Here is a 57671-nt window from a genome sequence, read left to right on the forward strand (position 1 = left end):
GTTGCCGTCCATAATGATTGCTATATGCTGCAATGCCTGCATGAAAAATCCTTTTTAGATTAAATTGATTGAAAATAAAGCGCGATTATACTTGAATTCTCCACTTACATCACTTGTCTATTTGCCCAGGCAAAACTCCCTAAACATACTATCAAGCACTTCCTCACTATTATAAGGGCTCGTGATATGCCCTATAGATTCTAGGGCGTCTTTGATATGGTAGGCAAAAAGCTCTAACTCGCTAGACTCCAGTCGCACACGCGCGGCATGGATATGCTCCCTGGTCTTTGCGATAGCTTCTTGCTGGTAGGGTGCGCTTAGGATAATCTCCTCATAAGAGCCTGCATGCAAAGCACTGGCTATGGCGCCCTGCAGCGTATGGGCTGTGGCTTCACGATTAAGTGCATTGATATGTAGCAGAGTAGATTCTGGCAGCTCCAGTAGCGAAGCCAGCAAACTAGAATCCAGAATCTGTGGCTTATCGGCTTTATTGATGATTGGGAGTATGATGAGCTTGGGATTGATGCGCTTGTGAGCGACAATCAACGCAATAACCTCTCTATCATACAAATCTAGCGCACTTGAGCCATCAAAGACAGCTAGAGTTATTGTAGATTCTGCGAGGGCTTGCTTGGTTTTTTCTATGCCTTGCGTCTCAATCGCATTATCACTCTGGCGGATTCCAGCCGTATCAATGAGACGCACGCGATGAGTATCAATAAGGATATGCTCCTCTATCCTATCACGCGTGGTGCCAGCTATGGGAGAGGTGATAGCGCGATCATAGAGCAAAAGCGCATTAAGCAACGAGGATTTGCCGACATTTGGCTTGCCAATAAGCGCGAGACGCACTTCATCGCTGCTACGAGCGGTGGAAAACACATAAATCCGCTCTAGCCGCTCATCGAGGTGGGAAAGCATAGAATCTATGCGCGCGATGATATCACTAGGAATATCCTCCTCGCTATAATCAATCATCACTTCCGTATGTGCAAGCGCGCTAAGCAAGCTCTCTCTACACTCTTGCACAAACTGCCCCAAATCGCCTTTGAGCTGGCGGATCATGGCGCTTTGAAACGCAATATCCTGCGTGCTAATCATCTGGGCTATGGCATTTGCTTGTGCTAAATCGAGTCGCCCCGACAGCACCGCACGCTTGGTAAATTCCCCAGCCCTCGCCATTCTCGCCCCTAGCTGCACACATGCGCGCACCACACGCTGCCCGATGATATCCCCACCATGACATTGAAACTCTACAACATCTTCGCGCGTGTAGCTTCTAGGTGCCGCAAAATACAGCACAATCGCCTCATCGATAAGCTCGCATTTTTGACCAGAATCTCGCTCTGCTTTGGAGCTTTGAGAAAGTATCTCTTGCGAAAGATGCTCTGGAGCATAGAGCGAGCATAGCGTAGCATAGCGTGGAGTAAAAGCACTCGAGCGACGCGTAATCCGCTGGGCTATGGCAAGTGCATTTGTGCCACTTAAGCGCACAATACAAATCCCACCTATCCCGCTAGGCGTAGCGATCGCGACGATTGTATCTTGCAAGCAGAATCTACCACAAGCACTTAGTGATAAAAATCATTGATGACGATATAGCGCTCATTTTGCGGATTCTGGCGAAACGAAATATATTTATCCGGGAGCTGCTCGCGGAGCTTTTTAAGCGCAATAAAGGCTAGAATCCCATCAAGTGGCTTGGTTTTGGCTTTGCCCTCTCGGCGCACTTCATTGATGATACCTACCAAATACGCGTCTATGGCTTCTTCTTGATTATGCAAAAATTGTGCAATTTCCAGGCGGATATTGTAGCCATAAGCTGGCTGAATCCAATTAAAGAGCAGGTATGAGAGCGCTTTGTATCGATAGCCTCTCTCGCCAATAAGCAGTGCAGAATCTGGTCCGTCTAAATAGATATAAAGCGTTTGTGGATCATAGAAGCTTACTTGAATAGTGTGGATTTGGTAAGGTATATAGGAGAACATTTCTTTAATATGAGAAGTGATTTCTTGGATAACCTCTTCTTTTGTCTGGAATGTTGGTGTTTGGAAAGCCTGGGGCTGTGAGATCTCTGTGCGTGGATTCTGGTCGTGTGAATCGCGCAAAAAATCCGAAGCGTCAAAAAACTCCTCACTAGAATGCTGGCTGGAAGCGCCAGAAAATGAAGAGGCGGATTGAGTGTTGGATTTTGGCGTGGCATGTGAAGTGCGATTTGCCGACATAGATTGAGCTAAGGGTGCCATCATAGAGGGGATTGGAGTGGTTATATTAGCAATGATAATGGCAGGCTTTTTGAACAGCCCAAATACCCCTTTGGACTCGTATTGTATAACTTCATATTCCAGCTCTGTTACAGAGCAGCCAAACTCCAAGGCTGCTTGGCTTAGGGCGTTTTGAAGTGTGGGCGCAGTGATCTTTTTCATTACTTACCTCCAGCCTCTTTGCTGTGCTTATGGGCATGCTTGTGCTTGGCGATTTCTGCAGCTCTTTGCTTATCGATGATTTTGTTGATGACAAGCTGCATACCGATGGCAAAGATATTGTTAATCGTCCAATACAGCACAAGCCCTGCTGGGAAAGTGATAAGAAAGAGCGTGAAAATCACAGGCAAGAGTTTAAAGATTTTAGCCTGGGTTGGGTCAAGTGTATTTGGCGTGAGAGCTTGCTGGATATACATACTAGCCCCCATAAGAATAGGCAGGATAAAGTAAGGATCCATTACTGATAGATCGTGTATCCATAGAATCCACTGCGAGCTTTTAAGCTCCACAGCATTATACAGCACGCGATAAATGGCGAAAAATACAGGGATTTGTAGCAGCAGTGGCAAGCAGCCTCCAAGTGGATTTGCGCCGTGCTTTTTGTAGAGCTGCATCATCTGCATTTGCATTTTTTGCGGATCGCCTTTGTATTGCTCTTGGATTTCTTTCATTTTAGGCGTTAAGTCTTTAAGCCGCTGCATACTCATAATGCCTTTATAGCTAAGAGGGAAGAGAATCAAGCGCACAATAATCGTAAGTCCGATAATCGCCCAGCCCCAATTCCCCATAAGCATATAGAGCCACTCTAGGAGCAAAAACACAGGTTTGGCAAAAAAGGTGATAAGCCCATACTCTACGACATCAGTGAGCGGCTCGTAAATAGATTTTAGTAGCTGGTAATTCTTAGGTCCCACATAGCCCTCTAAATCGATAGTAGAATCTAGCATTATGTAGGGGATTGGGTGTTTCTTACTATCGCCGACAACTTGCGTGTGTAGCCCTCGCACATCGCGTGTGAAAAGCAGCGTGGTAAAGTAGCGATCAGATGCGGAGATAAAGGGCACTTGCGTGAAAGACTGCCCTTCAGGCTTGGCGTCTTTGTCTTCGATTTTTTCTATCGTGCCATTGAGTCCGCCACTTTTTAGCACAACGCCGTGGAAGGCATAGCCATCATCATCAGCAACTGGGCGCATACCACTTGAGAGTGCGTAAGGCGTGGGCTTAGAGAGAGCGATGTTTATGGTGTATTTCAAGCCATCTTCATCGTAGAAAAAGCGCAAAGTTTTGGTGATAGTGAGATCTTTTAGATTCTGGGTTAGGATAAGCTCTTGTGGGGCATTTTTATCGCTAGAGAGCGTGATATTCGCACTTGAAGCCTTGTAAGCGGTGTTTGCAGCAAGGGCATTTAGCTCTGGATTTTCAAGCCGCACTTCCAGTGGGAAAATCGCATTTGATGAGAAAAGTGGAAGCTTCTCTAAGGGTTTAGATTCTGTGGAGTTTAGCCCAAATAGCCTGCCTAAGTGGCTAAATATCCCCTCTTGACGGGGTGCAGTGAATTTTCTATCTTTCAAATAGACTTGTGCTATGCGCCCTAGATCATCAATCTCTACCTCCACGCTATTAGAGATGATACGTGAAATCACTGGACGCGCAGGAGTTTTGAAAGGCTCGCCAGAATCTACCCTAGCGCTAGAGCCACTCGTATCGACGCTGCTAGAATCTTTGGCAAAGCTTGGGTTTGAAGCCACATTTGCGCTGCTAGATTCTGCTTGCTGGGCACTAGATGGAGTGGATTGGGACTTTTGCTTGTTTGGATCTTGGACAAAATAGCTATATACGATAATAAAGAGAAACGACACCACCACTGCAAGCAAAACGCGAGAATTCATATCATCTTTTTTCATTTATACTCCTAAATGTTGGGATAAGCATACAAGGTATATGTGAAATATGTAGGCAAAGATGCGACATACATGTACACCCAGTTTTACACTCTTTGTATGTGCGCAAAGGCACAAGCCAATAAACAATAGAATCCAGAAGTTTTACATCACTCAAGCGATCTGGATAAAAGCTTGATTGATTAAGACTGCTACTAGGGCAAAATGTGATAATAGGATAATCCACTCCGCCTTGTGCGAAAGGCTGACAGCGCAAAAGCCGATAAGCGATTTTCCCCACTGCGCGGAATGGATTCTCGTTTGTCAAAAGCAAATACGCGTAGTGCGAGCATGTAGGGTAAAATCGGCAAGAATTTCCAAATACAGGCGAGAGAAAAAGCTTATACCCGCGCCAAAGTATCAAAAGAGCGCTGCGAGAAAGCGCGCATATTGGCACTACCACACGCACGAAATTTAGGCGATAAGCCTTAGTGCTTGCAAAGCTACTAGACACACGCATGTGATCCTCGCTTTGCCAAATCCGCGACATCTGCGCCTCTTGCCACGCCCTTTGGATTTGCAAGCCTGGTTGGCGCGACAGAATCCATAGATTTTAATCTATTTAGCTGATTTACTTCCATATGCTCGCCCTCATCAGATCGACCACCATGTCGAAGCCGCGGCTGTGTGCGCTTAGCCTGCGCCTGGCTTGAAGCTCTAGGCTGAACACTTCTGGTGCCTTGGTGGGAGTGTAAATTGCGCAGGATAAAAGCAAATGTCCTTTCAAACGACTCCCTAAGCTCGCTAAAGCTCATAGTAGCTATACCAGCTTTAGCCACAAATACAAGCTGGAGTTTTGGAGCAACCCCAGAATGTCTAGACGACCAAGCAGCAGAGAATCCAGAAAACAAAGTATGCGCGATAGATTCTCGGCAGATCATGCGGACCCGACGCTTTAGGAGATTACGCGCTGGAGCACTGCCTACCTTGCGCGAGACACTAAGCCCTAGCAAGATTTGTGGCAAATTTCTATCAATACTCTTAGAATCTTGGCATAGTGCATAAAGCACGAAATTCTTCCCATAGCGATAGAACCCATGCCGATAGACCAGATCAAAATCTGCCTTTGTCTTAAGAGAATCCAGCGAACCCATAGCCCATACCAGTCTCTACTACGCACTATACCGCGAGTCGTTTTCGTCCTTTAGCGCGTCTGGCGTTAATAACTCGGCGACCATTTTTTGTCTTCATTCGCTCACGAAATCCATGTGTTCTTTTGCGTGGAGTATTGTGTGGTTGATATGTTCGTTTCATGACAGATACCTTTAAAAGCGTGAAATTAAGTTGTGGATTCTAGCAGGATTTGGCTTAGGTATAGCTTGAATCAATCGCGGAATCTATTTACTTTTTGGCTATATCGTTACACGGAATTTCATGCGGAATCCATGGGGTGCCAATTTAAGAAATCAAAGCAAAGGAATATCATGAGAAATAATAGTTTAAAATCGTTGCGCGCAATGATGGGCGCGATACTACTCTGCTTGGCAGGTATTTATTCTAGCGGATGTGCGAGCTTTTCTATCCAGGCGAGCAAATCTCCCGCTGATACTTTGCAAGATGAGGTGCGCTATAAAAAAGGTGTGCAGATCCTGCACTCCACTCTCCCGCACTCCAAAGTCCAAGTCGAGCATGCCCAAAAACACATCACACACGATACGATTGTGCTCTATATTAGCGCACAGCTTGTAGGCAATGGCAATTTGCAGGGCGATTCCAAGCAGCTTGTACTCACACCAGCAAATGTGCGCGCAAGCTTTGATGACCTACCCTTGCAAGTGCTAGGCTATGAAAAACTACGCAAAAGCGATTATGACTTTATCGATGTGTTGCAAGATTTCAATATCCCCACCCCTACACCAAGCACCAACTCACAAACCACTTACTACAATATCTCGCCATTCTATTACATGATGGATCCGGTTTTTGCATTCTACATGCCTATGGCAAGTCCGTTTGTCATCGAAAACGCTAGCTCTGTAGCATACACACAAGAAAAACGCGGCGCACTCAAAGTGCTGCTAATGAACTATCTGCGAGAATCCACCCTAAGCACCAAAGAAGCACGCGGCGGCTTTATTGCCATCAAGCGTGCAGGCATTAAAGAGAGCGGCACACTACACCTAGAAGTGCAAATAGGCAAGGATACTCATCGCTTTAGTTTTGCTGTCGTGAAGTTGTAGGCATTAGGAAAATCACAGGCATAAAGCACGCGATAAACCCAATAAAACAACACCATAAACCTAATATGGATTGCCAAAGCACGCCAAAACAACACCCTACTCAAAAAGCTTGGATTCTAGCAAGCTCCCCTTGATTTATCATATCAGCTAGTGTATTCATGCACTCTTCTATGATTCGCTCCTCCTCTGCTAGCGTGATAGAATCCATGCGCGTTTCCACAAAAACATAGCGCTTATTGTGTGTCGCCCAGCGGCGTGTGTCATAGCGCGGATAGATGGCAATGGTGGGGATACGCTCATTAAGTGCAAAATGCAGCGCGCCAGTGCTAGGACTTATTACCACACTTGATTGCGAGATCAATGCACCAAGCATAAGGAGCTCGTCGGTATTTTGATAGACGATAAGCTTTTGTAGTGGAGTAGAATCTATGGGAGTAGGTTCTGGGCTAGAATCTAGCGCGGTAGAATTCAAAAAGCTTATAGGGGGGGGGGGCAATATTATGGGTGCTTGTTTGCTCTGCTTGGCTTGTGGCTATTTTGGCTATGGTTTGTGATCCCCCACAATACCGCTTAGAGCAGTATTGTGCCAATGCCTCGACAAAGCGCGCATGCACTTTCTCAAATGTGATTACCAAAGGGATACAATCACACCTGCTTGCCACTTTATCAATAAGCCGCAAAAACCCATGCAAGCTTAGCGAATACGGGCAGGCGTTGTTAAATGGATTTATCATCACAAGATAGCGCGCAGGATTTTTGCCAGAATCTTTGCTGACATCTCTGCTAGAATCAAGCTTCACTCGTTTGGCTAGCTCTGCGGCAAGAAACTTTTGAGCCTTTTCTTCACGCTCGCTTCCACAAGCGATTTTCGCATTTGTAAGATCGATATTGCCAATGCGCTCATCATAGCGCTTAGGGTCGATCGCCCTTGCATAGGCAAGCAGAATCTGGCGCTCATCATAGTGATAATATCGCTTCCCCATATAAATAGGCACTGTGCGACAGCGCAGAGAAAATAGGCTTCTAAATTTCGTAGCACAGATGATTTTTCTAGCATTGGTGGAGAGAGCGAAATTGATAAAGATAGTTTTGGCATTTGAGAGAATCACATAGTCGCAACGCACAGCATCTATATCTTCTTTGGTGCATTCACGCACTTCATCGACAAACTCACAATGACGCAAGAGATTTTGCATGGTCGGCTTGGCAAACACAATGAGCTCGCAGTCATAAATAGCCTTAATCGCATAAAAGCTCTCAAAACCTATCACGCACTCGCCTAGCGCATTTTGGATAAATATCACACCAATACGCAATCGCGCCTTATCCCTAGCCATATCATCAGCTCCCAACCTAGAATCTAAATCCCATAATCATAACAAAATCTACAGCACAAATTGCAACCATAGACAGCTTAGTATCAATGCCAGATAAGTAAAAAATTTCTTTACTTAATGAAAAAAATAAAGGGAGATTTAAGTTTTTTTATATCAAACTTGCACGCGTTGCAAGATTCTAGCTAGAGCTAGTAAGACTGGATTCTAGTGGTATTTTGGTATCAATCCTACAAAGCTTCCTAAAGGAGAAAATATGTCAAATATGGTCGCCCCAAGTCAAACTCCTGTGTGGGTCAATGAGGCGCGTTGCAAGGCTTGTGATATTTGCGTATCGCTATGCCCTGCTGGCGTGCTTGGTATGCGCCTAGATCCGCATAAGGTTTTGGGCAAAGTGATAGAAGTAGCCCACCCCGAGAGCTGCATAGGCTGCCAAGAGTGCGAGCTTCACTGCCCGGATTTTGCGATTTATGTCGCCGATAGAAAAGAATTTAAATTCGCCAAAATCACACCCGAAGCGCAAGAGAGGGCACAGCAAGTGCGCAGTAATCATTACATGGCTTTAGATACCAATACACAAAGGAAGTAACATGCGAGAGGTAATTTCTGGCGGCAATGAGCTTGTGGCAAAAGCAGCCATAGATGTAGGTTGTAGGTTTTATGGTGGTTATCCCATTACTCCATCGTCTGATATTATGCACGAAATGAGCGTGCTCCTACCAAAGCACGATGGGCATTTTATCCAAATGGAAGATGAGATAAGTGGGATTTGTGCCGCACTTGGTGCGTCAATGAGTGGGGTGAAGTCTATGACAGGTAGTTCTGGTCCGGGGATTTCGCTAAAGGTAGAGCAAATCGGGCTGGGATTTATGGCTGAGATTCCGCTTGTCATCGCTGATGTCATGCGCTCTGGTCCTTCTACTGGTATGCCTACGCGCGTAGCACAGGGCGATGTAGGGTTTTTGAAGCACCCAACACATGGGGATTTCAAAGCCGTAGCAATCGCTCCTGGGAATCTAGAAGAGTCCTACACACAGACCATTCGTGCTTTTAACCTCGCAGAAGAGCTCATGACACCAGTGTTTTTACTAATGGACGAAACTATCGGGCATATGTATGGCAAAACACATATTCCAGAGCTCGCAGATATACAAAAATCCATAGTCAATCGCCGTGTTTTCAAAGGCGACCACAAAAGCTATCAGCCTTATCAAGTAGAATCCAATGAGGGCGCGGTTTTGAATCCGTTTTTCACGGGCTATCGCTACCATATCACAGGGCTTCACCACGGACCACTAGGCTTCCCTACAGAAGATGCGCAAATGGGGCAAGCGCTCATCGACAGGCTCTTTAATAAGATAGATTCTAGAGAATCCACCATCTGCCAAAATGAGGAACTTGACCTAGAGGACGCAGAGATCGCTATCATCGCCTATGGCTCCACGGCTCTAGCGGTAAAAGAAGCCATGATTGAGCTTAAAAAGCTTGGTAAAAAGGTAGGACTATTCCGCCCAATCACTCTCTGGCCAAGTCCAAAAACTCGCTTAAAACAGCTTGGTGAGAAATACAAAAAAATTCTCGTAATAGAGCTCAATAAAGGTCAATATCTCGAGGAAATCGAGCGCGTGCTTCTGCGCAAAGTCGAGTTCATGGGACAAGCAAATGGGCGCAGCATATCGCCTGCGCAAATTATAGAAAAGATCAAGGGGATGTAACATGGCTTTTAATTATGATGAATATTTACGCGTAGATAAAATGCCTACGCTTTGGTGCTGGGGCTGTGGCGATGGCGTTATCCTAAAATCGATTATCCGCACAATCGATGCACTTGGTTGGAATATGAATGATGTATGCTTGGTAAGTGGGATTGGTTGCAGTGGGCGCATGAGCTCCTATGTCAATTGCAATACTGTGCATACCACACATGGACGCGCATTGGCGTATGCAACAGGCATTAAGCTTGCCAATCCTAAAAAGCATGTAATTGTCGTAAGTGGTGATGGCGACGCGCTGGCAATCGGCGGGAATCACACGATCCATGCTTGTAGGCGCAATATCGATTTAAACTATGTGCTAGTCAATAACTTTATCTACGGGCTTACAAACTCCCAAACCTCACCCACCACGCCACAAGGCATGTGGACAGTTACTGCGCAGTTTGGCAATATCGAAAATAGCTTTGATCCCTGCAAGCTTGTCGATGCAGCAGGAGCGACATTTGTCGCCAGAGAATCTGTGCTCGATCCCAAAAAGATTGAAAAAGTGCTCTATGAAGGCTTTAAACATGAGGGCTTTAGTTTCTTTGATATCCATAGCAACTGCCACATCAACCTTGGACGCAAAAATAAAATGGGCGAAGCGGTGCAGACGCTCAAGTGGATAGAGTCTCGCACCATTAGCAAACGCAAATATGACGAATTGAATGAAGAAGAAAAAGTTGGTAAATTCCCCACTGGAATTCTCAAACATGACACAAGCAGAATCGAATATTGTCGTGCATATGATGGTGTCATCGAGAAAGCTAAAATGCAAAAAGGAGGGCACTAATATGGAAGCACAACTTCGTTTCACTGGTGTAGGTGGTCAGGGTGTTTTGCTCGCGGGCGAGATTCTCGCAGAATCTAGAATCCGCGCAGGTGGCTATGGCGTGCAAGCTTCGACCTACACCTCTCAGGTGCGTGGCGGTCCTACAAAAGTCGATATCCTGCTAGACTCGCAAGAGATTCTCTATCCTTATGCCAATGAGGGGCATATTGATTTTATGCTCTCTACTGCGCAAGTGAGCTACGAGCAGTTCAAAAATGGCGTGAAAGGTGGTGGAATCATCGTTGTTGAGCCAAATCTTGTAACCCCGAGTGCAGAGGATAAAAAGATGTTTAGAATCTATGAAATTCCAATCATCACAATTGCCAAAGAAGAAGTTGGCAATGTCGTTACGCAATCAGTTGTCGCGCTTGGTGTAACCGTTGCTTTCACGCAATGTGTCGATAGGGATTTAGTCTATGAAACAATGATTGCAAAAGTCCCAGCAAAAGTCGTGGAGCTCAATAAAAAAGCATTTGAGCTAGGTGAAAAATACGCGAAAAACGCCATGGCATAGTGGCAGCCATCGCGCTTAAACTGCTATGCCATTTATCCGCGAGAGACACTACATACAAGTCCCCGTAAAATCCACACAATTTCTCATCAAAGCTTTGGGATTCTCCCCAAAGCTTGCGCAAAAGACAATCGATAAAGCCAGGTTGCGCCTCCCGGATAGCACCCCTATCCACAAGTCCCAGCTCATAAGCGGTGAAGTGTGGCTCACACGCTTTGTGGATACATATTATCCGCAAAGTGAGCTGCTCTCTCCAATATTTTCTACAAACGATTTCGCACTTTTTGATAAACCAGCAAAATTACTCACCCACCCCAAAGGCACTTTCACACATAAAAGCCTAATAGATTCTATCCGCTATTTTTGCGGCACGCAAGCCCAGCCTATTCATCGCTTAGATTATGAAACAAGTGGGGCGATCCTTGTGGCAAAGACTAGGCAGAGTGAAAAAGCCCTAAAGCATCTTGTAGCCACCCACAAAGTGCAAAAGCTCTATCTAGCAAAAGTTACAGGCATATTGCGCGATGAGCTTCTTATTGACGCGCCAATTTACACGCCCCATAAGCACGCCAGAGGTCATCTCTCTATCCGCTCTTGCATTAGCGATTTAGGCAAAGACTCTCGCACGCTTCTTACACCAATACACATCGACACTGCGCATAATTGCACCTATATCCACGCCACACCCCTTACAGGCAGGACACATCAAATCCGCCTGCATTGCGCCCATATCGGGCTTCCAATCTGTGGCGACTTGCTCTATGGGGCAGGCGATTGTGCAGCTGACTCCTATCTAAATGCGCTAAAAGAGCATTTCCTAGCAGAATCTAATATAGTAGATTCTAGCGCACAGGCTAAAGCGACTGACAATAAGCTTTTGGCACAAACCCTATGCCTCCACGCTTTTAGCCTGCACTTTTGCTACGACTCTATCCACTACACCATAACTACACCACCACCAAGCTGGTGGATCGCATTTATTTGAGTGTTTTGAGATCCCTATCATAATCCCTGCCCCCAGAGATTCTGGTTCGTTTAATATTGTAGTTTGGGTGGAAAAGTGCGCGCTCTTCTTCTATGACTTTGGCTTCAATGAAAAGTAGATTAAGCAGAGTGTGTATAAAATCATCTGTCATAAATGGCAAATGCCTTGCTTGCGTAATTTGCTCCGCAAGCTGTTTGTGCTTGCGCTTAAATGTATCACTCATATAAATCATAAAAGGTATTTCTACCATAAATCTCGAATTCATAGACTCTGCGTGTCCCATAAAATCCCGAAAATCAAACACTTCATCGCCGTGATCACTTAGATAAAACACCAAAGCATCCGTGTGTGCAAATCGCTCAATAATTGCATTAACAATATAATCATTGTAAGCCACAGCATTAAGATAATGCACCTTTGTTTGAAGCTGAGCAGGGCTTAAGTGAAGCGGCTGGTTAAGATATGTATCAAGGTTATTTTGTGTCAATGAGTCTGTATTAAATTTCGCAAAAGATAACGGATAGCGATCTTTATAGTTAAGGTGTGTCCCCATTAGGTGAATAACATAAAAATTATTATCTGCTGGCTTTTGCTTGACTTCATCAAGCATACGAAGCAAGACTTCATCATAGAGTCTCCCTGAAGTAGAACTATCATTCCACGCGCTAAATCGCGTATATTTCGCACGCCTAGATATAGATTCTGGCGCGTTGCCATAGACTGATACGGCTTCTTGATTACTAAGCCAATATGTTTCATAACCTGCTGCATTCAATAAGTCGAGTAGATTTGCTTGCATATACCATGGCGTGCTAGCATTTTCATAATTACTAAGAGTAAGCACTTTTTGTAGAGATTCGTTTGTGTGAGAATGTGGAGATATGACATCATAAAAAACGACTAAATTCCCACGGGCAGCTAGGGCTTGTAGATTGGGGGTCGTATCAAGCTTATACCCATAAAGCGACATATAGTTGCGCTGAGTGGATTCTCCTATGATAAATATGATATTTGGTATTGTGGCAGTGCTTTTTTCTATGATCGTATTAGAAGCATTATGCTCTATGGAGTATGATAACTGCTTGTATTCATTGATATATGCGTTATGTTGTGCGGTAGCTTGTGAGATAACATCGATGTAGCGCATAAGCATATTTTTATCCGCTACATAATGAAGTGCGCTAGGGACTTTGGAAAGCTTAATGCCAAGAATCGTGCTGCATATAATGACAATGCCTAACGCAACGCTAGACTGCAATGTGCTAGTTGCAGATGTAACAGACCTATTACGCATTGCTACATATACAAACACCACGCTTATAACCATAAAGCCACCTAGCCATAATACTACGGGTAAAATATCACTATAGACAGAAAGAAACTCACGCACTTCTAGGAGATTTGTAGAAAGAAAAGTAGTAAAAAATGTGCTATTTAACCACGAATGAAAATTGCATAATAAAAAGATATCAACACATCCAGCAATACAACAGCACCCCACAATGATGATTTCTATAATTCTTGCAGGCTTGAATAATCTTGCCAAGCATTCTGTTATGTAAAAACACAAAAATAATAGAGCAAAACTTGTGGCAACAAACTTAAGCAACCATATTGCGAATAATGGCGTTACCCCCCCCCCCCCGTTTTTATAAGCCATAAAATGACTATAAAAATATGCGCAAATACGCAATACAAAAACCATACATTTGCTACTTGTGTAAAAGTCGGCAAGCCAACAACATATCGCCTAGTAAATAGGCGTAACCATAGTGGGATCATAGGACTACTACTTCTTCTTTTTCTCTGGCTTTTTTTCACTAAACCAGCCCTTGATCTTTTCAAAGGCTTCTTGGAATATGTTTTCATACGGCTTGCTATGCACGCCAAAGCTCTCATCTAGCCTTTGGAGTAGCTCCTTTTGCTCGCTGCTTAGTGTTTTTGGATATGTGATAGACACTTGCGCGATTAAGCGTCCTTTAGCCTTTGTATTGACATCAGCCACACCCTCTCCATTGAAGACAAACTGCTCTTTATCTTTTGTATTTGGTGGGAGATTTAGCTCGATTGGCTCGCCACTAAGGGAGGGGATATGGATTTTCGCCCCAAGTAAAATCTGCGTGAAAAACACAGGCACTTCTATGTAAATATCATTCCCATTGCGGATAAAGTGCGCATCATCTTGCACATATAGCACAAGATACAAATCCCCCCTAGATCCACTTTTACCCTGATTGCCCTTGCCGCTTATGCGTAGGCGCATTTCATTATCCACGCCCGCTGGGACAGAGATTTCCACCTCTTCGCTTGCAGTGGTAAAGCCATCGCCCTTGCAAGCTTGACAAGGCTTAGTGATGATACTGCCAGATCCGTGGCAGCGCGGGCAAGTCTGCCCAAATGCCATAAACCCCTGCTGGACAAAGACCTGCCCCTTGCCGCGGCAATCTGGGCAGGTCGCCGAGCTTTTATCTGCGCTTCCGCTACCATCGCACTCTTTACAAGGTGTTTTATAGATAATAGAGACAGATTTTTTACAGCCAAACACCGCCTCTTTGAAGCTAAGGTCAAGCCGCATTAAAAAATCAAGCTCATATTTCTCCTGCGATCTAGCTCCCTTCCTACCACCGCCAAAGCCAAATGCCTGCCCAAACAAATCTTCAAAAATCGAGCCAAAGCCAGAAAAATCTCCGCTAAAGCCCTTGCCCTGCCGCTCTAGCCCATCTTTGCCATAGCGGTCATAGATTTGTCGCTTCTCATCATCGCTTAGGATTTCATACGCCTCGTTTATTTGCTTAAATCTCTCTTCCGCACTTTTGTCATCTGGGTTTCTATCTGGGTGGTATTTCAACGCTAGCTTGCGGTAAGCTTTTTTGATGATTTCCTTATCACTTGTGCGCTCAATCTCTAGAATCTCATAGTAATCAAACTCTTCCATGCACTACTCCTAAAACTTATTAAAATAACACCATTGCACTAGCCTGCGCACCATATGAGTAAAAACTATGCGTGTAGATTCCCTGCGCACCCAGACTAAATGTGCAGGCTTTGCTCGCGCGGTAGGTTAATCCCATAGAGAGCGTAGCATAGCTGTGATACCTACTATCTGGCAGCGCGAAAATCGCCTGCCCCCTCGTATCAAGCGCAAGCAGGCGTGCCAAGCTATCAAATCCTATCACACCAATATCCTGGCGAAACGCCGGGACAATCGAGAAAAACACCCTCCTCCCCATGAATTGCCGATACTGCACGCCAACCTCAAGACTGCTGCGCAACACATAAGTGCTCATGAAAGTTTTTTGCTCATTTGTAAGATCGTGCATAGGATAGAGGGCTTGGAGATTGAAGCGCGAATATGGCTCCAAGAAACTTGAGCCAAAGGCAAAAACATAGCCATACGAGAGCGCAACATTTGTCGCACTACTGAAAAGCCAGCTGCTAGATTCTGGGGTGTTTGCACCAGAGCCATGAGCAGCTTGGAAGCTCTGGGCGATAAAGCCAGCAACATGCTGTGCCTCAAAAAACACATCGCTATACATGCCAAGCGTCAGCGACTGCGCACTTATAAGCTTGGCTGATGATTGTAGCGCGGGATTTTGCGCAGAAGTGTTAGCACCTAGGATTCCGCTTTGCCCCAGCGCGCCCTGATACGCATAGCCCAAAAATGCGCCAAGCGGATAGCGATCGATAAGACCATCGTATTTCACCACACCGCCACCATAAAAAGAGCTAGTACCTGGCGCACCCGAGAAACTCGCCTCACCACCGGCACCTAGAATCTGGAGCGCATGATCTCTATCAAAGCGTGTATTATAGCGATATGAGATGCGCGAATTATGCGTGAGATTCCCCATATCTGTGCGGCTTTGATTTACTAGGAGTGGCGTTGCGGTGTTTGGCAAGAGGGTGTGCGGCGTAGAATCTAGCGGTGCAAGTGGGCTTGCAGAGGCAATAGCCAGATTTGCTCTATTAGATTCTATACTAGAATCCACACCATGCAGCATGCTCGCGCCAGCTGCTACCACCCACAGCACGCGGTGCATTGATTTAGATATGTTTATCATTATTTACTCTCTTTAATCCATATTATTTACATGATTTGTTTGCAAAATCCCAAAGATTCTGCGCAGATAAAGTCGCGATTATAAAAAATTTGTCTTATAAAAGGGCTTAATTTGCTAAAATTTTCGGGCATTTTGACTAGTGAGGACAATCATGAAACCCAGTGTAAAAGACTTTAGCCTATGGTGTGATTTTATCGAGCGCGGATTTTTGGAGCAGGAGTTTTTGCAGCACATTAACGAAGCGCATTTCATGGGCGCGACGAGCAATCCTAGTATTTTTGCCAATGCGATTTTGCATTCTAATGCCTACCAAGAGCAGCTAAAAAACTTACGCACCCAGCCCAATCTCTCTCCAAAAGCAATCTATGAAGCACTTGCTATCGAGGATATCAAACTCGCTGCAAATGCGCTCTCTAGGCTTTATGCAGCTGATAAAGACTATGGCTATATCAGTATCGAGATTGATCCGATGCTAAGTGAAGACACACAAAAAAGTATCGATGAAGGCAAACGACTCTATGAGAGCATAGGCTATGAAAATGTGATGATCAAAGTCCCTGCCACAGAGGCGGGCTATGAGGTCATGGGCGCGCTATTTAGAGAGGGGATCAATGTCAATGCGACTTTGATTTTTACAGAAAAGCAAGCCGCACAATGTGCCAAGATTTTGGATAAAAACGCCAAAACAAATGCACGCGCAGTCATTAGCATATTTGTCTCGCGCTTTGACTCTGCTATCCCTACTCCTGCGGATAATCTCCCAAAGCTCGGTGTGCTTAATGCAATGCTTTGCTACAAGGCGATTGAAGAGGTGGGCAACCCTAGAATCCGCCCACTCTTTGCCTCCACGGGCGCGAAGCTTAAGGGGCTAAATCCCGACTACTACATCACCAATCTCATCGCTCCACACAGCGTCAATACCGCGCCACTTGCGACGATTGAGGCGTTTCTCTCTGCGCCACAAGAGCGCGCTATACCTTGGCTTGAGAAAAAGGAAATCCTAAAGCAAATTAGCCAAATCGATATGGGCAAATCAAGCCTAGAATCTATCCAGCAAACACTTTTTGACAATGGGATAAAAGCTTTCAAAGAATCATTTAGCCAAATGCTCGCAAAGCTTGGAAGTCTATAGGCTTTGCACTGCTTATATTACACACTGCTTGCAACACCAAACCCGCTATCCACCCGCACGCAGTCCAATAGCCCCGCACGCACAATATCCACAAATCCAAGCAATCCAAATAAGCTAGAGCGGTCTAGATTCTAGCTCGAGTAGCTCTGCATAGTGGCGCTTGCTACATTCTAGCAATTCATCAAACTTAAATCCCAGCATGACGATACGATAGAGATCTGGCTTGTGCTTTTTCCAGTTATAGAGCGTTTTGGTATCAATCCTCAAAATCCCAGCCATATCGCGTTGCGAAAGACGCTTGGGGCTAGTTTGCTTGGGTGTTTGCGCATGACTTGACATTGTGGAGAGCCTTGTGGTTTTTGGCATAAGCATATATGGAGTTAGCATAAAAATAAACAAAGTAATATTTACCTATTTTTATAAATTTACTAGTAATAATTACTTATATATCAAGATAAACTAAGTTACATGCTGCTAGAATCCCACGATTCTACACAAGGAGCGCTCGCAATATGAAAGTGCTGATTCTAGCGGGTGGGCTGGGGACAAGGCTTGCTGAAGAAACAGATCGCAAACCAAAACCCATGGTCGAGATAGGTGGCTACCCCATATTGTGGCACATCATGAAGCTATATGGATTCTATGGACTGCGTGATTTTGTTATTCTCACAGGCTACAAATCCCATGTGATCAAAGAGTATTTCATCAACTACTATATGCGATATAGCAATATCTCAGTGGATTTAGCAACAAACTCCCTCCAAATCCACAACAACAAATGTGAGCCATGGAAAGTTACCATGCTCTACACCGGGCAGGAAAATATGACAGGCAGCAGAATCTATCAAGCAAAAGACTACATCGGTGATGAGAGCTTTTGTCTCACCTATGGCGATGGTGTGAGTGATGTCAATATTACCAAACTCATCGCCTACCACAATACCCACAAAGGCGCAGTAACCATGACCTCAATTTTGCCCGAGGGGCGATTTGGCGCACTAGAGTTTGCACAGGCAAGCACTAGTCAAGATTCTGGCAAGATAGTGCGCTTTAACGAAAAGCCAAAAGGCGATATGCTAAAGCATGCCAATAACCACATAAGCGAGAGTGGCTGGGTGAATGGTGGCTTTTTCGTCTGTGATCGGCAGATTTTTGACTATCTCGCCCCAGATCCTGCATGCGTCTTTGAGCAAGAGCCTTTGCACAATCTCGCAGAATCTGGAAATTTATATGCCTATAAACATAGAGGATTTTGGCAGTGCATGGATACACTCCATGACAAACAAAAGCTCACGCAAATGTGGGCAAGCGGGCAAGCACCATGGGCGCTGTGGCAAAAACCCAAGAATCCATAGTCAGCAATCAGCCCACACACAATTTCTAATTTGATATGAAAGGATACCTATGCAGCTTCAACGCAATCCAAGCGAACTCACAGGGATTCTAGGGGCTGAGAAAATCAACCTCCTAGAATCCATAAACGACCAGACAAAATGGCGTGCCTACCGCGATACCTATGCCAAAGCCCAGAATCTAAGCATCATCACACCCTACCCCACACAGATAGATTTTGAGCTAAACGCCACCTGTAATCTCGCCTGCCCGATGTGCCCACTCTCCACAGAAAGCAATGCTCAAAAAACTCACATCAATTTTCCCTATGAGCTCTTTTGTAAAATCATCGATGATGGCGTGCCGCGCGGACTACGAGCCATCAAGCTAAACTATCTCAATGAGCCACTTTTGCGCAAAGATCTAGAGCAGTTTATCGCTTATGCCAAGCGCGCTGGAGTGCTAGATGTGTATTTCTCTAGCAATGGGCTTTTGCTAAACCCAAACCGCATTCAATCACTCATGGATTCTGGACTTGATAGGATTCAAATCTCCATAGACGCACATTCTAAAGAAGTATATGACATTATCCGTCCCGGAGGCGATTACAATCGAGTTATACAAAATGTCCTAGCACTGCTTGCGACAAGGAAACAGCGAGGGAGTATCACACCGCTGGTGCGGGTGAATTTCGTGCGCACCGAGCGCAACGAGCATGAGCTTGAAAGCTTTATTGGATTCTGGCGAGACAAAGCAGATATGATTGGCGTGCAAGAAATGGTGCTACCAACCAAAAGTCAAGAATCTATCCGCTCCAAGACCACTGAAAAAAAGGCGAGCTTTGGCTGCTCATTCCCCTACAAACAGCTTGTCATCACAGCAGAGGGCGAAGTGCTCCCTTGCTGCACATTCTGGGGAGAGAAAATGCCTCTAGGCAATATCATCACACATTACCAGCGCCATGGAAGCGTGGATTTGGGGAGATTCTGGCTTGGCAAGCAGATGAGAGAGCTGCGCGAAATCCACAAAAATGGCGAATTTAGCAAAAGTGCGATTTGCGCCAAATGTATAAGTGGCGCGCTAGGCTAGCTCTAAGCCACTTATCGCCAATCCCCATAATCCCCAAAGGAAGCACATGTATCATGTATTTTTCAACACTTCCACCCCCTATATCAAATATCTCGCCGTGCTGCTACATAGTATCATCGCCCATACCCGACCAAGCACCCCAGCCATAAAAGAATCTCAAGCACCCTATATCTTCCATGTGCTGCTAGATTCTGGGGCGTTTGATGAGAGCAGCCAAGGAGAGCTAGAATCATTGCATTCACTTATCCACATACTCAATCAATCTTATCCCTGCGAGCTTAGAACTCATGACTGCGCACAGCTTCTAACTCAAATCCAGCCAGAGCCAAATATCAATCGTGTGATTTATAGCAGGTTGTTTGTGGCGAATTTTGTAGATGAAAGTGTGGAGAAATGTCTCTACCTGGATACAGACATGCTCGCCCTTGATGATGTGCGCGAAATTTTTGCTATGGAGATTGGAGAGAAAGTGCTTGGCGTCGTGCGCGATGCCGTAGCCTACCAAGCCCCACTAGAATCCAAAACAGGCGGCAAGCCCTTTAGATTCTCGCACAATCGAGTGTATTTCAACTCTGGTATGCTGCTTATCAATCTCAATGCGTGGCGCACAGAAGCCATAGAGCAAAAAGCAGTGCGATTTCTACAAAGCTACCACGCGCTCTACTTTGACCAAGACGCGCTTAATGCAGTAATCGGGGATCAAGTCGAGCTGCTAGATCTAGCGTGGAATTTTCAATTTTATTTTTATGCTCAATATGAAGCACACAAGATATTTCGTAACCCTCCAAACCCCTACCAGGCAAGCTTCATAAACCGCAAAATTATCCACTATGTTTGCAACCCTAAGCCATGGGAGAGCCCATATCTCTCGCTAGATTCTATGCATTTGCCTGTTTTTGCGTATGATAGAGATGTGTGGTGGGATTTAGCCATGCGCACAGAGCCTTTTGCCAAAGAGCTTATCGCCATAGAGCAGAGCTTCACACATCAAGCTCTAGAATCCTACTCGCGCGCGCTAGGCGCAGATTTGCAAAACATTTATAAGCGAATCGATAATATCGCTAGCTTCATAAAAAACCCCATAGGCTTTGTATATCGCAAGTTTATGAAAAAGATCGCCAGAATCTAGCCACCCTCACAACCAGATTCTAGCATATTGGAATGCCGCTTGCTTACCCTAGCTAAAGGCTGCAAAGCTCGCAATACAAGGACGGACTATGATAAATGGCTACTACGCCGCCACAGGTGGCATGATCACGCAGTTTAATCGTCTCGATGTCATCTCAAACAACCTTGCCAATCTCAACACCAATGGCTTCAAGCGTGATGATGTAGTCATCGGGGATTTTTTACGACTCTATAAGCAGACACAAGACACCCTACCGATAAAAGACCACACCCGCGCCGCTGCCCAATACCAAAACCGCAATCTAAACCGCGTCCCAATCATCAGTGAAGAATACACAGACTTCACCACGGGTGCGCTTGCCCAGACAGATAGCCCGCTTGACTTCGCCCTACAAAAGCCCAATGCCTACTTCGCTATACAAACCCCTGATGGCGTGCGATATACACGCGATGGAAGCTTCACAATCGACAACGAAGGCTTCCTAAGCACCAAGCAAGGCTTCCGCGTGCTCTCGCGCGCAGGGATTGATGGCGAGGGCGGGATCATCGTGGGTGCTGGCATGCAAATCGAAGCAGACAAAAATGGCAATCTCTACTTCCGTTCAAACGCTAACGAGGAGCTCAATGCTCCAGCAGATGGCGGTGCGCTGGCGATTGTAAGCTTTGATAATCCAAAATACCTACAAAAAGTCGGCAACAATCTCTACAAATACCCAGATGAGCGCATAGAAGATCGGCTGATTCTCGTTAATGACGGCTCGCTTGCACAAGGATTTGTAGAAAAAAGCAATATCAATGCAGTCCAAGAGATGACTGCGCTTATCGAGACCAATCGCTTGGTGGATATGTATTCTAAGGCGATGCGCACCTTTGTCGATGACTTCGCGCCTGAAGCTATTGGTAAGCTTGCTGTGAGAGCATAGGCGATAAAGCGTAAAAATGTGTAGCAGTCTGTAAGAGGTAGGCTATGAGCATACAAAACAAAGCACTAGAGAGATTCCCGCATGTGTGCAGGGCATTTGGGGCGTATGAGACAAACTGCTATATCGTGCAAACTCCGCAAGGGGAGTTTATCATCGATCCGGGCTTTGATAGCGCGCAGTGGGTGCTAGAATCCACTTCTAATCCTTTGGCGATTTTGCTCACACACGGGCATTTTGACCATATCTTTGATGTAGCGAAAATCAAAGCCGCTCGCCCAGATATTCCGCTGTATTGCCCTAGGGCAGATAGCTTTATGCTAGAGAGCGATTGCTTTGACACGGGGCTTACCCCCTATCAATTTGGCGCAAATGATGTGCTTGTGAGCTGTGAGAAGGGCAGAAGTGATTTTACTCTGGCTGGGGTGGAGATTAGCTACCTACACTTCCCCGGGCATACGCCGGGCTGCAGCGTGATAGTCATCGGCGATAGCATATATAGCGGGGACTTCATCTTTAAGCGCAGTATTGGGCGATATGACTTCCCCTACTCTAGCGCGGCGGATATGCGAGAATCCCTTGTGCGATTTAGCGCGTTAGAGCTTGGTGGGCGCGGAGATTCTACTGAAATTTTCCCAGGGCATGGGGATAGCACACTACTAGGCTATGAGCAGGAGAATGTCAAACTCTGGATCGCGAGAATCTAAACATATCTTGCATTTTTTGCGTCTTTTTTTCTTGTTTTGGCACTTTTGAGGACAGGCTTTGCGAGGCTAGATTCTAGGGCGGATTCTGCCAGAATCTAGCCATGTGAAAAGTAGAATCTAAGCAAAATCGCGCTATCGTTGCACCTCGTGATTATATTTAGCTTCATTATTTGGTTTGCCCTATGGATTTTATATTTCTTATCATCACAGCGGGTCTTGGGATTTCCATTATCCTAAATCTCGCACTACGCTATTTTGATATCCCAGCTATCATTGGCTATATTCTCACGGGCGTGCTGATTGTATATTGGTTTGATATCCGTGGGAATGAGATTCTCACCGATGTCGCAGAGTTTGGAATCGTGTTTTTGATGTTTATGATTGGGCTTGAGTTTAGCTTCGATCGACTCAAGGCTATGCGCCAAGAAGTGCTGATATTTGGGATTTTGCAGGTGAGTATTACGACACTAGCATTTTTCCTTGTCAATTACTTTATACTAGGCTTCCCAGTGGTGTTTGCACTGGTAGTGAGCATGGGATTCTCGCTCTCCTCTACGACAATCGTCCTAAGCCACTATGAGACAAATAGGCAGCTTGATACTTCATTTGGCAAAAACGCTGTGGGGATTCTCATCATGCAAGACATTGCTGTAATCCCTATTTTGCTGATTTTGGCAATTATTACAGATTCGCAAGCCTCGCTTGGCGACATGCTTTTGAAAACTTTTGTCTCTGGTGTGCTTGTCCTAGCGTTGCTGCTCGTGCCAGGCAGGTGGCTAGCAGTGCGTATGCTCACACGCGCAGCCAGAGCGAAGGCAAACGAGCTTTTCATGGTGAGCGTGCTTTTCATCGTGCTTGGCGCAGCGCTTCTAGCGCATGTGTTTGGATTCTCCATGTCGCTTGGAGCGTTTATTGCTGGTATGAGTATCTCCAAGACAAAGTTCCGCTACCAAGTCCAAACTGATCTCGCGCATTTTAAAGACATTTTCTTGGGTCTCTTTTTTGTAACCGTGGGCATGCAGATTGATGTGGGGTTTTTGTTTCAAGAGTTTTTCACGCTCGCTCTCGCCCTAGCGCTTGTGATGGTGTTTAAAACTGCCGTAGTATATTGGATTTTGCGGTGGTTTCGCAGCCACCAGAGTGCGCTCAAAACCGCTCTCTCACTCTGCCAAATCGGGGAGTTTTCTTTCGCGATTTTTCTCATGGCAAACCGCGAAAGCATCTTCCAAGAGCAGCCGACTCGCGGGCTGTTTGGCGCACTAGATTCTGCTGGGGTGATTAGCTTTGGCGATGGAGATATTTATCAATTCCTCGTGCTTATGGTTACTTTCTCCATGATTGTTACGCCATTTATCCTAAAATACCTTGACCCCATTTGCGCATTTATCCTAAAGCAAAAAATGCATAAAAACCTTGACAAAGACCGCCTCTCTAAAATCCCTGCCGATATCCAAAGCGGGCATATCATCGTCGTGGGGTATGGGGAGTTTGGCGCAGAAGTGGTAGATCTGCTTAAAAAGGCTCGCAAACCCTATGTGGCAGTGGATTCTGATGGAGAGCGTGTCGAGCTAGGGCTCAAGCTCAAAGCCCGCGTCGTGTATGGCAATATCAAGCAAGCAGAATTTCTAAAGCTCCTAAAGCCCAGCGAGGCGAAGTGCATGATCCTTGCGATTGACAACGAAGAGATGATTAAAGATATCTGCGATGGTGTGTTGGATTTTGACCCGCTTATCCCAATCATCGCCAAAGTAGATTCTAAAGCTATGCAAGAAAGCCTTGAGGCAATCGATGTGATAAACTTCAACTCCCGCACCGAAATCGCCAAACTCCTGGTGCAAAAGGCAGTAGAGGTGTAAGCCCTATAGTCTTTTAATATGCTCTGTTACCCGCTCTACAATCCAATCAGGCGTAGAAGCACCAGCTGTGATTCCGCAGAGCTTTTTACCCACAAACCAGCCATCATCTATCTCATCAACATTCTCGATGAGATAGCTATCTTTGCATGATTCTAGCGCTATGCTTAGCAGCTGTTTGGTGTTCGCCGAGGTTTTCCCCCCCACGACAATCATAATATCCGCTTTCTGGCTTAAATCCTTGCATGCACGCTGATTGTCAAATGTCGCATTACAGATTGTATTAAAGACACGCACTTCACTGCAACGCTGCACAAGATAGCTTGCAATCTCGCTAAATTTTTCCACCTGCTTGGTTGTCTGGGAGATGAGAGCGACTTTGCGCCTGAATTTATGCGTATGCAGCTCTTGCACATCGGCAATCACAATTGCCCCAGATTCTGCATAGCTCATCACTCCTTTAATCTCTGGGTGCTCCACATCGCCAAATATCACAATCTCATAGCCCTCTTTGCTCATCTCCTCGACAATTTGCTGGGGCTTGGTAACAAATGGACAAGTCGCATCTACCACCTGCACAGGCTTTTTGCGTAAATGCTCAAGCGTTTGTTTGGGAATCCCATGCGTGCGGATAATGAGAGTTGAACCATCTTGGACATCATCGTATGTTTCTTTCAAGCGCACATTGAAGTCGTTTTTTAGGCGGTCGATTTCTTGGTAGTTGTGGATAAGGGGACCGAGTGTGAAGCCATTTTTGTTTTTCTCTGCGATTTTTATCGCGCGACGCACCCCGAAGCAAAATCCAAGCTTCTTCGCAAGTAGCACTTCCATAACTATTCCTTATGAGATTTTGATTGTCGTGAGCTCTTGGAGAATCGCTAGAAAATTTGGAAACGAAATCCCCATACATGACTCATCATCAAGCACCGCCCCCACTCGCAAGCCCAAAATCGCAAAGCTCATGGCGATTCTATGATCTCCAAAGCTTTGCAGCACACAAGCACTAGAATCTAGCCCACCAGCACCAATGCCCGCCTCGCCCACGCCACGCACACTAAAGCCATCTTCACACTCTTCACACTCTATGCCTAGGGCGCGCAGATTGCTCACTATGGCATGGATTCTGTCTGTTTCTTTTACGCGTAGCTCTTTTGCCCCGCCAACCTTGCTGACTCCTTCCGCGAAGCAAAACGCTATGCTAAGTGCTGGGATCTCATCGATAAGCCACGCGATATTGTCGCTCACCTCCACAGCCTGTAAGGGTGCGGACTCCACATAAATATCACCAATCTCTTCATACGCCGAGCTTGCGGGGCGATACTCGATGATCGCGCCCATAGATTCTAGCACTTTAAACGCTTCTATGCGCGTAGGATTGAGCAAGATATTTTTCAAAAGCACCGAGCTATTTGGCACAATCGCTGCTGCTACCGCGAAAAAAAACGCACTGGAAGGATCGGCTGGAATCACCATATCAAGGGGGCTAAGCCTAGAATCTAGCGGAGAGATGTGGATAGCGCCAGAATCTAGCGTAATCGCCGCGCCCATGCCTTGTAACATACGCTCTGTGTGATCTCGGGTAAGCTCGCTCTCTCTATATACGCTCGTGTCTTTGGCATGCAGTGCAGCGAGAATCATCGCGGACTTTACTTGCGCAGAAGCAATAGGGCTTGCAAAATCAAACCCCGCAAGTTCGCTGCCCAGGATACTAAGAGGCGCATACCCTCCACTTCTCGCATAGATTCTCGCACCAATGTTGCTTAGAGGCTCAATGACACGCTTCATCGGGCGCGCACAGAGATATTCATCACCACTTAGGACAAAATACCCGCTCTGCCCTGCCAGCAAGCCAGCAAAAAGTCGCATAGCTGTCCCAGCATTCCCACAATCCAGCACGCAACTTGGCTCGTGTAAAGCCTTTGGCGGAGTGAAGCGAAAGCTTCCAGCACACCCTAGCTCCTCTACACCAAGCCCGAGCGCCTTTGCGATTGCAAGGGTGTTTAGCGTGTCATGGGCGAGTAGGTAGTTATGCACAACACTTGGGCGATCGCACAGCAAGCTAAACATAGCACTGCGATGAGAAATTGATTTATCTGGCGCGATAGAATCTATCTCTGCGCGAAATCCAGCATTCTTACCAGCAGAAATAGGAGCAACGGCAATCATGCTAAATCTTTAGCTTCGCGCCAAATTGCTGCTCAAGGCAGGCTAGGGTTTTTTGGATTCTAGAGCCTAGCTCCTCCTCTGTGAGGCTTTTCTCCTCTGGCATAAAAACAAGCCGAATCGTGAGTGCAAACTGACTATCTTCATAAATATCAAGTGGATAGAGCGTGTGGAGATTTTCAATGGCACTAGATTCTATACAGCGCTGGATCTGGCTAAATGGCACATTTTTATCGATAAGAATCGTGATGTCGCGCACATTGGCATGGAGCTTGGCTTGTGCGCTGGCTTGAGAGACACTAGGGGTGGGGATTGTGTGGATTTGCGCATAAAATGCGTCTTGAAGCTCAAGCTGCTTCTCAAAGCTCGGGTGTAGCTTGGCGATAGTCCCTATACATTTGCCCTCCTGCATAATATCAGCACAGATATAGGGGTGTGCGCTTTTGGGAGGCGTAGCCGTCTGCACAAGCGAAAATTCCCCGATAATCCCACTCACTGCCTGGGCGAAACTATAAAAATCCCATCTCTCGCCCTTAGGGTGTGGGAACGCTTCTTTGGTTTTCATGCCACTTACAATAATCCCTAGCTCTTTATGCTCTTCGCGTTTAGCGCTATACACACTGCCAATTTCAAACATTTTGATACTTTTGTAGCCTAGGTTATGATTGCGGCAAGCAGAGTCAAAGAGTCCTGGAATAAGGCTCGTGCGTAGCGTATCTAGCTCACTGGTGATTGGATTTTTTAGCTCAAGCGTAGAATCTAACACCTCACAGCCCCACTCAAGCAGTTTGGAACGCTGGTAGAAAACATAGTGGATTGTCTCATAAAATCCCATCGAAAGTGCGCGCTTAGCGATATCACGGAAGTTTTGATAGCGCAGAAGTGTGGGGGTAATATTGGGCTTTTGCGTGCTGGCATAAGGAATAGGCTGGATATTTTTGATCCCATAAATACGCAAAAACTCCTCTGTGATGTCTTGGGGAGAGCGAATATCATGCCGATAGCTTGGTGGCATGATATGCAAAAATGCGCCATCACCACTGGCTTCAATATGGAAGTTAAGCTGCTTTAAAATCTGGGCGATTTCTTCTTTTTGCACATCTTTGCCAATGGCTTTGGCGATTGTGTGGAAATCCATCGTGATAAGCCGCACCTCGCCCTCTTGCACCATTTCAAGCTCCTGATAGCCCGAGTAAATCGAGCAAGTCGCAAAGTGATTTAGCACCTCACAAAACAAGCTAATCCCCATAAGCAATTCAGTATTGCTCCCGCGCACAGAGCGATAAGTCGTAATGGGATCTTGCTCGATTTTATGTTTGAAAAGCGCTTGGGCTAGCATTTCTGGTGGAGCAAAACTTGCCTGGATAATGACAACTGCTGGATAGGATTCTACAAGGGGTGCATAGTTTTTTACCCCGATGACACAAAGCTTCTCTCCCTGTGCGTTGAAGACACACTCAAATCCAGCTTCATCTTTGCGCACTTTTAGTGCGGTTGGATTCTGCGAATCTTCGGCTGTGGAGGCTATAGGATAGATATCAAACATCACACCGCTCATATACATGGAAAATCGCTTATGATTCTCCAGCGCATTGTTACTCAAAAGTCCATTATACGCAAGCATAATTTGCTCGTGCAAAGCATTTTCTATACTATCGATTTGAGCGACTTTATAGAGGAGCTGGGATTTTATCTGGCATTCTACGGAGAGATTGAGTGCGCGACCGATACCAAGTGCTATACCATATTCTTTTTCTTTAGGGGTTTTGACAGGGAGATTATACGCAGAAGCAAGCTCTCTGGCAATCCCAAGCACACATAGACAATCCCCGCGATTTGGCGTAAGAGAGACTTCGATAAGGTATTGATTGAAAAAGTCATAATCGCTTAGCTCTTTGCCCAAAATAAGCTCGCCAATACTGGAATCTAGCACCATAATCCCATCATTGATCGCACTAAGCCCAAGCTCGCTAGCAGAGCAAATCATGCCACAGCTATCCACCCCACGCAAAGTGCTCTTTTTGATCGCAAAAAATGCCTCTTCACTCGATTTCCCTGGGAGCTTTGCACCCTCGAGTGCTAAAGCGACATACTGATCCTTGGCGACATTTTTCGCCCCACAGACGATCTGCAGCGTCTCGCTACCAATATCAACCTGACAGACATTTAATTTATCAGCATTTGGGTGTGGAGATTTCTCAAGCACTTTGCCCACAACCACACGCTTAGAGATTTGTAGGCGATGAAGTTGCTCGACCTCGATACCAATGTCATTAAGCGTCTCGCAAAGTCGCGCAATACCGATAGACTCTATATCCAAAAAATATGATAAAAAATAACTAGAAACTACCATTAAAACTGCTCCAGCAACCGCAAATCTGTCTCAAAAAAGCTACGCAAATCCCCAATACCAAGACTTAGCATACACAGCCGCTCAATCCCCATACCAAAGGCATAGCCGCTCACTTCTTCATAGCCCACTGCTTTAAAGACATTATCATCGACCATTCCACACCCTAGGACTTCAAGCCAGCCAGTGTGCGAGCATACACGGCAGCCATCACCCTGGCAAAACACACAAGAAATATCCACCTCCGCACTAGGCTCTGTGAAAGGGAAAAATGATGAGCGAAAGCGCACTTTCACATCACCAAACATATAGTGCAAAAAGCTCTCTAGCACATATTTCAAATGCGCAAAACTTACCACCCCTGCCCTATCGACCACAAGCCCCTCTACTTGATGAAACATCGGCGAATGCGTGAGATCATAGTCCCTGCGGAATGTCTCTCCAGGGCAGATCATCTTGATAGGCGGCTTTTGAGCGAGCATGGTGCGGATTTGCACAGGAGAAGTATGCGTGCGCAAAAGCTTGTCATCATGGAAGTAGAAAGTATCTTGCATATCCCTTGCAGGGTGGTATTCTGGGAGATTGAGCGCGGAAAAATTATGAAAATCATCTTCTACAAGCGGACCCTCGCACAGCTCGTAGCCCATACGCGTAAAAAACTCGATAATTTTGTCTTTGGTGTAGTTAATGGGGTGCCCTATGCTGCGCTTACTACTTAGATTAAACAAGCTTACATCTACTCTCTGTGCGCTTAGGGCAGATTCTAGCTCTTTAGATTCTAGCTCCTGCTGCTTGATAGCCAAACGCCCCTCAAACTCCTTGCGAAGCGTGTTTAGGGTTTTGGCTATTTGCTTTTTCTCCTCCTCTGGGAGAGATTTTAGCATGGCAAATCGCTCTGTCAAAAGCCCCTTTTTCCCAATAGTATCTATACGGATAGATTCTAGGCTTGCGCTATCTTGTGCAGAATCTAGTGCATGAAACATTGCCTGCATACTTTGAGTAAGCTCGTCTAGGGCAAGCTCATTTGAAGTGAGATTATCGCTTGATCGCGATTTGGTGGTCATTTTGGCAGAATCTTTTGGCATGCGTTCTCCTAAGAATGATAGGCGCAATTCTAGCGTATTATCCTTAAGGTTTTATTGCCATGCGTAGGGCTCTTTGCCCTTTAAGAAGCGTAGGCGATTGACCTCATGAAGCACATGGATAATAGCCTCAAAAAACACGCGCGGGATTTCTTTGTCAAGGTCAGCATCTTTGTAGAGACTGCGTGCGAGCTTTGGATTTTCGATAATTTCAATTTCGTTTTGGCGCGCAATGTCTTTAATACGAATTGCAAGGTGATCTATGCCCTTTGCTACGACTTTTGGCGCGCTATCTTTATGCGGATCAAAGGCGATTGCCACAGCGTAGTGGGTGGGATTTGTTACCACGACTTTCGCCTCTGGGATCGCACTCATCATGCGATTCATGGCGTTTTTACGCATGATTTGGCGTATGCGTGCTTTGATTTCTGGATTCCCCTCGTGCTGGATAAACTCGTCTTTGATCTCTTGTTTGCTCATGCGAAGCGTTTTTATATACTGCCTACGCTTTAGAATAAAATCCATAAATGCCATAACCGCAAACACACCAAGCATAGCCCCTATGAGAATAAGGCTCTTATCTCGCCACCACAACACCTGCTTCATAAGCTCCAAATGTGCCACACCTGCAATGTCGTGTAAAAATACAAACAAAATAATCCCGCCCACCACAAGCGCGACCAAAACTTTAAGCGTGATCATACCGCCATCAATAAGCTTTTTGATGGAAAAAACATTCTTAAATCCGCTAATTGGGTTAATCTTGCTAAATTTTGGCTTAATAGCTTTAAAAGTCAGCAAGAAGCCAAACTGCATGACATTGCCAAGCACACCTGCCACAAGCAGGATAAGAAATATTGGCAAAAGCATGATTCCAGCCACGCCCACAAGCGTCCAGATAATTTCTATGACATCATTTTTGGTCAAATCCTCTTTGGGAAAAGCCAGAATATAGAGGTAGATTCCGCGAAGTTTCTCCAACCAAAATGGGAAGAGAAAAAACATCACCGCCAGCCCCACAAACATAATAATCACCCCGCTTACTTCAGGGCTTTTGGCGACATTGCCCTCTTGCCTAGCTTTTTCTAGCTTATGCGAGGAGGGGGCTTCGGTTTTCTCCTGGTCATCAGCCATTAGCAGACTCGCAGCTCATTATAGAGACTATCTCGCTCAACTGGGATAAAGCCTGCGTCCTTAATCTGCGCGATCATCATCGCTTCACTCATGCCTTTTTTGGATTTCGCGCCTGCAGCAGACTGGATACTCTCATGCTCGATTGTCCCGTCCATATCATCTGCGCCAAATTCTTGGGCTAGCAGGGCAGTATTTGCTCCAAGTGTCGCCCAGTAGGCTTTGATATGCGGGATATTTGAAAGCACGATTCTAGCAATCGCGATAGTTTTTATAATCTCTTGACCACTTGGTGGGTTTGGGACATCAAGATAATTATTATCACGCTGATAGAGCAGTGGGATAAAGGCGTTAAACCCGCCGTTTTTGGATTCTACAATTTGGCTATCACACTGGGCATGCACGAGACGCAGCATGTGATCAAGCCTATGCTCTCGGCTTTCTTTATGACCAAATAGCATAGTCGCATTACTCATCTTGCCCATAGAGTGCCAGTGCATGTGGATCTCTAGCCAGCGTGTGGAGCTGACTTTGCCAGCGCAGAGATGTTTGCGGATTTTCTCATCAAATATTTCCGCGCCGCCCCCAGGCATAGAATCTACGCCAGCACGCGCCATGTCTTCGAGCACCTTTTGATACCCCATACCAAACTTGCGATCCAGATAATCCACCTCTGCTGCAGTCATAGCTTTGATATGGATATCTGGTAGTGCCTTTTTCACCTCGGCAAAGCATGTCATATACCATTCATAGCTGTAGTTTGGGCTGTGTGCCGAGACGATATGCACCTCCTTGGCACCGCGTTTATAGGAAGCGATAGCTTGAGCAATGATCTCATCAATAGTCATTTCGTATGGGTTTGGGTTCTTTCTGCTGGCAGAAAATGCACAAAATTTACACACATCTGCACAAATATTAGTAGGATTGATATGGCGATTCATATTGAAAAATACCTTTTTGCCATATTTTTTCTCTCGCAAAGCATTTGCCGCTTCGCCTAGCGTAAAAATGTCATATTCATAGAGCTTTGCTAGCTCACCTGCACTAAATTCACGCCCCTGTATCACTTGCTCTAAAATATCCATGCCCTACTCCATTTACTCTACATAAGATTCTCGTCCAAATTCCAATCTAAATCTAGCTCGACACTTGATAAACCTACCACACCTGCACTTCTGTTTTGGCGCTTTTATACAAGCTCTCCGGACTTCCATCAACCTCATACTCGATAGCAAAACCATACTTAATGCTAGCTATGCCATTTTTCTTGATTGAAACACTATGATATGCATCGCTTGTGATAGGCAACGCTCCCACAGAGGCACTCGATCGCGGTGGGATTTTCTTGCTAAACTCCTGCTCCGAGACAAGATCTCCGTCCATATAAAGCGCACCATATGTGATTGTTACAAACTCATCGGTGAGATTGGTAATCGTAAGCCCTGCCCCACCAGATCCCACACGAAACGCCGAGCTCACAAGGCGAATATGCTTGTTTTCTGTTACCATAGAGGGGACATTAACATTGGCTAGAATATAGCGCGCAGGAGTGTCACCTGTATTATTCTCTATCTTCATATCTGCACCATAGCTCATAAGCAATGAGATCATTGCGCTATTACGCGCATTTGTAGCATAATGCAGGGGCGTGTTGCCACGGATTTCATCTTGGATATTGGGCTTGGCACCTGCTTTTAGCAGAATCTGGGCAAATTTTAAATTATTAAACTGCACAACTTTATGCAATGCGGTCTCACCATGCGAGATCGCATTCACATCAGCACCCCTGCGCAAAAGCAGATAGAGAATTTCCATATTGTTTTTACGCGAGGCATCATAAAGCGGCGTGCTACCCCGAAGCCTAGCATTAACATCTGCGCCCAGATCCACACCTTTACGCACATCAGTGTAGGTATTGGAGAAAAGCAAATAGTCATAGCGATTGGCTTGCGCAAAAGAAAGGGCGCTCAAATAGCACAGCACAACATACAACAGAAATCTTTTCATCAATTCTCCTTGAAATATCGCCAACTAGAATCTAAACTCCCACACATTACTAAACATCAATTACTAGATTCTGGATTCTGTGCTAAATGTGTGGTGGCAAGTAGTTTGATACGCTGATAGATAGCCTTAAAATCCACACCATAGGTGCGACACTCGCTTATTGTAGTGAAGAAATTTGTATCAGAAGTAAATCTAGGCACAAAATGCCAATGTAAATGCTCAGGTATCCCAGCTCCCGCCACTGCGCGGATATTCATACCTGTATTTACCCCCTGCGCACCAAACTCCTCCAAAAGCGCAATACTCTTGTGCGCAAGCATGCTTAGATGTGCGAAAGTCTCCGCACAAAGCGCACTAGGAGAATCCACATGCTGATAAGGGATCAGCAGAAAATGTCCAGGCGTATATGGGTAGCGATTCATCACGCCATAACATATCTCATCACGATAGAAAACAAAATTCTCCTCATCATCTTGCACATTTAACGCGATAGCACAAAATGGGCAGCCCGTCTCGTCTTGCTCGAAATATTTGCTTCTCCAAGGGGCATAAATATGCTGCATACCACTCCTTCTAGTAGATTTTACACTAAATGTAGCTTGGTGCATCATTGGCAAAATACACCAAATCCCCATTGCCCACCATGCCTTTTAGGACATTTTCTAGTTGGGTTTTGTTTTTGAGAATGACTTTTTGGGTATTTTGGATATGCCGCTGCATAAGATTAGCATTACGCTCGCCTGTAATAATGGCTAGATCAAACACCTCATCAATCGCGTGCGCGATTTTTTCATTTGATTCTATATCGCTCTCGATGAGCCCAGGGGTTACAATAACTTTGCGCCCTTGATAGAGTCCGCAGAGCCGTATCCCTTCTAGCATACCATTGATATTGCCATTGAAGCCATCATCAATGATGGTTTTGCCATTAGAGATAGAGAGATTGAAGCGGTGTGGGATTGGGGTTAGCTTTTTGACAAGCTTTTGAATCATGGCGGGCTTCATACCAAGGTGATGTGCGGTCATGATTGCCACGGCGATATTATCGACATTGAAGCGTCCTAGGATATAGGTCTCAAACTCTATCCACTCTCCATTTAGCTGCATTTCAAAGCGCGTAGATTCTAGCGTAGTTTGGATATTGCGTAGGGGAAGTGGATATGTCTGTATGCAGCGAGACTTGCTAGAGTCGCTTGGAATCGTGTTTTTCTCATGGACAAATACCTTTTCCAAGCGACTAGATTCTAGAAGTTCAAATTTTGTTTTCGCAATGGTGTCAAGTGATTTGAAATACTCAATATGCGCATTGCCAATCTCGCCGATAATCCCCACCTGTGGATTTAGTAGTGTGGCGATTTCTGCTATATCGCCTTTCATTCTAGCTCCAGCCTCTGCGATATATACATCAGTGCCAAAGGCGAGATTGTCATTGATATCTGCGACGATTCCTTTAAAAGTATTCACACTGCGTGGTGTGGCATGGATATTATACTGCCCCTCCAGAATCTGCACGAGAAAGTTTTTGATACTTGTTTTGCCAAAGCTAGCAGTAACCATGATGATTGTAAGCCCATGCATCATATTGAGCTTTTCTTGAGCAAGCTTGATGAAATTACGCATCAAAATCGCCTCATAAATCTCACAAATCAGCGAGCCAAACACCAGCGGCATAAGCCAGAGCCAATAAATTGAAGTAGCATCTACACCTATGAAAATAATCTCATCAATCACAGCAAAAATCGCAATAATCGCGAACAATCTCCATACCCTATGAGTAAAGACCACACGCTTATCAAGCTTTAATGCCCAGATGATAAGCATAGGGAGATACACAAGATAGAGATAGATATAAAATACAATCTCCAAGCCCAGCACAAAAAGCGTAAAAAATACTGCCACAGGCAGCACGAAATACCATAAATGCCATTGCCATTTGTGGTGCTTGGTAATGACGCGTATGAAAGAGTAGTTATACCACTGCAATAGCGTAGCAGTGTAGTAAGAAATTCCTAGTAGAAAAAACAATCGCGAAAACAACTCTAATACATGAATCATCAATACTCCTCTATACTACTATGCTCTATTATGACAAGATCTACTTTAAAATCCCAGAATCTGGCACAATCCAAAACCCAGCCACATCGAGCCCACGCGCGACTTTTATACTCTCCACCTTCTCCACCTGCGCCCTGCTGGGACCAACACTAAGCTTCTCCAGCAGTGCTGTGAGCTGATGATCATCGCCATAGGCATACACCTCTACGCTGCCATCAGGTAGATTCTGCGCACTACCTTGCACCCCAAGCATCTCGGCACTAGCTTTGGTAAATTTCCTAAACCCCACGCCCTGCACCTTGCCAAAAACACGGATATGCAGACACTGCAGATTAAATAGCGACTCCACTCTCTCGCCCTGGCGCAGGAAAAAGTAGTGATCTCCCTCCATGGGGAAAAACCGGCTATTGCTGATAAGTGCGTGGATTTTCTCTCCAGAATCCAGCGGCGTAGCCTCATCTCCCTTGCCCCAAAAAATACTCACGCGCTTCGTGCTTGTAGCAAAAATCTGTGAAAAATCCTCATCTACCACACGCTTAAAAATTTCATACATGATTGGATTGAGATTTTGCGCATCTTGAGCGCGCAAAGCAGGGATATGTAAACGCAAACGCTTGGCAAGCTTGGCACATGCAATTTTCATGCGCACACCAAATCGCTTGGGACGCACAATCCCTGCCGAGCTCAGTAAAATCACTTGCTCCCCAGCACACAGCATCGCCACTTTCCCACCAAAACTATGTCCCACCACTACATTTGGTGCGATATGTAGCTCTCTAAAAAATCCATTTATAATCGCGGCATAGTCGCGTGTCTCAAGGATAGAATCACTAGAATCTAGCCCATACACACTCTCACCAAACCCGGGCAAATCAACATAATAGTGCGTATAGTCCATAAATGTCTGTCCAAATGCCATGTGCATAAGCTCTTTATCACTCCCCCAGCCATGGAGAAACACAATAACCCCGCGAGATTCGCCCTTGGGGCTTTGCTTGAGATAGGCAATATCAATTGGGCGAGCATTGTAAGTGATTGTGCGACGAGCCATTGCTTTCCTTTGCCTGCTTTGTGTAATTTATTGCGCCTATTTGCCTTTGGCAGCGCGGATTTTCTGCACATATTGATAGCCGACTTTGATAAGCGGAGATCTAGGCAGAGCGCGAGAGAGTGCGTCGATATGACTTGGAAAATCGCTAAACAGGTAGTTTGCCATGCTGCCTGGGATTGGATTGATCTCATTGAGATACACTTCATCATCAATGACAAAAAAATCACATCGTATCAGCGCACCCTCGAATCTGCTCCCATAAATACGCGCAAAAGCCTCTTGTAGTTTAGATTCTAGTGCTTGACTGATATTTGCAGCGTTTGCCTGCTGCGTGCGCGAGAAGTCAAGATATTTATCATCAAAGCTTAAAAGCTCTGTTTTCTTAGGCTCCTCGACCATAGAGAATACTATCTCCCCCTGGGCATTTTTATACCCTGCAAGATTGTATTCGCGCACACCTTTATAAAATGGCTCGATGAGAATCTCCCTATCATAGCCAAACGCAGAATCTAGCGCGTATTCTTTATCCTCCTCTTTCTCTACCACACTCACACCTATGGAGCTCCCAAGCGTAGCGGGCTTGATAATATATGGATACACAAAGCTTGTGCGCACCTCATCGCCCTCCCTGTAATGCTCATAAGGCAGAGTTTTCACCCCGACATGCTGTGCATAGATTTTGGTTAGCACTTTATTAAAGCTTAGCACACAAGCTTCTTTTCTAGGGGCGATGAAAGGGATTTTGTAGAATTCCAGCATGCTCGCAATCGTGCCATCTTCACCATCTGCGCCATGTATCACGCTCAACACCACACCAATATCACTTAGGAGCTTCACTCCACCAAAGAGTGAGCCAAGCTTGCTAGTAAGCCCTCCCCCACTCACCAATGCAAAACTCCCAAAGCTTGGTTCTAGCTGCTGACACTGCTTATATTCGCCTGTGGCAAAGGTTTTAGCTTGCATTTTCTCTTCTGGTATAAGATAGAATCTATGTGTAGAATCAAGGAATATATAGTGCATCACTTGCGCACCTAGAATCTTTTTCACACTAATTGCACTCACAATACTAATCTCATGCTCAAAGCTAAGCCCGCCAAACAACACGCTGATTTTATTCATCACTACTCCTGGATTTCATTCTTCACCAATTTATCTTTATGCTCTAGAATCAAGCTGCATGCCATGTATTAAAATGAGGTAGAAGTATAGCAAAAATTCGTATAGATTCTAGCCCAGAATCCAGCCCTGCTAGCCCAAGCAGTGGAGATAGCAAGTTGATCTAGGGCACGGATATGGCGTCGTGTTTAGAAAGCAAGCAAAGTGTCGGGGCTTGCTTGATGTTTCTTAACAGCAAAAGACACTGCTTGGTATAAGCGAAGACTCTCTAGAAATCCATTTGCACAGAGACATAGTATCTGCGCCCTTCGCGGATATAGTTGTAGGTATTTGCGTAGTTTGTCCCACCTCCACTCATGGTATAAGGCTGATAATCTACAAAATCCACATTAAACAGATTATAGATTGCAGCATTTATGCGGATATGTTTGCTTGGCTTATAGTAGCCACCTAAGTGCGTAAGATAGATAGGCTTATAATACTCTCCAAATGCAGCGACAATATCGCCTAGATTCTGTCCAGAGCCGCGAGGCACGCTAGAACGGAAGATTCCAGCTTTATACTCTTGGCGGACATAAAGTCCAAAATGCCTTGTGTCATAGTTGAGAGAGGCATTGAAATTGTGTAGTGGGATATTTGTAAGTGGATCGCCTAAGCCTTTGCCTTTGGTAACTTTTGTAAAATTTAGCGTATAAGCGCCATTTAGTGAAATGCTCCCATAGCCCACAGAGATAGGCTTAATGCCAAGCGAAGTCTCTAGCCCATAGCTTATCGCCTCATCAACATTGACATACATTTGGCAAGTCCCGCTCTGGCAGGTGAAGCCCTGGGGTGTGCCTACGACACTTGAGATTCTATTGGTGAAGTTTGTGAAAAATCCTGTCGCAGATACAGAGAAATATGGATTATCACTAAGGATAGAAAACTCATAATTCACGCTAGATTCTGGTCGAAGATTTGGATTCCCATAAATATGTGTAGTGCCTTGCCCTGTGAGACTCGCCACGCCATTGATAAGATTTGAGAGAGCAGGAGTTTTATAGCCTGTGGAGACTCCACCCTTAAATACCAGCCAGCCTTTTTTAATCGCATTATAGGAGAGATAAGCCCTAGGGCTGGCGTTTGCGCCAAAAATCGAGTTAAAATTCCCGCGCAGCCCAAGTGTCAAAAAGAACCTATCAATCGCTGCCAACTCGCCTTCGGCAAATAATGCCCCAATATGCTGCTCCTTAGTCGCATTGCTTCCGCTAGCTGCTTGAAATAGTTTGTCGCGGAATGTGTTATACCAATAGCGCCCACCCACGCTGGCATTTAGATGCAAATAATCCGTGAAGCCAAAAAGCGCGCTTGATTTATGATCGATGATAACATCTTGGCTTGCGAGCTCTCGGCTATCACCAGCATACACACCAAAGGCTGGATTCTGCTTATTTGGCATAGTATCAGTTGTAACATAGCGCCCTGGATTTGTAGTGATGTTGTATTGCATACTTGTATCAGTATCAAAACTCTGCCAAATCGACTTCTCCCTATCCAGATAGTGCCCCTTATGTGCGAGAATCGCGTTGAGCCGATAGATATCCATGTGCGCGCCATAGCCACTTTTAGCCTGTTTATCTTGCTCGCTCCCTGCGCCACTAGCAGCGTAACTCCCCAATAGCCCTTGCGAGTTGTCATAATTCTGCTGGGAATAGTCAATGTCAAAGTAGGCGGAGTTCCTAGGCTTGCTGCCTACTGATACGAGATCATGCCAGAGTAGCCTACCCCCGATATTGTAGCTTTCAAATGGTGCTAGCCCGACGATAGTATTTCTGCCCGCTGTGCCTGTGCCGCTTGATGTGGGGTATTTGGCTAAATCAGTGCTTGGCACAGAAGCGCGACTATACTGCCTGCCACGCAGACTAAGTCCCCAGTTTTTCGCACTATTGAGCGGACCTGCGGTGTAGAAATTAAAGCCTTGTGTATTGCCAAAGCTTTTATTCTCCTGGAATGTATAGTCATAGCCCAGGCTCGCACTCCATTTATCAAATCGCTGTTTAGTGATGATATTGACCACACCGCCAATCGCATCGCTCCCATATAGCGTAGAAGCTGGTCCGCGAAGCACCTCGATACGCTCAATCATAGAAAGCGGGGGCATAAAGCTCGTCGTAGAATCGCCAAAGCCATTAGGAAAAAGACTAGAATCCGCATTCAAGCGCTTGCCATCCATGAGAATAAGCGTGTAAGAGCTTGGCATACCACGGATAGAAATCCCATAGCCTCCTGTTTTTGCCACACTAGAATCTATACTAACGCCCGGGACATTAGCCAAAGCTTCAGCAAGATCGCGCACCGGGCGAGAGGCTATCTCTTGCGGGCTCACAGCCGAGATAGAAGCGGGAGCTAGCATATAAGGACGCAGGAATCCAGAAGCCGTAACAACTTGCTCGTTTAGAAGCTTGACTTGGTCGTGAGAGCCATCTGCATGCTGTGATTGGACCGGTTTATGTTTATTGTGCTTATGAGGCTTGACCGATTGCTGCACACCAGAATCCAACCCTATAGATTCTGCGGGTTCTATGGGGGTGGATTGCTGGGTTTGCGCTAGAGAATTTGCCTCTAGCGCGGAATCTACACCCGTCATATTTGACTCACTTGCTTGCGATTGGCGCTTGAGCGTGCCGCCTGACTCTGCGCCCACTGGCTCTGCAAGCAGTGGCAATGATGTGGCAAGTGCAGCAGCGGCAAATAAGCTTATTTTGGCTTTGTGTGTTATTGTGTGTTGTAGCATTTTTTACTCCTTAAGATGATTTATGGTGTTGTCTAATATTGCAAACGATTATCAAAAACAACACATGAATCTTACAAAGCACAATATTAAAATAAAATAAAAATATTTCTTATTATTGTTCTATTAGGTCAGCAAGCAGAATCAAAAATAAAGAGCAGGAAAACAACACATAAAAAGCCTATCGCAATATCTTCATGCAAAATCCACATAGACTTTGCATACATGAGCCAAAAAACAGCGGCTAGAATCCTGTCCGCTAGATTCTAGCGCTTAAATCCACAGCGCTGACATAGCTGCTCTATCGCAATGCCCTGGGAAAAGCCTGCGATCATGGCTTGTGCCCTAGGGGAGCGCAGGGCTTCTTGCAAGCTTGTTTGCGCGATATTGCCTAGATTGATTACTCCTTGTGTGTCCATACAGCAAGGCACGATCGTGCCATCGCTTAGAATGCCTATTTGCTGCGTGAGTGCGTAGCAAGATTTGCGGCTTTTAGGCATTGTGGCAAAGCCCGCCCAAGTGAAATGCGTCTTTTTAATGAGAAATGCCCTGCTCCATAGGCGGATGCGCCCTTTCTCATCAAAAAGCGCGTGTATATCATCGCACGCTAAAGCGTGGTGCAATGCAGAGTGGTAGGCGTTGTGCGTGGGGGTGAAAGTGGATTCTGGTAGGCTCTGGCGCAGGAGAGTGCATAGGGCTTGTGGGTTTTGATAGAGGCTAGAGTCTTGGACTCTAAGGTTTAAAAAACAGCTAGGGTGCTGGGAGTGGTAGGCTAGCAGAGGGGCGAGCCTTGAGGCATAATTGGCGATAGCATTGTCTAGCCCCGCTTCTAGGGAGATAGAGAGCTGATAGATAGGGGGGCTTAGGAGTGCTTGGGGGCTGTGGAAAAATACGCCGCTTGTAACTAGCTCAATCTCCGCGCCTTTGCTATGGGCTATGGCGAGATAGTCAGCCAAGTTTGGCAGGGCGCAAGGATCGCCCAAAATATGCAGGGCAATGCGATTGGATAAGGGTAGGGCGTGATCTAGGGCTTGTGAAAAAACTGCGGGCGACATCACGCCGCGCACACCCTTTGGTGCTGGGCAAAAGGAGCAGGCAAGGTGGCAAATATCACTTAGCTCGATATAGATTTTTTTCATACGCTACTTAGCGGATATGTGGGAGAATCTCGCGCAAGTCTTTTTGCTCGATGATGATGTTGGCGTGCTGCTTTAGCACAGGCTTGGCGCAAAAGGCGATCGCATAGCCTGCACGATCCAGCATAGCGCAGTCATTGGCACCATCGCCTATGGCTAGGGTCTCTTGCTTTGTGATAGCAAGCAGGGATTGCAGGCGCGCAAGCATATCGCCCTTAGAGTTGCTAAACATCATATCTCCCCCGACTTTGCCGCTAAGGAGGTCGCCATTTGTATGGAGAATATTACTGAAATCCGCGTGAAGCCCCAGCTCTTTGGCAAAATGCCTTGTAGCTAGGTGGAAGCCACCGCTAAAGCACACGACTTTTGCCTCCATAGCCTTAAGCTCTGCTACACACTCTTTAGCACCTTGCATAAGGGGGAGATTGTGGCAAATCTCTTTCGCTCTTGCAAGTGGCAAGCCCTTTAGGAGTGCTACGCGCTTATGCAGGGCTTCAAAGAAGTCTAGCTCGCCATTCATCGCCTTATGCGTGATCGCTGAGACTTGCTGGAGTGCGCCGCACTCTTGGGCTAGGAAGTCGATTGTCTCTCCATCCATCAAAGTAGAGTCAAAGTCAAATACCGCGAGCTTGACCACTAGCTATCCTTAGATAGAGCCTTTTAAGAAAGTCGCGCTTACTGCATTTGTGCGGCGACTTCCGCGGCAAAGTCTTCTGCCTTTTTCTCTATACCCTCTCCTAGCTCAAATCGCACATACTCTGCCACTTCAATAGAGTCATTCCACTCTTTGGACTTTTCTGCAAGCACTTGGGCGATGGTCTTTTTATCGTCCATTACAAAAAACTGCCCAAGAAGCGTGAGCCTTTGATCAATAAGCGTATTATCCGCGATAAATCGCTCTAGCTGCCCGGGGATAATCTTATCCCAAATCGCTTCTGGCTTGCCCTGCTTTTTAAGCTCATCTTTTAAAATCTGCTCTTGCTCTGCTAGCACAGATTCTGTCAGCTGGGCGCGGGAGATGTATTTAGGGACATTTTTGAGCGGTTTGCCTAGTCGCTTTAGCTCTTCGTTTTCTTTCTCTACTTCGGCAATCATCGCCACGCGCTCTTTTTCTAAAAACTCCGCGCTAAAGCCGCTGTAATCGATATACACAGGTTTCATCGCCGCAGCGTGCATACAGAGATTGCGCGCAAGCTCGGCAAGCTTGGGGGTGTTGGCTTGGCTGCCTTTAAGTGCGATAATCACACCCACGCGCCCATTGCTATGGACATAGCCATTGACGATTGTGCCTTGAGCTGCTTTGATGCTGCAAGTTTTGCGCACGACAATGTTTTCTCCGATTTTGGCGATTTGTGTTTTGAGATACTCATCAAAGCTTTGATTCTCTATATGCAAGGATTCTAGCGCGCTTATCTCGCTGATATTGTGCGTAAATACAAGCTCGCTAGTCTTGGCTACTAAATCTTTGAAGCCATCATTTTTTGCCACAAAATCTGTTTCAGAATTGACTTCAATCATACACGCTTGGGAAAAATCGCTTGCCACTTTGACGGCAATCGCCCCCTCAGCAGCGACTCTATCTGCCTTTTTAGCAGCCTTGCTTAAGCCCTTTTCGCGCAAAAATTCTACTGCCTTTTGCAAATCTCCTTGCACTTCTACCAAAGCCTTTTTGCAGTCCATCATACCTGCATCAGTCATTTCTCGCAGTTGTTTTACAAGCTGGGCGGTAATCTCGCTCATAGTTTCTCCTTGAGTTGTTATTCTTGCTCTTGCATAGCTTCATCAATCACCGCTTGCTTCTCTGCTTCGCTAGCTGGCTCTTGTGCTTCTTCTATCTCTTCTCCGCCATTCATTTCACGCCCTTCAGTGATAGCTTCGGTAATCTCTTTGCAAAAAAGCTGGATAGAGCGGATCGCATCGTCATTGCCCGGCACTGGGTAATCTACCTTATCTGGGTCGCAGTTGGTATCAAGTGGAGCAACTACGGGTATCCCAAGCCTCCTAGCTTCTGCCACGGCGATTTTTTCTTTCACCACATCGATGACAAAGAGCATATCAGGGGCTTTTTTCAAATGTCGCACGCCGCCGAGATATTGTGTGAGCTTGTCTTTTTTGCGTAAGAGCATAAGCTTTTCTTTTTTGGTAAGCAAGTCGATCTGCCCACTTGCTTCCATTTCTTCAATGATTTCAAGCTTGCGCACAGAGCGTCTAATGGTGCTAAAGTTAGTAAGCATACCACCTAGCCAGCGGTAATTCACATAAGGCACACCAACTTTCTCGGCATACTCTTTAATCGTCTCGCTTGCTTGCTTTTTTGTGCCGACAAATAAGATCGTCTTGCCTTCAGCAGCAGCATCGCGGACGATACTATAAGTGTAGCGGAAGTAGCGGATAGTCTTTTGCAAGTCGATGATGTGGATATTTTTACGCACACCAAAGATAAATGGCTTCATTTTTGGATTCCAGCGTCTTGTTTGGTGTCCAAAATGCACGCCGCATTCAAGTAGGTCTTTCATTGTTACCATGGGAAATCTCCTTAAATAGTTTTGGTTTGTCCTCCGCGCCCTTTAACAAAACTGCCGCTCTAGCAAGCCTTGCAACACAAAAAGGATTGACGCGTGTGAAGTGTCGCACCTAGCCCAGAATCTAGGCTTAGGTGCTTAAGTCAAATGGACGGCGCGATTCTAGCGCAGGTTTTATAATTTTTCTCTTAATGCGGTAGTTGCGCACTATCACAACGAAACCTAACTCTCTCCTAGAATCTAGTGCCATGTTTTGGGCTTTGGGATTTTCCCAACTCGCCCTGCCCTCCCAACCAGCTCTAGCCCTACACGCGCACGCTTTGCTAGTCGCGTTAGCCGCACCCTATCCCGCGGATCAATGGCAAAAAGCACCTCATATTCCTCACCGCTTTTATAAGCATGTATGCGCGATTTTTTTAAGCCATGAAAGCGCAAATGATTGCACTTTGCAAGCGTGTGAAGCTCGCTTAACACGCCATCAGAAACATCAAGCCCCACATGCACAAATGGCGCGATTGTATGGATAAACTCCCCTCGTAAGCGTGGCGCAATGAAGCGCGAAAATCGCCTAGAATCCGCCAAGACACCGCCTTTTAGCAAGTGTGAGAGCGCATAAAGACTCCCCCCTACCCTACCTGTGCAATACACCAAATCCCCCACGCGAAGCCCTTTTCTAAGCAATGGCTTGCCGCGCAGAACCCCTATCATCGTAATATGTAGCGCCAAATCACGCCCGCTCATCGTATCTCCACCAATGAAACGCACACCATGTGCTTTAGCACTTTGAGCAAGCGACTGGGCGAGAGTGCGCACCTGGGAAAGTGAGAATCCCGATCGTGTGGGCAGTGTAATTGAAAGCAGCGCATACATAGGCTTAGCGTTCATCGCCACGATGTCAGAAATATTGACAAGCATGGCTTTGTGTGCGATTTGCTCAAGACTTAGCCACTCGCGCTTGAAGTGGATATGCTCACAGAATCCATCTGCTGCAATGACAAAGCATTTGTGGGGGTGGGAGATATGAGCAAAGCGCTGGGTAAATCGCGCGTTTTTCATAGAGTTGGCACGAGAACCTAAGGGCTGGGAGCGCAAATGCGCTAAAGCAAGCAGCACCCCATCATCACCAGCCCCCACCAGCGCACCACAATCACGCAATGTCTTAATAAACAGCTGCTCGGCATTCATGCACTATGCTTCATAGCAGGGCTAGCTACAAGGCAAATCTCGCGATTCTCTGTCCAAATCGCACTTTCTGCCCGCATTCTAGCTCAAGCGCGACATCTTGCATAAATAGCACGATTGTCGAGCCCATTTGAAAATGCCCCAGCTCCTCGCCCTTTTTGCAAAGGATTGGACTCTCATAAGTGTAGATTTGGCGTGCGTTTGGCGTGGCGTTAGTCTGGATTCTGGGATCAAAATGGAAAATCATTTTGCCCACATTAAGCGCGCCTACCGCGATGAAATAGATTTTGCGCCCAGAATCCGCTTCACGCATGAGAAGCACGACGCGCTCATTACGCACAAACAAATTAGCATTTTTGCGCAATGATGGAAAATTGACCGGCAAAAGCTCTCCGCCAAAATACCTCGCCTCCAAAATCTCCACATCACAAGGCGCGTGGTAGCGGTGATAGTCGCTTGGGGAGAGATAGAGATTGACATAGGAAAATCCCTCGATTGACTCGGTGGATTCTTCGCCACCGATAAGCTCGCTAGCACGATATTCCATGCCCTTTATCTGCAAAGCCTTATCGCCTGTGATAATTCCCTGCTCGGTGATGAGGCTATCGCTTGGTGAGATAAGTGCGTTTGGAGTAGAATCTAGCTCGCGATATGCAATAAGCGATCGGGTAAAAAGCGCATTGAGCGTGGGATAGGAATCTGCTGGGGCAAAGTCCTGCAAATCAATATGAAATATCCGCACATACACGCGATTGATAATGCGCTGAAGCCACGCTGGAAACGCATGTGATGCAAACTTACCAAAGATTTTTGAGAGAGCGTTTGTCATGTGATCCTTTCTAGCTGTTACTTTTTTGTTCCGGGGTTTTTATGAGGCTGCATAATAGAGATTGCTCAACTTTATGCAGAGCCTAAAGCCATTGGTGTAGTGCGCGCATGTCTTGGTAGCTGGTGAGATTGACATCAAGGGGCGTGATTGAGACATAGCCACTCATCACCGCAGCAAAATCGCTGCATAACTCCTGTGCGCCAGAATCTAGCGCAAAATCCGCGCAAGATTCTGCGCCACAGCTTTCATCGCTAGCTTTTCTCTGGCTGCGCTCCTGCCACTCTAGTGTATCCATGCCAAGCCAGTAGTAGCGCTTGCCTCGCGGGCTTATGGATTCTACGATATGGTTGCCATAGATGCGCATGCCAAGCTCGGTGATTTTATAGCCCTTAGATTCTGTGCCTATGGGGATATTGACATTAAGAAATCGTCGCGGCGGGAGCGGATTGCTCGCTAAAATCTTTCGCGCAAGATCGCTGGCGACTTGCTGGGCTAGGACATAAGACTCTGGTAGCGCACCATCTTTAGGCACGAGCTGGGAGATTGCCATACTTGGCACACCTAGAAGTGTCCCCTCCATAGCTCCCGCCACAGTGCCAGAATAGGTTACATCTTCGCCCATATTACAGCCGATATTGATCCCAGAAACGATAAGATCAGGTTTGCGATTCTTATAGAGCGTATTAAGCGCGAGATATACGCAGTCTGTGGGCGAACCATCATCAAGCTTGTAGTAATCCTTCTCAATAGGTGTGAGAAAGAGCGGCTGGGAGATATTAAGCCCATGTCCGCAGGCGGATTTCTCCCGCGCAGGCGCGACGACGACCACATGCCCAAGCACACTTAGCGCCTCTTTTAGCGATTTGAGCCCTAGCGAGTCAAACCCATCATCATTTGTCAGTAAAATCTCTTTCATACTAGCTCCTTTATTACCATTGCTTCTTGTTGTGTTTAGATTCTGTGATAGATTCTTGAAATAGTGCTTGCCAAAGACCTAGCACGCGCTCTTGCGAGAAGCGATCTTGCACAATTTGCAAAGATCTCTCCCCCATGCTAATACGCAGCTTCTCATCACGCATAAGCATACATAGCTTGCTAGCAAAGCCCTCTAAATCACCATCTTCCACCAAATACCCACTCTCCCCAGAATCTATCACATCACTAGGTCCTGTGTTTATATCAAACGCCACTGGCGCTAGCCCCATGCTCGTAGCCTCCAATAGCACCATAGGCAGTGCTTCATAGTGGCTACTCATCGCATAAATACTAGCACTAGCATACTCGCGCTCTATGCTCTTAGTAAAGGGCTTTAGGATAATGCTAGATCCCAAGCCCTTTTGCGCGATTGTGGATTCTAGCTCGCTCTTAAGCTCGCCATCGCCTACGATACAGAGCTTCCAGCTAGCAAACTCCCCACCACGCTGCACAATCTCCCAAATATCAACAAGGCGTAAAAAGCCCTTTTGATCGCCTGCTGCCATACGCCCCACGCTTAGCACAAGCCTAGATTCTCTCTCACGCTGGATAGGCGGGAGAGCAGTGAGCGCATTTGGGATCACGCGCACATCACTATAATGGCGCTGCCAGAGATCAAGCTGCTTGTGCGAAAGCACGACAATATGCCTAAAGCGCTTTGCCCTAGCTCTGGGACGCTGAAATGGGTGGTGAAAGACTTTTATGCTTATTGGAAAATCCGCAGGACGAAGCCAAGAGCGCGGAAGATAGCAGTTATAGTTGTCGATGAATACATCAAAACCACGCGCGATCTTGCAAATTTTATGACTTAATACCCGCTCAAAGACATTGCGATAGTAGAGATTGTAGAGCTTGCTTCTCTGTGCCCTCTCAAACATCGGCTTGCGAGCAAACTCATACACATACCGCACGCGCACAGCAGAATCCAGCTCATACGGACTTGCAGCATACTCCTTGAAACAGCTACAAATTGTAACTTCATATCCCAGAATCTGCACAAAGGCATTAGCGAGATTTGCCACCACACGCTCAATCCCACCTGTTATCGTAATATCCTCTACGACAAGCAAAATTTTGCGCACGGCTTTGGAGCTTTGTTTGGAGCTTTGTTTGGGGCTTTGTGGGGAAGTGGATTCTAGTGCATTCATCGATGGCTACATCTGTGTCTTTGCCTCTATGCCAAGCAGATCTAGGGCTTGGGTTAGGGACAGGCTTACCAGCATAGAAGCTTTAAGAAGCTGGGCTTGAAAAGTGGATTCTAGGATTTTATGCGCGTTGTAGAATGCGTGGAACTCTCCGGCAAGGGATTTGGCGTATTCACAGACTTTCTGCAAGCTTTTCTCCTCCCACGCCATTTGCGCCACTCGCGGCAGCAGCAGAGCCTCAAACACCAGCCCCCTAGCCGCCACTAGAGCCGCACTAGAATCCACTTTTTGAGCCAAATCTGCTTGGAGTATCGCGCTAGGCTCTAGGGGGGATTTTTTCAGCAAAGTGTGGATTCTAGCATTAGCATAGTTGATATAAAAGACAGGATTGCTAGCGTCCTGCTTGCTTAGTGTGGCGACATCAAACTCCAAATGCGTATCAGGCTTTTTAGAGAGAAAGACAAAGCGCAGCGCATCAGCTCCAATATCCGCTACAACATCGCGCATAAGGATAAAATTCCCCGCGCGTTTGCTCATTTTGTAAGGCTTGCCATCTTTTAGCAGGCTTACCATTTGCGCCAGAAGCACTTGTAGCTTAGAAGAATCATAGCCCAAATACTCGATACTCGCCTTTACTCTAGCGATATAGCCGTGGTGGTCAGCCCCCCAGATATTGATATAGCGGGCAAAATTCCGCGCAAACTTATCACTATGGTAGATTATATCTCCTGCCAAATATGTCGGCTCGCCATCTTCACGCACGATCACGCGGTCCTTCTCATCGCCCTTTGCGCTTGAAGCAAGCCAGAGCTTACCCTCGCTCTCATACACGCCTTGATGAGCTTTAAGCTTATCTAGCGTGCTATCCCAGCGTGAAAACAGCGATTTCTCGCTCACATAGTTATCAAAGTGGATTCCACAGGCTGCAAGATTGTCTTTAATCTCTTTTAGCATAAGCTCTTTACCAAAGTCGCTTAAGGTGGGGATTTGCTCTTTTGTCATTACTTCTTGCCCAAAGTGCGCAATCGCAGACTTAGCAATATCGATGACATATTCACCCTTATAGCACTCATCATCATACTCCACACTATCGCCCAGCAGCTCCCTGCCCGCTAGGTAGATCGATTTCCCTAGCTTGCTAATCTGCGCACCTGCGTCATTGACATAGTATTCACTGCTAATGCTATGCCCAAGATAGCTCCCAAGCCTCTGCAAGCTATCGCCTAGCACCGCCCCTCGCGCGTGCCCTATATGCAGGGGACCTGTGGGGTTTGCGCTGACATACTCAAGCAAGATTGTCTCGCTTATGCGCGCGCTAGATTCTATATACTTTTTGACTAAGGCAGAGCTAGCAAACTGCTCTAGCAAAGAATCTGCCAACGAGAGATTGATATAGCCCTTGACTTGAGCAACTTTGGCAAACGCGCTATGTTTTTCTAGCTGCTTGCACAAATCGCTAGCGATTGCCTCTGGAGATTGTTTGCGTGCCTTTGCTAGCGTAAATGCCACCGGCGTGGCAAAATGCCCAAACTCGCGGTTTTTGGGGCGCTCGATCACCGCCTCCACACCTGCAACCTGCGAGATAAGCGATTTGATATGCTCATAAATACACTGCATGCCTCGTTCTCTACTTTGTTTCTTTTTTGGCGGCTTTAGGTTTTGTAGTTTTGGAAGATTTGCTGGCGGATTTAGCGGATTTGGTGGATTTAGTGGATTTAGATTCTGTGCTAGATTTGGTGGATTTGCTTGCGGAAGCCTTTTTCACTGAATTTTTTTGGGCAGAGATCTTTTTGGGCATAGATTCTGCGCTTGTTTCATCGAGCTTTTTGCGTGCGCGTGGCTTTTTGACCGCTGGAGCGCTTACCTCGATTTGCACGACTTGAGGGGCTTGCTGCGCTACTGCAGATAATGCAGCAGAATCTGCTTGTGCGCTAGAATCTGCAAGCTTTTGGGGCTTGGTATTTGCAAGCGGCTGGGCAGTATCAAGCTCATCTTCATCTTCGCGCATTGCCTTTTTGAAGCCTTTAATACCAGTGCCTAGTCCTTTGAAAAGCTCGGGGATCTTCTTCCCACCGCCAAATAGCAGCAAAATCACTAGCAAAACAATCAGCCAATGCCACCAGCTAAAACTTCCCATACATACTCCTTATGCTAAATTAAACGCGACATTCTAAAGTCTTTTTATTTAATCCTACCTAAACATGCCCAAACACGCGCCAGAGGTATAAGGATTCCCACGCTATAAAAACTCGATTCTGGCTTACTGGCTCTGCTGGCTAGATTTTGGGCTTGGCTCGCCTGCTTCATCAATCGCCTTAGCACCTGGCTTTCTAGGCTTCCAGAGCGTATAGAGAAGCTTGATAGCAATACTAAATACCACGCCCTCAATCATCGCTGCTAAGATAAAAGCATAATACACATCTTGCGTGATCGCATGCCAGTCGCTGGCGATTTTAGCTGTGGCGACAAGAAATGTCAGGGGCATGGAATCACTAAGCGCAAAAAGTGTCAGCGCCTTTGGACTTTTGAAAAATTTGGCAAACGCCACATTGGCTGCAATGAGACGAATAGTAATCATGCCCAGCGCGATATAAGCACCATGCACGATATAGAATGGATTTTGAACAATGAGATCCAAATCCAGCGTGCTTCCTACAAATATAAAAAACAGCGGCACAAAAAACCCAAACCCCACATCATTAAGTTTATGCACCAGCTCATGTTTATAGGAGAAAAATATCGCCACAATCATACCTGCGAGAAATGCACCAAGCGCTGGCTCAAGATCAAGGAAAAGCACAAGAGCAACAAGCACGATAAAGAGCATCATCACAAAGCGGATATCTTGATTGCTTAGGTCATTATAGGGCATGATAAAAAGCTTGAGATTAGGAAGCCACCAAAACAGCAGTTTAAACACCCAAAACAGCCCCACAATCACCAAGATAAAAATACACAGCACCGCTAGATTCTCATAGAGCTTGAGCGAATTGCCATAATGGTAGAATCCGCTGATAAGCGTAAGCGCAGCGATACTCACCACCTCGCCTATCACGCCCACGCGCAGCGCCAGCTCGAGCCAGCGCTTGTCTTTGCCATAGTCTTTAATAAGCGTCATAATCATGCCAAGACTCATCACCGGGAATGCCGCGATGAAAATCTTATTAAGCCCAAATACAAGCACCACGCCCACGGAAATCCCATAAAGCACGACAAAATACACAATCACATTGCGCAAAAATGTCTTACCAAGATTCTGGAATCCGCGCAAATCCACCTCCATGCCGCACAAAAACATCAAAAACAAAAACCCAACCTTTGCCATGATAACAAAGCTTTCATTCGCGTGAAATATCCCAAAATACAGCCCCACACAGCCTAGACACATCTCGACTACGACAATAGGGATCGCACTTGCTTTGGCGATGATAGGCGCGATAGCTATAAGAATAGCAATAATGGCAAAATTGATAAATACATCAAGTAGCAAATGTTCCATACACTAGCCTAGCGCAGGAGTAACAGGGCTGAAAGCAAGAGCAGAATCTAGTGCGGATTCTGGGCTAGATTCTGGCGCGAAACACTCACAAAGTGCGTAAATAAGGGCTTTGGGATAGAGAGTGTATTCGAGTTGGTGGATTCTGTGCTCAAAATCCTCTAGGCTTTCACCTGCGATTTTGGGAAGCTTTTCTTGCAGGATAATTCTCCCAGAATCCAGCTCCTCACTCACCCAATGCACACTCACACCACCAAACTCCTCCGCACCAGCATAGCTATCAGCAATCGCATGTGCGCCTTTATACAACGGCAGGAATGATGGGTGGATATTGATGGTGCGAAATTTGCGCACAAACTCTGCCCCAAGGATACGCATAAACCCAGCCAGCACGACAAACTCTACCCCATATCGCACCAAAATCTCGCTAAGCGCTGCTTCAAATGCTGCTCGATGGGCAAATGCACCATGAGGGAGCACCTGCACTTCTAGCCCGAAATTCTCACAGCGCGTGATCCCATAGGCACTAGGATTGTTACTCACGCCTAGCACAAATTCTGGCACGATACCATGAGGCGCAAGCGCTGCTTGTATAGAACCTCTCTGCTCCAGGAGATTCTGGAGATTGCTGCCATTGCCACTAAAAAGTATGGCGATTTTGGGCGCAATCTGCGGTTTGGGCGTATCGATATGGCACATAGCTTGCATGCTCCTCTTCACATTTATAGTAGGCGCGCATTATAGCAGAGCTAGTGTGTAAGCGTGATAAATACCACTTCTGGCAGATTAAAGACGCGTGGCAAGCGGTAGTTGAAACTAAGACCGCGCGAGATGATGAGATACCGGTTGCGCGGCGTGTGCAATGTGCCAGCAGCAGCTCGGCTGGAATCTGGCATTGTGCTACAATGTGTAAATTTTGAAACAAGGGGGAGAAATGGAAAAGTATGATGAATTTTTCAAAAAAGTAAAAGGCTTTTTAGAGCAAGCAGAGAAGCACAAAAGGCGTGGGAATAATGACTTTAATCCCTACTTGCAAATGTGGAGTGAGAGTAATGAAGTAAAACTTCATAGTGCGTTAATATGTGGATTTTTAGACCCGCTAGGCAATCACTATCAAGGCGATGTGTTTTTGGAAACATTTCTAGAATGTGTGGGGCTTAAGGAGTGGTTTGGTGATACAAGCAATGCTAGGGTGCATCAAGAGTCCCAATACATCGATGTGTATATCACGAATGGAGAGAAGCATATCATTATAGAAAATAAGATTAACGCAGGAGACCAAGACAGGCAGATTGAGCGATATATTGAGACCATAGCAAAAGAGCAAAGCAAAGATTCTAATGATGATATGGAATCTAGCGAAAGTGAAACACCACAAGAGCAAAGTGCTTCTTATGATAATATTGCTGTGCTTTACCTAGCCCCCGATGAACGAGAACCTTCAAAGTATAGTCTAGGTGAATGGGAAATACAAGGGGAATATCTTGTAAATGGAGATAATAAAGTGAGATTTAAAGCAATCTCGTATAAAAATGAGATTCTACAATGGATAGAAAATTCACAGGCAAATGTTGGTTGTATCACACACCTAAATTCCGCACTATACTTCTATAAAGATGTCGTGCAAATCATTACAAATACAAAGGAGAACACAATGAGCATAGCAAAATTTTTGACAGAAAAAAATATGGAAGAGAATATGGAAATAGTCTTTGAGATTCTAAAAAGTAAAGATAAAATTATAGAATCTTATTGTAAAGCAATTATAGAAGAGTATAGAGAGCAGATAGAAAGCAAAGGCTTTAAGATTGTTAAGACAAGCAAAAATAAAAAAATGGGCAATTGGAGCAAAAATGATTTAAGCTACCCCCTTATGATTAAGCCTAAAGATTGTGGTAAATACTACTTTGCCTTTTGTGTAGAGCATTATATTCAAAAAGAGAAATACAATTGCTATGGTGTGCGGATTTTTGAGCAAAACTTGAATGATAATTTAGATGATAATATATCGAGTAAAATCATAGATTATTTAAATGTCAAGTTTATTTGGTGGCTTAATTATGATAAAAATTTTTGGCGGTATGCGTTTGACACTTCAATAGCAGAACTAGAGTCTAACTTGCGAAAATTTTTAGATTCTGCCGAGATTAAAGCCTTGAACGAAAAACTTAAAGAATATCACGCATAGGAACATAACTCCCACAAAGTAAAGACTAGAATCCTGCTTTGTGAGCTACAAAATTAGAGATTGCCACTCTCGCTTCACTCGCTCGCAATGATGATAAAAAGTGCTTTCAAAAGTCGGTATTTTCAAAAAGTGGATTCTAGCAACGCCCAAGCCTCTGGTAAGGTAGAAAAACCGCTGCTATTTTTCTCAATCTCTCCGCATTTTTCTATATTTCTATTTCTCACTGCCTTGACACAACGCTGTCAAAGCTCTTTGTTATAACTTCACAAACCAAAAGCGATACGCAAGGCTATCATCTTTGGCACATCACACAAGGATCGATTATGGTAGCACAAGCAAAAAGAGACAATAAAGTCCTAAGCAAATATAGAATAAGACAGCGCAGAGCGTTAAAACAAGCAGAAAGCAGCCTACTAGAGCCAAGCAAGCAGTCTTTAGCAAAGCTCCTGCCCTTTAATAAGCCCATAGCCAACGACAAAGACTATGAGAAAAAGTTTTTTGTCGCGCATCTTATGGATCTTTTCCCACATCTTATGGATCTTGATAGCTGCTTTAGGCTTTTTAGGAAGCATTTTAGTGTAAGTTTAACTGACTTTGATGATGAAGCTATGGTCGCAGAGTTTATCACGCCCTATCTTTTAGAGCATTTTCACGCGCTAAGACCCAAGCCCTTTGTGCGCAAAAATCTAGCCCTTTTGCAAGAGTGCTTTGGGCTAAGTGCGCTAGAAGTGCAGATTATCTACGCGTTTTATATTTATAGCAAGGTAAGTAGCTATTGCAACTGCCTTAGTGATGATAAGCTTGACTACTACGAAGTTTGCTCGCTTATAGGCGAAGTCTTGCAAGTGTCGCACACAAAAGTAGCAAAACTCCTTATGGCAGATATGCCACTTAGGCAGCTTGGCTTGCTTGATACAGGGTATGCAGATGGCAGATTAGAGCTTGAGAGCTTCGCCCAAAGCCTAATGCAAGAGCCACTAAGTAGGAGTGAGTTTGTAGGCAGTGTGGCTAGGGCTATGCCAGCAAGCACGCTAGAGTGCCACGACTTTAGCTATATGCAAAAGGACTTAGATATGCTGCTAGATTATTGTAAAAATGCGAAAAATCCTAGCATTTTCCTCTATGGCAAGCCCGGCGTGGGTAAGAATGAAATCGCTGCCCTGCTTGCAAAAGAGCTAAATAGAGAGCTATGGGAGATCCATAATCTCAAAAATGGCAAGGTAGAAGATAAGCGATATGAGCAGTTTGTGCGCGCACAAGCTATGCTAGATAAAGATAGGGCGATGATCTTGCTTGATGAGTGTGAAGATATATTCCCCACCTTGTATGCGCTGTTTTTTGAAAATAAACCCAGCAAAAACACGCTGAATAAAATGCTAGAATCTGTGAAACTCCCCAGCATTTTCTTAAGCAATAGCGCAAATATTGACCCAGCATTTTTGCGGAGATTTGACATCGTGCTTGAAATCCACGCCCCGCCGCAAGAAAAGAAGCAAGAAATACTGCAAAAAGCCCTACAATCACAAGGCATAAAAGTGGATTCTAGGATTATGCGCCAAATGAGTGAGTCTAGCCTCTCTCAAGGCGTGCTTTTGCAAGCGTGCAAAGTGGCAAAAACGCTGGCGAAAAATAGAGCTACACAAAGCCCAAAAGAGCGGCAAAAAGGCATTACAGATAGCCTTATCCAAGTGCTAAATGAGCATTTAAAGCTGCAAGGGCAGCCCACAATCGCCACCAAAGCCCCCCAAGCCCTGCCATACAATATGAGCTTGATTAACGCGAGTGTGGATATGCAAAGCTTGTGCGAAAAAATCAAAAATGTATGTGGGGCAAAAGATTCTAACAAGCTAGAATCTAGCCTAGATTCTAGCGACTCCGCACAAGGCATTAGAATCTTAGCGTATGGAATGGCAGGAAGCGGCAAAAGTGAGTTTGCCAAAGCCTTAGCAAAAGAACTCAATAAGCCCATAATGCTAAAAAGAGCGAGCGATTTACTCTCTATGTGGCTGGGCGGAAGTGAGAAAAACATCGCAGCTGCCTTTAGGGAAGCAGAGAAAAGGGGAGCGATTTTGGTGCTTGATGAAGTGGATAGCTTTTTGCAAGATAGAAGTGGAGCGCAGCGCAGCTGGGAAGTTAGCCAAGTGAATGAAATGCTGACACAAATGGAGAATTTTGAAGGCATTTTTATCGCCACGACAAACTTTATGGATACTTTAGATAGAGCAAGTATCAGGCGATTTGATATGAAAGTGGAGTTTAAGCCGCTAGATTGCGCTAGGCTCAAGCAAGCCTTTAGCCTCTATGCCAAGCATTTGGGGATTAGCGATTATGCGGTGTTCCTAGAATCCACTTCTGCTAAAAGGGCTTTGGAGAAGCTAGAGAATATCTGCTTTGGAGATTTCGCGCTTATCGCTAGGGGGGCAGCCTTTGCGCCGCTAGAGAGTGCGCAGGAGCTACTAGAAAAGCTACAAGAAGAAGCGCGGCTTAAGGGCTTGAGTGCAGCTGGCAGCAGCAAGCGCGTGGGATTCTAGGGTGAGTGGCTATGGATAAGCACAAGCCAGGTGAGATTCTACAAGCCCTGCCAGATGGCTTTGGCTTTAAAGCAGTGCTTGAAGAAGCGATTAAAGAGAAAGAAAAGAAGTGTAAAGTGGCGTTTGAAGAGTCAAGCGAGCAGACCCAAGCGCAAATCCTGCAAGCCAATCAAGGTTACCTAGAATCCAAAGAGCAAGAGCTGTGGGAGGATATACAAGATACAGAGCGGTGGTGGAGATGGGCAGTAGGCGCTGGCGATCTTTTTTATGATTTAGTATCTAGGCAGTGGTTGGATAGTGATAGCTATTGGGGTGCTCGCATAAAAGAGCAGCTAGAATCTAGCGGGATTTTTATGAGTGAAGATGAGTTTGCTTCAGTGCTTGATTTCACGCACCCCGTGCTAGAGGCGCCATACTTGCCTATTTGCTGGTTTCACGATTTGAAATCTTTTTACTATTATGATCTTGATGATTTTATAGCGTATTTGAAAAACCATAAAAAGGAGTAACAATGAAAGATTCTAAACGAGTGATGATTTTTAGCGGCGCAGGACTTAGTGCAGAGAGTGGGCTAAGGACATTCCGTGATAATGATGGCTTATGGGAAGAGTTTGACATTATGGAAGTGTGTAGTGCTAGGGGCTTTGCAAAGGATAGGCAAAAGGTGCTAGATTTCTATGATCAAAGGCGGATACAATTAGGGCAAGTCGCCCCAAATGCCGCGCATAAGATGATAGCAAAGCTTAAGGAGAAATATCCGCAAGAAGTGGTGGTGATAACCCAAAATGTCGATGACTTGCTAGAGCGCGCTGGGTGTGAAGATGTCATTCATCTACACGGATTTTTGCCTGAAGTGTGCTGCGAATCTTGCGGAGAGACCACCAATATCGGCTATATCGCTATGCCAAGCTCTGTGTGTGGGGTGTGTGGGGCGCAAGCCTTGCGGCATAATATTGTGATGTTTCACGAGCCTGCGCCAAACTACGCCCTGCTAAATAGCGAGCTAGAGCGGCTCAAAGCAGCGGAGGAGAGCTTGTTTGTCTGTATCGGCACAAGTGGCGAAGTGCTCAACGCCGCGCAATTTACCCTCTATGCTGATAAAAGCATACTAAACAACCTAGAATCCAGCCACCTTGATCGCTACTTTGATGTGCGCTTCATCGAGCCAGCTAGCTGCGCCGCCCCCAAAATCGCCGCACTTGTGGAAGGCTTTTTGCTCTAGGTGTTTGCGCTAGATTCTAGGGTGTGAGCTTTAGTGTGGTGCTAGTTTGCACAGCTATGGGGGTCACCGATGAAAAACACCGGCCCATAAGCGAGCGGGAGAACTTCTATCGACATATTTTTTGACAGCACAAGTTTTTGGGACTAATGCTCAATGAAATGGGCATTGCTTGCGCGAGCTTTTGCGCACTATCACGCAAGCAAGATTTAGGCAATATCTCAGCGCAGGAGCAAAAAGTGGATTCTAGTCCAAGCCCAGCAGCCCAATTGCAAGTGTGCTACTGCTCTTTTTTGGTCTCTTTTTTATTGATATCAGCCTGGGAGAATTGCACGATTTTCTCCGCGATTTTGTTTAGTGGGAGAATCTCATCGATCGCGCCTACTTCAATCGCGCGCTTTGGCATACCAAACACTACGCATGTCTGCTCGTTTTGCGCGATAGTTTTTGCGCCATTATCGTGCATTTCTTTAATCCCTATGCAGCCATCATCGCCCATACCCGTGAGAATAATCGCCAGCGCATTGCGCCCTGCAGTATTATTGGCACCGCGGAATAGCACATCGGCACTAGGGCGGTGGCGCGAGATCCTGGGCGCATCAAGCACTGGGTAGGCAAAGTATTTGCCATTTTCATAGCCTAGCATGATTTGCGTGCCACCTTTAGCGAGATAGACGCAGTCATTTTTTAATATAAATTTT

At 45.8% G+C, this 57671-nt stretch carries 56 protein-coding genes and 1 pseudogene (2 of these 57 cut by a window edge); 18 read left to right on the forward strand and 39 right to left on the reverse strand.

The annotated features are described in order from the left end of the window. The 7 genes from Q0171_RS05465 to rpmH all read right to left on the reverse strand — a co-directional run. A protein-coding gene (locus tag Q0171_RS05465; protein WP_299327561.1) for a di-trans,poly-cis-decaprenylcistransferase crosses the window boundary here: on the reverse strand, positions 1–42 show its 5' portion. It extends 669 nt beyond the left edge of the window; 42 of the gene's 711 nt are visible here — the first part of the coding sequence; it begins with the start codon at positions 40–42; its stop codon lies off the left edge, out of view. Between the two features lie 75 nt (positions 43–117). Then, on the reverse strand, positions 118–1551 hold the full coding sequence (gene mnmE / locus Q0171_RS05470) for a tRNA uridine-5-carboxymethylaminomethyl(34) synthesis GTPase MnmE (protein ID WP_299327563.1): 1434 nt from the start codon (positions 1549–1551) through the stop codon (positions 118–120). Between the two features lie 20 nt (positions 1552–1571). Next, entirely contained in the window at positions 1572–2426 is an 855-nt protein-coding gene (locus Q0171_RS05475; protein ID WP_299327565.1) for a Jag N-terminal domain-containing protein, read from the reverse strand. Beyond that, the gene (yidC, locus tag Q0171_RS05480) at positions 2426–4168 is read right to left on the reverse strand and encodes a membrane protein insertase YidC (RefSeq protein WP_299327567.1); all 1743 of its coding nucleotides are present in this window, start codon (positions 4166–4168) and stop codon (positions 2426–2428) included. Before yidC ends, Q0171_RS05475 begins: the two co-directional genes overlap by 1 nt. Further along, complete coding sequence (gene yidD, locus Q0171_RS05485; RefSeq protein ID WP_299327569.1) at positions 4155–4664, reverse strand: membrane protein insertion efficiency factor YidD; 510 nt, start codon at positions 4662–4664, stop codon at positions 4155–4157. Before yidD ends, yidC begins: the two co-directional genes overlap by 14 nt. Further along, the gene (gene rnpA, locus Q0171_RS05490) at positions 4651–5298 is read right to left on the reverse strand and encodes a ribonuclease P protein component (protein ID WP_299327571.1); all 648 of its coding nucleotides are present in this window, start codon (positions 5296–5298) and stop codon (positions 4651–4653) included. Before rnpA ends, yidD begins: the two co-directional genes overlap by 14 nt. 25 nt (positions 5299–5323) lie before the next feature. Continuing rightward, the gene (gene rpmH / locus Q0171_RS05495) at positions 5324–5458 is read right to left on the reverse strand and encodes a 50S ribosomal protein L34 (RefSeq protein ID WP_034560283.1); all 135 of its coding nucleotides are present in this window, start codon (positions 5456–5458) and stop codon (positions 5324–5326) included. 170 nt (positions 5459–5628) lie between these two features. Between rpmH and Q0171_RS05500 the strand changes: the two genes are divergently transcribed. Next, positions 5629–6384 carry a hypothetical protein gene (locus tag Q0171_RS05500; RefSeq protein WP_299327576.1) on the forward strand — a complete coding sequence of 252 codons (756 nt, stop codon included), beginning with the start codon at positions 5629–5631 and terminating at the stop codon, positions 6382–6384. A gap of 100 nt (positions 6385–6484) precedes the next feature. Here the strand turns inward: Q0171_RS05500 and Q0171_RS05505 are convergent, their stop codons facing one another. Both Q0171_RS05505 and Q0171_RS05510 read right to left on the reverse strand, forming a co-directional pair. Continuing rightward, entirely contained in the window at positions 6485–6856 is a 372-nt protein-coding gene (locus Q0171_RS05505; protein WP_299327578.1) for a hypothetical protein, read from the reverse strand. Further along, entirely contained in the window at positions 6831–7721 is an 891-nt protein-coding gene (locus tag Q0171_RS05510; RefSeq protein WP_299327580.1) for a hypothetical protein, read from the reverse strand. Before Q0171_RS05510 ends, Q0171_RS05505 begins: the two co-directional genes overlap by 26 nt. 253 nt (positions 7722–7974) lie before the next feature. Here Q0171_RS05510 and Q0171_RS05515 point away from each other — a divergent pair, with 253 nt between their 5' ends. Genes Q0171_RS05515 through Q0171_RS05535 form a run of 5 tightly spaced genes read left to right on the forward strand, consistent with a single transcriptional unit; the run spans position 7975 to position 11800 of the window. Further along, the gene (locus Q0171_RS05515) at positions 7975–8307 is read left to right on the forward strand and encodes a 4Fe-4S dicluster domain-containing protein (RefSeq protein WP_299327582.1); all 333 of its coding nucleotides are present in this window, start codon (positions 7975–7977) and stop codon (positions 8305–8307) included. Between the two features lies 1 nt (position 8308). After that, the gene (locus Q0171_RS05520; RefSeq protein ID WP_299327584.1) at positions 8309–9433 is read left to right on the forward strand and encodes a 2-oxoglutarate synthase subunit alpha; all 1125 of its coding nucleotides are present in this window, start codon (positions 8309–8311) and stop codon (positions 9431–9433) included. 1 nt (position 9434) lies between these two features. After that, complete coding sequence (locus tag Q0171_RS05525) at positions 9435–10265, forward strand: 2-oxoglutarate ferredoxin oxidoreductase subunit beta (protein ID WP_299327586.1); 831 nt, start codon at positions 9435–9437, stop codon at positions 10263–10265. A 1-nt stretch (position 10266) separates the two neighbouring features. Next, on the forward strand, positions 10267–10818 hold the full coding sequence (locus tag Q0171_RS05530; RefSeq protein WP_299327588.1) for a 2-oxoacid:acceptor oxidoreductase family protein: 552 nt from the start codon (positions 10267–10269) through the stop codon (positions 10816–10818). A gap of 25 nt (positions 10819–10843) precedes the next feature. After that, positions 10844–11800: an RluA family pseudouridine synthase gene (locus Q0171_RS05535; protein ID WP_299327590.1), complete on the forward strand. Its 957-nt coding sequence runs from the start codon at positions 10844–10846 to the stop codon at positions 11798–11800. Here the strand turns inward: Q0171_RS05535 and Q0171_RS05540 are convergent. The 3 genes from Q0171_RS05540 to Q0171_RS05550 all read right to left on the reverse strand — a co-directional run bounded on the left by Q0171_RS05540 (position 11793) and on the right by Q0171_RS05550 (position 15861). Beyond that, positions 11793–13127 (reverse strand): phosphoethanolamine transferase, encoded by a 1335-nt coding sequence (locus tag Q0171_RS05540; RefSeq protein ID WP_299327592.1) that lies wholly within the window; start codon positions 13125–13127, stop codon positions 11793–11795. The genes Q0171_RS05535 and Q0171_RS05540 overlap by 8 nt on opposite strands. 462 nt (positions 13128–13589) lie before the next feature. After that, positions 13590–14735, reverse strand: a complete 1146-nt coding sequence (gene dnaJ / locus Q0171_RS05545) for a molecular chaperone DnaJ (protein WP_299327594.1) — start codon at positions 14733–14735, stop codon at positions 13590–13592. A 19-nt stretch (positions 14736–14754) separates the two neighbouring features. Then, positions 14755–15861, reverse strand: a complete 1107-nt coding sequence (locus Q0171_RS05550) for a hypothetical protein (RefSeq protein WP_299327596.1) — start codon at positions 15859–15861, stop codon at positions 14755–14757. Between the two features lie 151 nt (positions 15862–16012). Here Q0171_RS05550 and Q0171_RS05555 point away from each other — a divergent pair, with 151 nt between their 5' ends. Continuing rightward, the gene (locus tag Q0171_RS05555) at positions 16013–16993 is read left to right on the forward strand and encodes a transaldolase (protein WP_299327598.1); all 981 of its coding nucleotides are present in this window, start codon (positions 16013–16015) and stop codon (positions 16991–16993) included. A gap of 114 nt (positions 16994–17107) precedes the next feature. Here Q0171_RS05555 and Q0171_RS05560 read toward each other — a convergent pair whose 3' ends face one another. Continuing rightward, positions 17108–17332 (reverse strand): transcriptional regulator, encoded by a 225-nt coding sequence (locus Q0171_RS05560; RefSeq protein ID WP_299327600.1) that lies wholly within the window; start codon positions 17330–17332, stop codon positions 17108–17110. Positions 17333–17505: 173 nt separating this feature from the next. Between Q0171_RS05560 and rfbF the strand changes: the two genes are divergently transcribed. The 6 genes from rfbF (at position 17506) to Q0171_RS05590 (ending at position 24025) form a co-directional block, all read left to right on the forward strand. Next, entirely contained in the window at positions 17506–18348 is an 843-nt protein-coding gene (rfbF, locus tag Q0171_RS05565) for a glucose-1-phosphate cytidylyltransferase (protein ID WP_299327602.1), read from the forward strand. 49 nt (positions 18349–18397) lie between these two features. Next, positions 18398–19414 carry a radical SAM protein gene (locus Q0171_RS05570; protein ID WP_299327604.1) on the forward strand — a complete coding sequence of 339 codons (1017 nt, stop codon included), beginning with the start codon at positions 18398–18400 and terminating at the stop codon, positions 19412–19414. 46 nt (positions 19415–19460) lie between these two features. Further along, positions 19461–20543 (forward strand): glycosyltransferase family 8 protein, encoded by a 1083-nt coding sequence (locus tag Q0171_RS05575; RefSeq protein ID WP_299327606.1) that lies wholly within the window; start codon positions 19461–19463, stop codon positions 20541–20543. An 88-nt stretch (positions 20544–20631) separates the two neighbouring features. Continuing rightward, entirely contained in the window at positions 20632–21465 is an 834-nt protein-coding gene (locus tag Q0171_RS05580) for a flagellar hook-basal body protein (protein WP_299327608.1), read from the forward strand. Between the two features lie 44 nt (positions 21466–21509). Further along, the gene (locus tag Q0171_RS05585; RefSeq protein ID WP_299327610.1) at positions 21510–22169 is read left to right on the forward strand and encodes an MBL fold metallo-hydrolase; all 660 of its coding nucleotides are present in this window, start codon (positions 21510–21512) and stop codon (positions 22167–22169) included. A gap of 182 nt (positions 22170–22351) precedes the next feature. Beyond that, positions 22352–24025: a cation:proton antiporter gene (locus tag Q0171_RS05590; protein WP_299327612.1), complete on the forward strand. Its 1674-nt coding sequence runs from the start codon at positions 22352–22354 to the stop codon at positions 24023–24025. Between the two features lie 3 nt (positions 24026–24028). Here the strand turns inward: Q0171_RS05590 and Q0171_RS05595 are convergent, their stop codons facing one another. From Q0171_RS05595 to Q0171_RS05715, 25 genes and pseudogenes are all read right to left on the reverse strand, one after another. Continuing rightward, entirely contained in the window at positions 24029–24853 is an 825-nt protein-coding gene (locus Q0171_RS05595) for a 4-hydroxy-3-methylbut-2-enyl diphosphate reductase (RefSeq protein WP_299327614.1), read from the reverse strand. A gap of 9 nt (positions 24854–24862) precedes the next feature. Next, on the reverse strand, positions 24863–26188 hold the full coding sequence (gene aroA / locus Q0171_RS05600; RefSeq protein WP_299327616.1) for a 3-phosphoshikimate 1-carboxyvinyltransferase: 1326 nt from the start codon (positions 26186–26188) through the stop codon (positions 24863–24865). Position 26189: 1 nt separating this feature from the next. Continuing rightward, positions 26190–28538 (reverse strand): phenylalanine--tRNA ligase subunit beta, encoded by a 2349-nt coding sequence (pheT, locus tag Q0171_RS05605; RefSeq protein ID WP_299327618.1) that lies wholly within the window; start codon positions 28536–28538, stop codon positions 26190–26192. Continuing rightward, the gene (pheS, locus tag Q0171_RS05610) at positions 28538–29527 is read right to left on the reverse strand and encodes a phenylalanine--tRNA ligase subunit alpha (protein ID WP_299327762.1); all 990 of its coding nucleotides are present in this window, start codon (positions 29525–29527) and stop codon (positions 28538–28540) included. Before pheS ends, pheT begins: the two co-directional genes overlap by 1 nt. 144 nt (positions 29528–29671) lie before the next feature. Next, entirely contained in the window at positions 29672–30751 is a 1080-nt protein-coding gene (gene flhB / locus Q0171_RS05615; protein ID WP_299327620.1) for a flagellar biosynthesis protein FlhB, read from the reverse strand. Continuing rightward, entirely contained in the window at positions 30751–31833 is a 1083-nt protein-coding gene (mqnE, locus tag Q0171_RS05620) for an aminofutalosine synthase MqnE (protein ID WP_299327622.1), read from the reverse strand. Before mqnE ends, flhB begins: the two co-directional genes overlap by 1 nt. A gap of 73 nt (positions 31834–31906) precedes the next feature. Then, positions 31907–32755: an ankyrin repeat domain-containing protein gene (locus Q0171_RS05625; RefSeq protein ID WP_299327624.1), complete on the reverse strand. Its 849-nt coding sequence runs from the start codon at positions 32753–32755 to the stop codon at positions 31907–31909. Between the two features lie 56 nt (positions 32756–32811). Next, positions 32812–33318, reverse strand: a complete 507-nt coding sequence (locus Q0171_RS05630; RefSeq protein WP_299327626.1) for an HIT domain-containing protein — start codon at positions 33316–33318, stop codon at positions 32812–32814. A 25-nt stretch (positions 33319–33343) separates the two neighbouring features. Next, entirely contained in the window at positions 33344–34810 is a 1467-nt protein-coding gene (gene murF / locus Q0171_RS05635) for a UDP-N-acetylmuramoyl-tripeptide--D-alanyl-D-alanine ligase (RefSeq protein ID WP_299327628.1), read from the reverse strand. 40 nt (positions 34811–34850) lie between these two features. After that, the gene (locus Q0171_RS05640) at positions 34851–35861 is read right to left on the reverse strand and encodes an alpha/beta fold hydrolase (RefSeq protein WP_299327630.1); all 1011 of its coding nucleotides are present in this window, start codon (positions 35859–35861) and stop codon (positions 34851–34853) included. A gap of 36 nt (positions 35862–35897) precedes the next feature. Continuing rightward, complete coding sequence (locus Q0171_RS05645) at positions 35898–36980, reverse strand: D-alanine--D-alanine ligase (protein ID WP_299327632.1); 1083 nt, start codon at positions 36978–36980, stop codon at positions 35898–35900. Between the two features lie 265 nt (positions 36981–37245). Continuing rightward, on the reverse strand, positions 37246–39750 hold the full coding sequence (locus Q0171_RS05650) for a TonB-dependent receptor (RefSeq protein WP_299327634.1): 2505 nt from the start codon (positions 39748–39750) through the stop codon (positions 37246–37248). A 263-nt stretch (positions 39751–40013) separates the two neighbouring features. After that, positions 40014–40886, reverse strand: a complete 873-nt coding sequence (locus Q0171_RS05655; protein WP_299327636.1) for a radical SAM/SPASM domain-containing protein — start codon at positions 40884–40886, stop codon at positions 40014–40016. 7 nt (positions 40887–40893) lie between these two features. Then, positions 40894–41520, reverse strand: a complete 627-nt coding sequence (serB, locus tag Q0171_RS05660; RefSeq protein ID WP_299327639.1) for a phosphoserine phosphatase SerB — start codon at positions 41518–41520, stop codon at positions 40894–40896. Between the two features lie 38 nt (positions 41521–41558). Beyond that, the gene (gene tsf, locus Q0171_RS05665) at positions 41559–42623 is read right to left on the reverse strand and encodes a translation elongation factor Ts (protein ID WP_299327641.1); all 1065 of its coding nucleotides are present in this window, start codon (positions 42621–42623) and stop codon (positions 41559–41561) included. A 17-nt stretch (positions 42624–42640) separates the two neighbouring features. Then, positions 42641–43408, reverse strand: a complete 768-nt coding sequence (rpsB, locus tag Q0171_RS05670; RefSeq protein WP_299327643.1) for a 30S ribosomal protein S2 — start codon at positions 43406–43408, stop codon at positions 42641–42643. A 237-nt stretch (positions 43409–43645) separates the two neighbouring features. Beyond that, positions 43646–44590 (reverse strand): thiamine-phosphate kinase, encoded by a 945-nt coding sequence (locus Q0171_RS05675; protein WP_299327645.1) that lies wholly within the window; start codon positions 44588–44590, stop codon positions 43646–43648. Positions 44591–44615: 25 nt separating this feature from the next. Next, the gene (locus tag Q0171_RS05680) at positions 44616–45416 is read right to left on the reverse strand and encodes a phosphatidylserine decarboxylase (protein ID WP_299327647.1); all 801 of its coding nucleotides are present in this window, start codon (positions 45414–45416) and stop codon (positions 44616–44618) included. 82 nt (positions 45417–45498) lie between these two features. Then, positions 45499–46332 (reverse strand): 5'/3'-nucleotidase SurE, encoded by an 834-nt coding sequence (gene surE / locus Q0171_RS05685; RefSeq protein WP_299327649.1) that lies wholly within the window; start codon positions 46330–46332, stop codon positions 45499–45501. A gap of 13 nt (positions 46333–46345) precedes the next feature. After that, a complete protein-coding gene (locus Q0171_RS05690) occupies positions 46346–47539 on the reverse strand; it encodes a glycosyltransferase family 4 protein (RefSeq protein WP_299327651.1) in 1194 nt (397 codons plus the stop codon). A gap of 6 nt (positions 47540–47545) precedes the next feature. Beyond that, positions 47546–49153 carry an arginine--tRNA ligase gene (gene argS, locus Q0171_RS05695; RefSeq protein WP_299327653.1) on the reverse strand — a complete coding sequence of 536 codons (1608 nt, stop codon included), beginning with the start codon at positions 49151–49153 and terminating at the stop codon, positions 47546–47548. 370 nt (positions 49154–49523) lie between these two features. Next, positions 49524–49673, reverse strand: a pseudogene (locus Q0171_RS08590) (twin-arginine translocase TatA/TatE family subunit); the annotation flags it as partial. Between the two features lie 123 nt (positions 49674–49796). Then, positions 49797–51035, reverse strand: a complete 1239-nt coding sequence (locus tag Q0171_RS05705) for a cation:proton antiporter (RefSeq protein WP_299327657.1) — start codon at positions 51033–51035, stop codon at positions 49797–49799. Between the two features lie 3 nt (positions 51036–51038). Further along, the gene (gene purN, locus Q0171_RS05710; protein ID WP_299327659.1) at positions 51039–51740 is read right to left on the reverse strand and encodes a phosphoribosylglycinamide formyltransferase; all 702 of its coding nucleotides are present in this window, start codon (positions 51738–51740) and stop codon (positions 51039–51041) included. 41 nt (positions 51741–51781) lie between these two features. Then, complete coding sequence (locus tag Q0171_RS05715; protein ID WP_299327661.1) at positions 51782–51928, reverse strand: hypothetical protein; 147 nt, start codon at positions 51926–51928, stop codon at positions 51782–51784. A 38-nt stretch (positions 51929–51966) separates the two neighbouring features. On the opposite strand from Q0171_RS05715, the gene Q0171_RS05720 reads away from it, so the two are divergent. The 5 genes from Q0171_RS05720 to Q0171_RS05740 all read left to right on the forward strand — a co-directional run bounded on the left by Q0171_RS05720 (position 51967) and on the right by Q0171_RS05740 (position 56973). Next, positions 51967–53220 (forward strand): PD-(D/E)XK nuclease family protein, encoded by a 1254-nt coding sequence (locus tag Q0171_RS05720; protein WP_299327663.1) that lies wholly within the window; start codon positions 51967–51969, stop codon positions 53218–53220. Positions 53221–53307: 87 nt separating this feature from the next. Further along, a complete protein-coding gene (locus Q0171_RS05725; protein WP_299327665.1) occupies positions 53308–53481 on the forward strand; it encodes a hypothetical protein in 174 nt (57 codons plus the stop codon). Positions 53482–53543: 62 nt separating this feature from the next. Then, positions 53544–55751 carry an ATP-binding protein gene (locus tag Q0171_RS05730; protein ID WP_299327667.1) on the forward strand — a complete coding sequence of 736 codons (2208 nt, stop codon included), beginning with the start codon at positions 53544–53546 and terminating at the stop codon, positions 55749–55751. An 11-nt stretch (positions 55752–55762) separates the two neighbouring features. Continuing rightward, positions 55763–56260, forward strand: a complete 498-nt coding sequence (locus Q0171_RS05735) for a hypothetical protein (RefSeq protein WP_299327669.1) — start codon at positions 55763–55765, stop codon at positions 56258–56260. 2 nt (positions 56261–56262) lie between these two features. Further along, positions 56263–56973, forward strand: coding sequence for a Sir2 family NAD-dependent protein deacetylase (locus Q0171_RS05740; protein ID WP_299327671.1), 711 nt, complete (start codon positions 56263–56265; stop codon positions 56971–56973). 277 nt (positions 56974–57250) lie between these two features. Here the strand turns inward: Q0171_RS05740 and Q0171_RS05745 are convergent, their stop codons facing one another. Next, a protein-coding gene (locus Q0171_RS05745; protein ID WP_299327673.1) for a CheB methylesterase domain-containing protein crosses the window boundary here: on the reverse strand, positions 57251–57671 show its 3' portion. It continues 266 nt past the right edge of the window; 421 of the gene's 687 nt are visible here — the last part of the coding sequence; its start codon lies off the right edge, out of view; the stop codon is at positions 57251–57253.

It is taken from the genome of uncultured Helicobacter sp., from assembly GCF_937906905.1.
Classification (GTDB): domain Bacteria; phylum Campylobacterota; class Campylobacteria; order Campylobacterales; family Helicobacteraceae; genus Helicobacter_B.

Bases quoted from the DNA above. Each gene is read 5' to 3' on its own strand.
- Q0171_RS05580 (WP_299327608.1), top strand. From the start codon at position 20,632: ATGATAAATGGCTACTACGCCGCCACAGGTGGCATGATCACGCAGTTT.
- mqnE (WP_299327622.1), bottom strand. From the start codon at position 31,833: ATGGATATTTTAGAGCAAGTGATACAGGGGCGTGAATTTAGTGCAGGT.
- flhB (WP_299327620.1), bottom strand. From the start codon at position 30,751: ATGGCTGATGACCAGGAGAAAACCGAAGCCCCCTCCTCGCATAAGCTA.
- Q0171_RS05715 (WP_299327661.1), bottom strand. From the start codon at position 51,928: ATGCCAGATTCCAGCCGAGCTGCTGCTGGCACATTGCACACGCCGCGC.
- Q0171_RS05520 (WP_299327584.1), top strand. From the start codon at position 8,309: ATGCGAGAGGTAATTTCTGGCGGCAATGAGCTTGTGGCAAAAGCAGCC.
- Q0171_RS05515 (WP_299327582.1), top strand. From the start codon at position 7,975: ATGTCAAATATGGTCGCCCCAAGTCAAACTCCTGTGTGGGTCAATGAG.
- Q0171_RS05730 (WP_299327667.1), top strand. From the start codon at position 53,544: ATGGTAGCACAAGCAAAAAGAGACAATAAAGTCCTAAGCAAATATAGA.
- Q0171_RS05735 (WP_299327669.1), top strand. From the start codon at position 55,763: ATGGATAAGCACAAGCCAGGTGAGATTCTACAAGCCCTGCCAGATGGC.
- Q0171_RS05655 (WP_299327636.1), bottom strand. From the start codon at position 40,886: ATGAAAAAAATCTATATCGAGCTAAGTGATATTTGCCACCTTGCCTGC.
- Q0171_RS05640 (WP_299327630.1), bottom strand. From the start codon at position 35,861: ATGGCTCGTCGCACAATCACTTACAATGCTCGCCCAATTGATATTGCC.
- Q0171_RS05675 (WP_299327645.1), bottom strand. From the start codon at position 44,590: ATGAATGCCGAGCAGCTGTTTATTAAGACATTGCGTGATTGTGGTGCG.
- rnpA (WP_299327571.1), bottom strand. From the start codon at position 5,298: ATGGGTTCGCTGGATTCTCTTAAGACAAAGGCAGATTTTGATCTGGTC.
- Q0171_RS05500 (WP_299327576.1), top strand. From the start codon at position 5,629: ATGAGAAATAATAGTTTAAAATCGTTGCGCGCAATGATGGGCGCGATA.
- Q0171_RS05530 (WP_299327588.1), top strand. From the start codon at position 10,267: ATGGAAGCACAACTTCGTTTCACTGGTGTAGGTGGTCAGGGTGTTTTG.
- Q0171_RS05570 (WP_299327604.1), top strand. From the start codon at position 18,398: ATGCAGCTTCAACGCAATCCAAGCGAACTCACAGGGATTCTAGGGGCT.
- rfbF (WP_299327602.1), top strand. From the start codon at position 17,506: ATGAAAGTGCTGATTCTAGCGGGTGGGCTGGGGACAAGGCTTGCTGAA.
- Q0171_RS05560 (WP_299327600.1), bottom strand. From the start codon at position 17,332: ATGTCAAGTCATGCGCAAACACCCAAGCAAACTAGCCCCAAGCGTCTT.
- tsf (WP_299327641.1), bottom strand. From the start codon at position 42,623: ATGAGCGAGATTACCGCCCAGCTTGTAAAACAACTGCGAGAAATGACT.
- Q0171_RS05625 (WP_299327624.1), bottom strand. From the start codon at position 32,755: ATGAAAAGATTTCTGTTGTATGTTGTGCTGTGCTATTTGAGCGCCCTT.
- surE (WP_299327649.1), bottom strand. From the start codon at position 46,332: ATGAAAGAGATTTTACTGACAAATGATGATGGGTTTGACTCGCTAGGG.
- Q0171_RS05630 (WP_299327626.1), bottom strand. From the start codon at position 33,318: ATGCAGCATATTTATGCCCCTTGGAGAAGCAAATATTTCGAGCAAGAC.
- Q0171_RS05510 (WP_299327580.1), bottom strand. From the start codon at position 7,721: ATGGCTAGGGATAAGGCGCGATTGCGTATTGGTGTGATATTTATCCAA.
- Q0171_RS05740 (WP_299327671.1), top strand. From the start codon at position 56,263: ATGAAAGATTCTAAACGAGTGATGATTTTTAGCGGCGCAGGACTTAGT.
- rpsB (WP_299327643.1), bottom strand. From the start codon at position 43,408: ATGGTAACAATGAAAGACCTACTTGAATGCGGCGTGCATTTTGGACAC.
- Q0171_RS05535 (WP_299327590.1), top strand. From the start codon at position 10,844: ATGCCATTTATCCGCGAGAGACACTACATACAAGTCCCCGTAAAATCC.
- Q0171_RS05590 (WP_299327612.1), top strand. From the start codon at position 22,352: ATGGATTTTATATTTCTTATCATCACAGCGGGTCTTGGGATTTCCATT.
- yidD (WP_299327569.1), bottom strand. From the start codon at position 4,664: ATGCGTGTGTCTAGTAGCTTTGCAAGCACTAAGGCTTATCGCCTAAAT.
- pheT (WP_299327618.1), bottom strand. From the start codon at position 28,538: ATGGTAGTTTCTAGTTATTTTTTATCATATTTTTTGGATATAGAGTCT.
- Q0171_RS05595 (WP_299327614.1), bottom strand. From the start codon at position 24,853: ATGGAAGTGCTACTTGCGAAGAAGCTTGGATTTTGCTTCGGGGTGCGT.
- argS (WP_299327653.1), bottom strand. From the start codon at position 49,153: ATGCAGTGTATTTATGAGCATATCAAATCGCTTATCTCGCAGGTTGCA.
- rpmH (WP_034560283.1), bottom strand. From the start codon at position 5,458: ATGAAACGAACATATCAACCACACAATACTCCACGCAAAAGAACACAT.
- Q0171_RS05680 (WP_299327647.1), bottom strand. From the start codon at position 45,416: ATGACAAACGCTCTCTCAAAAATCTTTGGTAAGTTTGCATCACATGCG.
- Q0171_RS05690 (WP_299327651.1), bottom strand. From the start codon at position 47,539: ATGAATGCACTAGAATCCACTTCCCCACAAAGCCCCAAACAAAGCTCC.
- Q0171_RS05555 (WP_299327598.1), top strand. From the start codon at position 16,013: ATGAAACCCAGTGTAAAAGACTTTAGCCTATGGTGTGATTTTATCGAG.
- yidC (WP_299327567.1), bottom strand. From the start codon at position 4,168: ATGAAAAAAGATGATATGAATTCTCGCGTTTTGCTTGCAGTGGTGGTG.
- aroA (WP_299327616.1), bottom strand. From the start codon at position 26,188: ATGATTGCCGTTGCTCCTATTTCTGCTGGTAAGAATGCTGGATTTCGC.
- pheS (WP_299327762.1), bottom strand. From the start codon at position 29,527: ATGCAGGCAATGTTTCATGCACTAGATTCTGCACAAGATAGCGCAAGC.
- Q0171_RS05525 (WP_299327586.1), top strand. From the start codon at position 9,435: ATGGCTTTTAATTATGATGAATATTTACGCGTAGATAAAATGCCTACG.
- Q0171_RS05540 (WP_299327592.1), bottom strand. From the start codon at position 13,127: ATGGTTATAAGCGTGGTGTTTGTATATGTAGCAATGCGTAATAGGTCT.
- Q0171_RS05720 (WP_299327663.1), top strand. From the start codon at position 51,967: ATGGAAAAGTATGATGAATTTTTCAAAAAAGTAAAAGGCTTTTTAGAG.
- Q0171_RS05585 (WP_299327610.1), top strand. From the start codon at position 21,510: ATGAGCATACAAAACAAAGCACTAGAGAGATTCCCGCATGTGTGCAGG.
- Q0171_RS05725 (WP_299327665.1), top strand. From the start codon at position 53,308: ATGATGATAAAAAGTGCTTTCAAAAGTCGGTATTTTCAAAAAGTGGAT.
- Q0171_RS05475 (WP_299327565.1), bottom strand. From the start codon at position 2,426: ATGAAAAAGATCACTGCGCCCACACTTCAAAACGCCCTAAGCCAAGCA.
- Q0171_RS05550 (WP_299327596.1), bottom strand. From the start codon at position 15,861: ATGATAAACATATCTAAATCAATGCACCGCGTGCTGTGGGTGGTAGCA.
- murF (WP_299327628.1), bottom strand. From the start codon at position 34,810: ATGATTCATGTATTAGAGTTGTTTTCGCGATTGTTTTTTCTACTAGGA.
- purN (WP_299327659.1), bottom strand. From the start codon at position 51,740: ATGCAAGCTATGTGCCATATCGATACGCCCAAACCGCAGATTGCGCCC.
- Q0171_RS05645 (WP_299327632.1), bottom strand. From the start codon at position 36,980: ATGAATAAAATCAGCGTGTTGTTTGGCGGGCTTAGCTTTGAGCATGAG.
- Q0171_RS05650 (WP_299327634.1), bottom strand. From the start codon at position 39,750: ATGCTACAACACACAATAACACACAAAGCCAAAATAAGCTTATTTGCC.
- Q0171_RS05575 (WP_299327606.1), top strand. From the start codon at position 19,461: ATGTATCATGTATTTTTCAACACTTCCACCCCCTATATCAAATATCTC.
- Q0171_RS05705 (WP_299327657.1), bottom strand. From the start codon at position 51,035: ATGGAACATTTGCTACTTGATGTATTTATCAATTTTGCCATTATTGCT.
- dnaJ (WP_299327594.1), bottom strand. From the start codon at position 14,735: ATGGAAGAGTTTGATTACTATGAGATTCTAGAGATTGAGCGCACAAGT.